We start from the raw sequence: 55,719 nt of genomic DNA, 5'->3' as shown, positions 1-55,719 counted from the left end.
TCCTGCAGTGCGGGAGGGATGGCCCGTGCGGGAGGGATGGCCTTGTCCTGCTCTGTGATGATGCAGGCCGACGGGATGTTCCGCCAGGCGGCTGCCTCGACCTTCTCCGCGAACGATCGGACGGTCTGGTTGACCAACGTGCTCACCGCCTGCTCGGCCTCCGCAACGGGCAGGTCGCCGTAGAGCGAGGTCCGCGGTTCGTCGATGAGCGGGAACAGGCCGTCCGTGTCTTCGGGATCGGGGATGCCGTGGATGGTGTACATCGACTGTCCCTTGTCCGGCATGTAGGCGGCGAGGTAGATCAGCCGATCGACATTGCCCGCTCCGGCGGCGGCCTCGGTGATCGGGATGCCCCCGTAGGAGTGGCCGAGCAGCACGACCGGTCCTGCGATCGAGGCCAGTTCCGCGGCCAGCGCGGCGGCATCGTCATGCATGCCGGCGGTGGGCCGGCTGCCGGCGCTCGGCAGCGCCGGGGTGCGCGTGGCATGGCCGAGCGCGCGCAGCTCGGTCTCGAGCTTCGCCCAGGTGCCCGGCCGGTGCCAGGCGCCGTGGACGAGCATCACGGTGGTCATGAAGGGTGCTCCAAGGTCTTCACGCGATAGATCGGATATTTCATGATGTGAGCGGCCGGTCAGCGCTCCGCTGTCGCCGTGAGCGCGTACTCCCAGAGGCGGTCCGCGGCGGCCGTGTCCACCGACCAGGCTGCGACGCCCGCGGTCGCGCCCTGGCCGCCCGGCACCACCTCCGCCTCCTGGTTGTCGGAGGAGAAGAAGCGGCCGGTGACGCCGTCCAGCAGCGGTGACCCGGCGAGCAGGACCGAGGTGGCGGCCCCCTGCTCCGGGGTCTTGAAGTAGTCGGGGGTCACCAGATTTCCCTCGTCGTCCATCGCGCCCCATCCCCGCATGGTGTCGTCGTCGAGGTGCCGCTGCAGGTTGGTGTGGATGTAGCCGGGTTCGAGGGCGTTCGCGGTGATTCCGTCGGCGGCCCAGCGCCGGGCGGCGCCGACCGCGAGCAGCACGTCGGCCGTCTTCGACTGCGCGTACGCGACCCACGGGTCGTACGGACGGCGCTCGAAGTGCGGATCGTCGAAGTCGAACGGAGCCAGCAGCTGAGCGCCCGAACTCACCATGACCACCCGCGCGCCGCCGGCCTGTCGCAGGTTCTCCCGCAGGCCGGTGATCAGTGCGAAATGCCCGAGAAAGTTCGTCGCCAGCTGCAACTCCCAGCCATTGGCGGCGACCTGGCGGGCGGGCAGCGCCATGATCCCGGCGTTCGCCACGATCGCGTGCACCGGCCCGCTCCAGCCGGCTACGAAAGCGCGCACCGAGCCGAGATCGCTCAGGTCCAGGACCCGCCCGCCGACCGTGGGGTTGCGGGTCGCCACGGTGACCTCGGCCCCCGCGCCCCGCAGCGCCCGTACGGTCTCCAGGCCGATCCCGGAGGCTCCGCCGGTGACGATGATCCGCCGCCCGGTGAGGTCGACGCCGTCGAGGATCTCGGCGGCGGTGGTCTTGGCGTCGAACGGGGTGCCCATACGTGTCATGACGGCAACGGTAGGGACCGGGATCTGGACTCGGAATGGCTCAGGATCCACCATAGTTGCGTGAGCGTCCAGCAAGCCGATCCCCTCGAAGACGTCCTCGCCCTCGTCGGCACGACCAGCCGCCTGTCCGTCAGGCTGATCGCGGGCGGTGAGTGGGCGCTGTCGTACGGGCCGCCGCCGGCGGTCAAGTTCGTCGCGGTGGGCGACGGCCGCTGCCTGCTCACCGTCGACGGCGTACCGGAGCCGATCGAGCTGGTCAAGGGCGACTGCTTCCTGCTCACCCAGCCACGCGCCTTCACCATGGCCAGCGGCCCGGGGCTGCGGCCGGTCCCGGCCGGCCCGGTCTTCGCGGCGGCCACCGACGGCGTGGCCAGAGTGGGGACCGGCGAGGACGCGGTCTTCCTCGGCGGCCGGTTCGACTTCGGCGAGCGGGCCCGCGAACTGCTGCTCGACGCGCTGCCGCCGGTGATCCACGTGCCCGGCCGCACCGCCGAGGCCGCGACCGTACGGTGGGCGCTCGAGCAGATCGAGGCCGAGCTGCGCGACCGGTCGCTCGCCTCCACCCTGGTCACCGAGCATCTCGCCATCGTCATGCTGATCCACCTGCTGCGCCTGCACCTGGCCGGCGCCGGGCAGGGCGCGGTGTCCGGCTGGATGGCCGGGCTCACCGACCCGGTCGTAGCCCCTGCGCTGCGGGCCATGCACGCCCGGCCGGCCCACGCCTGGACGGTGGCCGAGCTGGCCGAGGCGGCGGCGGTGTCCCGGTCGACGCTCGCCGCCCGCTTCAAGCGAACCGTCGGGCAGAGCCCGCTCGACTACCTGACCGGCTGGCGGATCGAACTGGCCACCGACCGCCTGCGGCGCGGCGACGACACGGTGGCGGTGATCGCCCGTAGGGTCGGCTACGGCTCGGAGAGCGCGCTGAGCAACGCGTTCAAGCGGGTCACGGGCGCGTCGCCGCGCGAGTACCGCCGCCGGATCGGCCTGGCGGGCAGCGGTCATCCGTGACCGCCGGGCCGGCTCGGCGGGCGGCGATCATCCTTGGACCGCCGGATGAGCCCGTCGGGCGGCGGTAATCCGGACCACCGGATCGGCCTGGCGGGCGCCGGCCGGGCTTGGCCACCGGATCAGCCCGGCCGGTGGCGACCGGCCTTGGCCGTCCGCTCAGCCGATGGGGGCGTTCCAGGTCGTCAGGACCGGCTCCTCGTGCTCGAAGCCGAGCCGCGAGTACGTGCCCGTGTCGAGCTTCAGCAGCCTGCCCTCCTCGGGGCCGAGGCCCAGCCAGCGGGCGGCCAGCACCCGCAGGAAGTGGCCGTGCGCCACCAGCGCCACCCGGCCCTCGACCGCCCTGGCCCGCGCGATCACCCGGTCGGCGCGGGCCGCCACCTGCTCGGCGCTCTCGCCGGGATGCTCGGCGTCGCCGGGGATCACGCCGTCGCGCCACAGGTACCACCCGGGCCGGGTGCTGCGGATCTCGGGCGTGGTGATGCCCTCGTACCCGCCGTAGTCCCACTCCCACAGGTCGGGGTCCACCTCGTAGCCGTTCAGGCCGGCCAGCTCCGCCGTACGCCGGGCGCGCTGCGCGGGGGAGACCAGCACCAGGTCGAACACCTGCCCCTTCACCAGCGACGCCAGCGCACTGGCCTGGTCCTCGCCGTGCTCCGTCAACGGCAGGTCGGTGCGGCCGGTGTGCCGGCCCGCCTTGCTCCACTCGGTCTCTCCGTGCCGGAGCAGCAGCATCTCTTTCATGGGCTCCATCATCGGGCACGGCCCATTTCCGCTCACACCAGGCCTCGCACCAGGCCTCGCACCAGGCCCCGCATCAGGCCCCGCATCAGGCCCCGCATCAGGCCCCGCATCAGGCCCCGCATCAGGTGGCGAGCTCCTCGACGACGGGGGCGAAGGTGTCCAGGTCGCGCTCATGGTGCACCACGAAGTACGAAATATCGTGCTCGTCCCGCCAATAGCGGAGCTTGTCGATGATGTCGGCGCGGGTCCCGAGCAGCACCTGGGGTGTTCCGACGAGCGACGAGCTGTCGGCGGCGCTCCACGCCTCCTCCGCCTTCCGCTCGCCGATCTGCATCACGCTCGTCCCGAGCTCCAGCCCGGCGTACCGTTCCCCGGCGGCCTCCCGCACCGCCTCCAGCTTGTCCAGGAACGCCGTCAGCCCGCCGTCCTTCTCGTCCGGTCCGGTCCCGTCCGGCCGGACCCGCATCCCGATGTTCACGACATCCGCCTCCTGGGCCGCCAGCCGCAGCGTCCGTGCCCCGCCGCCGCCGAGCACGATCGGCGGGCGCGGCTTCCGTACGGGCTTGGGCCGCTGGTCGAGCCCGTCGATGCGATAGTGCCTGCCCTGGTAGCTGAACGCCCCGTCCCCCCAGAGCCCCTTCAGCACGGCGACCGCCTCCCGCAGCCGCTCCACCCGCACGCCGGGCGGCTCCAGCACCAGCCCCGCGCCCGCGTAGTCGCCCGCCAGCCACCCGGTCCCGATCCCGACCTCCAGCCGCCCGCCGGACAGCAGGTCGAGCGTGGCCGCCTCCTTGGCCAGCACGGCCGGATGCCGGAAGTCGTTGGCGAACACCAGCGTGCCGACCTGCAGCCTGGTGGTGGCACAGGCGGCCGCCGTCAGCGCGGCGATCGGCGCGAACCGGGGCCCGACGAGATGATCGGGCACGAGGAGCACGTCGTACCCCTGGCCCTCGAGCCGCCTCGCCTTCTCGGCCCACGCCTCACCCGACTCGGCCTCCCGCACCACCGCCCCGAACCTGAACCGCCGCACGATGCCTCCCGCCGTGTTGAGCAAGCGCTTGTGCGACACTGTACGTGCTCCGCCGTCGTCAGTCGTGGGGGAGGGCGAGGGCGATGCCGCCGGAGGCGGCGGTGAAGACGAGCCAGGCCGCGCCCGCCGCCGCGTTCGGCAGCTGGGCGAGCCAGGCGACCGGGATGAGGAACGGCGCCACGATCATGGCGATCGAGGCCCACTTCGGCGCCGCGCTGCGGAGTGCGGCGACCCCCAGCAGGACGAACCCGAGCAGGGCCAGGAAGAAGCCGAACCCGAGCACCGCCGTCGGCGCCCCGTCGCTCAGCTCGGTGACCAGCCGGTTGGTGGTGGGCACGTCGAGACCGGCCTTGGCGGCCGCGTAGATGACGTCGTCGTCGTTCATGCCGAAGGGCAGGGCCAGGATGAACGCCAGGACCATGCCCACGAGACCCAGCACGGGCCGCCCCGACCGGGCCACCTTGCTCACCGCGAAGACCGCGGGGATGAGGGTGGCGGTGCCGAGGGCGCCGACCCATCTCCAGAGGGGGTAGGAGTCGAGGTGGGCGAGGAGGCCCCGGATGTACGGCTCGCCCTCCGTCGTGGCGTCGAACGGGGCGAACAGCAGTGCCGCGGCGACCGCGAGCGGCGAGACGATCGCGCAGGCGATCATCGCGTTCCGGGTGAAACCGGTGGTGGCGGGGGTGGTCTCGACTGTGGTCATGCCTTGAGGGTGAGCTCGCCGGCCGCGCCGCGCATGAGTAGGGGGTACTCAACGCACGGGTCTTACCAAGCGCTTGCTTAGGTGCCAGACTGGGCCCCATGGAGATCCCCGTGCGCCAGGTGACGGATGACGAGGCGGCGTTCTTCGACGAACACGGCTGGGTACGGCTTGAGCGGCTGGTCGATCCGGGCGCCGTGGCCGTGCTGCGCGAGCGGGCCGAGGGTTTCCTGGGCGCGCGTTCCAGGAGTCACGAGACGCTGGTCGACGAGGCGTTCGGGCAGTCGAGGGACATCGCGGCGAGCGACGGGATGTTCGGCGCGCTGACCTTGAGCCCCGCAATGGGGCGCAACGCCGTCCGGCTGCTGCGCGGCGTGCGGGCCGTGCGCGTGCAGGTCACCAACCTCCTGGTCAAGGAGGCGGGGGAGCACGGCGCGACGGAGTTCCACCAGGACTTCCCGTGGATGCCGATGGACCGCTCGGCCATGCTCACCGTGTGGCTGGCCCTCGCCGACGTGCCCGCCGACATGGGGTCGCTGCGCTTCTACGACGGCTCCCACCGCTACGGACTGCTCGGGCGGAGCTTCACCCGGCCGGGGGACGACCAGCTCAGCCAGCACCCATGGCTCAAGGACCTGGAGCTGTCGCCGCCGCTCGACCTGCGGGCGGGGGACGCGACCGTGCACCACGCCCTGACCGTGCACGGCGCGCCCGCGAACCGCCGCGACACCCCGCGCCTGTCGTTCACCGTGACGTACTTCGACGCCGACGCCCTCTACACCGGCCTGCCGTACCGGCAGACCGACGGGCTCGGACTCGAGGTCAACCGGCCGTTCGAGCACGAGAGGTTCCCATGCCTGAGACCGTGAGGGGCCCGGTGGCGGACCTGGGGGCGACGCTCATGCACGAGCACGTCTTCGGGCTGAGCCCCGAGATCCTGTGGAACTGGCCGGACATCCCGGAGGGGTGGGACCTCGAGACGCGGGCGCGCGAGGCGGCCGGCAAGCTCGACGCGCTGAAGGCCGAGGGCATCGACACGATCGTGGACCTGACCGTGGTGGGGCTCGGCAGGTACGTCCCCGCGGTGCGGCGCGTGGCGGAGCTGACCAGCGTGAACATCGTGGTCGCCACGGGGCTCTACACCTACGACGCGCTGCCGCCGTACTTCGCCAACCGGGGACCGGGCTCGCTGTTCGGGGGGCCGGACCGGCTGCCGGAGTTCTTCGTACGGGACATCGTCGAGGGCATCGGCGGGACCGGCGTCAAGGCGGCCATGCTGAAGTGCGCCTCCGACCACCTGGGCCTGACCAAGGGGTGCGAGCGGGTGTTCAGGGCGGTCGCGGAGGCGCACCTGGAGACCGGCGCGCCGATCACCACGCACTCCCACAGCGCATCCAGGGGCGGCCTCGAGCAGCAGCGGCTGCTGGGCGAGCTGGGCGTGGACCTGAGCCGGGTGGTCATCGGGCACGCCGGGGACTCCACCGACGTGGCCTACCTGGAAGAGCTCGTCGCGAACGGCTCCTACCTCGGCATGGACCGCTTCGGCATAGAGACGATCAGTCCTTTCCAGGACCGCGTGGAAATAGTGGCGAAAATGTGCGAGCGCGGACACGCCGAAAAAATGGTCTTAAGTCATGACTCGTACTGTTTCAATGACCGCTTCGACGCCGACGTCGTACGGCAGCGCCACCCCAACTACCACCTCCTCCACATTTCCCGCGACGTCCTGCCCGAGCTCCGCAAAAGGGGCGTCACGGATGACCAGCTCCATCAGATGCTCGTCGACAACCCGCGGAGGATCTTCGCATGATCGAGGACTTCGACGTCGGCTCGGACTGGCACGTCGCCGCTCCGTACGACTTCCTGCGGAGGCTGCGCCAGGAGCGGCCGGTGTTCCGGAGCGAGCACCTCGGCGCGTACGTGCTGACCCGCTACGCCGACGTCCGGGCGGCCTACGGCGACCCGCGGCGCTTCTCCTCCAAGGGCTCGCTCACCATCTCCCGCAGCCTGACCCGCGAGACCAAGGCGAAGCTGGGCGAGCACGGCTCGTTCCTGTCCAGCTTCGTGGCGAACGTGGACCCGCCCGACCACACCCGCCTGCGCCGGTCGGTGTCGAGGGCGTTCACGCCCCGGGCGGTCGCGGCCATGGAGCAGGCGTTCCGGCGGCTCAACGAGGACCTGCTCGACCGCCTCGCACCGAGGAAGGGAGCCGACTTCGTCTCCGAGGTCGGCCATGAGCCGTCGATCAAGCTGACGGCCCGCTTCATCGGCGTGCCCGAGGCCGACGAGGCGTTCGTCCAGGCGCACGTGAAGGATTGGTTCCAGCTCTTCCTGTCGCCGCAGCCCCCGGACCGCCAGCTCGAACTCGCCGACAGTTTCCTGGCATATCTGGATTATGTGGATCGGCTGGTCGCCGCCAGGGCCAAAGACCCGCAGGACGACTTCACGTCCCTGATGACCTCCCTGATCGGCGCCGAGCTGACCCATCGCGAGGTCGTCGAGCTGATCTCCACCATCCTGCTCGGCGGCAACGACACCGTCCCGAACCAGCTCGGCAACGCCGTCCTGCGCCTGCTGCGGGAGGACGCCTGGCCGGTGCCGCCCGAGCTGGTCCCGAACGCCGTCGAGGAGTGCATGCGCATCGACGGCGCCGCGCTCGGCTCGTTCCGCCACGCCGTGGCCGACGTCTCCCTGCACGGCGTGACGATCCCGGCGGGCTCCCTCGTCCTGCTCTCCACCGACTCCGCCGCACACGACGAGAGCGTCTTCCCCGATCCGGAGCGCTTCCTGATCGACCGGCCGAACGCCGCCGAGCACATGGTCTTCGGCTACGGCATCCACTTCTGCGTCGGGGCCGCGCTCGGCCGCCTGCAGCTGCGTACCGCCCTCGAGGTGCTCGGCCGCCGCCTGCCCCGCCTGAGGCTCGTCCCCGGCGAGCCGATCGCCTACCGCAGGTCACTCGTCGGCCGCGGCCTGGCCGCCCTGGCGGTGGAGTGGTGAGCACCGGCCTCGGAGGCCGGTTCGACGGCGGGCCTCCAGGCCGGTTCGACGGCCGTGTCGCGCTGGTGACGGGCGCGGGCTCGGGCATCGGCGCGGCCTGCGCGGAGCGCCTGGCCGCCGAGGGCGCCTGCGTCGGCGTGCTCGACCTACGAGCGGCCAGGGCGCGGGCCACCGCCGCCGCCATCCGCGCGCACGGCGGCTCCGCCATGGCGCTGACCTGCGACGTCTCCGACGACAAGCAGGTGGAGGAGGCCGTCGCGGCGCTGGTCGCGTCGTTCGGCCGGGTGGACGTCGTGCACGCCAACGCCGCCGCGCTCGACGCCGACGTCTACGGCCGCGACCGTGACCTGGACTCGCTCGAGCCCGCGGTCTGGGACCGCACGATGGAGGTCAACCTGCGCGGCGCCATGCTCACGGTCAAGCACGCGGTGCCCGCGATGCCCGACGGCGGCGCCATCGTCCTCATGTCGTCGGTCTCCGCCCTGGTGGGGGATACCGTCCACCCCGCGTATGGGGCCTCGAAGGCGGCCCTGATCGGTTTCACGCGGCACGTGGCGACGATGTACGGCCCCCGCGGCATCCGCTGCAACGCCGTCGCCCCCGCGCTCGTCCTCACCGAGACCGCCCAGCGCGTCATGACCCAGGAGCAGCTCACCGACAAGGCCGCCGAGCGCCTCCTGCCCTGGGCCTGCACCCCCGAGGACGTCGCGAACCTGGTGTGCTTCCTCGCCTCCGACGAGGCCCGCTGCGTCACCGGCCAGACGGTCGCCATCGACTCCGGCACGCTCGCCCACCGTCCCCAGCACGCCATCCACCGGTGGCGCGCGGCCCAGTGACGCCGATGGGCGGGCGCCGCGCGGGGCGCCCGCCCATCGTGCCCATGTAGCTGCGTCAGGTCAGTGCAGCGGCCGGCCGGTCACCGACAGCGGCTGCTCCGCCGCTGCGCGCACCGAGGTGGGCGGCTGCGACGGGTACTCGGGAGGACAGTGCGTGCCGCTCGGCGGCAGCTTCAAGGTCGTCAGGTACGTCTCGATGTGGTTGCGGGCGCAGGTGCTGTTGCGGTACTGGCCGTGACCCACACCGTCGTACTCGAGGATCCTCGACTTGGGGATCTGCGAGGCGGCGGCGTAGTTCCAGGCCGCCGGGGTGCCGACGTCGTAGCGGGCCTTGGGCAGGAGGACCGGCGAGACGCCCGAGATGTCGAGCCGGTGCTGCGGGTTGGTGACCTTGGCCTGCCAGCCCAGGCAGTACACGACGTCCGACCAGAACGGCGAGAGCTTGGTGTGCGGGTAGAGCGCCTCAAGCTGCCTGCGGTACTGGTCGAGCTGCCTGAAGCTGGTGACCTGCCACTTCCAGTCGGAGCACCAGATGGCCGGGTAGGCGTAGCTGACGGTCTCCGCCTTCGGCGTCGCCACGGCGGGGAGCTTGGCGGCCTTGCCCGCCCGGAGGGCGTTCAGGGTGGCGGCCACCTCGAACCAGCTGCCCGCCGGGTCGTACATGCCGTTGAACAGGAACACGCGCAGCTGCTCGGCCGTGATCGGCTCGCCGGTGGCGGGGTCCTTCAGCGTGCCCTCGGCCGCCTTGCGGTGCAGCCCGTCCCAGACCGCCGTCACGTTCTCGCCGTGCAGGTCGCAGGCCGGCGTCTGGCCGCACCACCTGGCGAACGCCTTGAACGAGCCCTCGAAGTCCTCGGTGGTCGTCTGCAGGTAGCGGAAGGCGGAGGTGATGCTGTGGTCCATGTTCGAGTCGATCGCCATGGCCCGCAGGTTGCGCGGGAACAGCTCGGCGTACTGCTGGCCGACCTGGGTGCCGTACGAGAGGGCGAAGAAGCTGATCTGCTTCTCGCCCAGCGCGGCGCGGATGGAGTCCACGTCACGGGCGGCGTTCGTGGTGTCGACGTGGTCGAAGAGCGGGCCGGTGCGCTCGCGGCAGTTCTGCGAGAGCTTGGCGTTGTAGGCCAGCCACGTCTGGTACTCGCTCTCGCTGGCCGGGTAGGTGGCCGGCATCTGCTCGAGCAGGTCCAGGTCGCACTGCACCGGGTTGCTGCGGCCGACGCCGCGCGGGTCCACGCTGACCAGGTCGAAGTACTGGCGCATCGCGCTCTCGGCGGGGATGGCGTTGCGGAGGATGAACGGGTTGATCCCCGACGCGTCGGGCCCGCCCGGGTGCACGACCAGCACGCCGATGCGCTTGGCCGGGTTGAGCGCCTTGAGCCGGCCGATCGCCAGGTCGAGGGTGGCGCCGGACGGGTTCGCGTAGTCGACCGGAACCTTGATCGTGGCGCATTCGCCGCCGTAGTCGCCGCACGCCGCCCAGTCGATGGGTGCGGGGGTGGGGGTGCTCGGCTCGGCCCAGGCGGCTCCCGCGGTCGAGGTCGCCAGCACTAAGCCCATCAGAAACGTACTGATGATGCTTTTTCGCATTGAATCATTCCCCGTGGTGAAGCTCACTGTGCCCCTTACTCCCCGTAAAGGGCCGGACAGCGGTACATGCTACAAAGATCGCCTTACGCAATGTGGGAAGATCCACCACAAAAGGGAGGAATTCATGGAGCCGGTGGCGGTGGGGTTGATCGGAGCGGGGCCGTGGGCCGAGCGGGCGCACGCGCCGATGCTCTCCAGGGGACCGCACACGCGGCTGGCAGGGGTCTGGGCCCGCCGGCCCGAGGCCGCCGCCCGGCTCGGGGCGCCGGTGTTCGAGCGGATCGAGGAGCTGTTCGACGCCTGCGAGGCCGTGGCGTTCTGCGTGCCGCCCGCCGTGCAGGCCGAGCTCGGCGTCCGCGCCGCCCGCGCGGGCAAGGCGCTGCTGCTGGAGAAGCCGCTCGCGGACACGCTGGACGACGCCCGGCGCCTCGCCGAGGCCGTCGCGGAGGCGGGCGTGGCCTCCCAGATGGTCCTCACCATGCGGTACGCCGCCCAGACCCGCGCGTTCCTGGCCCGGTGCCGCGAGATCCAGGCGTTCGGCGGCCACGCCGCGAACATCTCCGGCGTCCTCCTCGGCGACCACCCCTACGCCACCCCGTGGCGGCTCGACAAGGGCGCGCTGCTCGACGTCGGGCCGCACGTGATCGACCTGCTCGACGCCGCCCTGGGCCGGGTGATCGGGGTGCGCGCGCACGGCGACCCGCTCGCCTGGACCGGGCTGCTGCTGGAGCACGAGGGCGGCGCGGTCAGCGAGGCGTCGCTCTGCATGGCCGCCGCCGGGGACCCGCCGCCGTCCACGTTCGCCGTGTACGGCCGCGCCGGCAGCGCCGTGCTGGGGAGGTTCGACGACGACCCCATGGTCACGCTCGTGGCGGAGTTCGCCGAGACCGTGCGGAACGGCGGCGGCCACCCCCTCGACGCCGCCCACGGGCTGAGGCTCCAGTCGATCATCGCCGAGGCGGAGGCCCAACTCGCCCCTTGACGCGGCGCGCATCTGGAGCATTGATAGCGTTTGTCCGACGCGCAGTGCTGCAGCGAAGTCCGGTGCGAATCCGGCGCTGTCCCGCAACTGTCATAGCCAGGTCGCCTGCCTCTGCGCCGACGTCATCAACCCTCGTGGAAAAGGGTGATCCGTCGCTCAAACGCGGGTCTCTCGGTTCCGACAGTGTGAAAGGACTACTCGTGAGGCCCGTACGCACGGCCTTCGCGGGCGCGCTGCTGGGAACGCTGGTCCTGGCCGGATGCGGCCAGACCGCCACCCCCACTCCCTCCGCCGCCCCCACAGCTGCTGCCCCCGCTTCCTCGGCGGGATTCCCCGTCACGATCGAGGCGGGCAACGGCAAGGTCACCCTCGCCAAGAAGCCCGAACGGATCGTCTCCCTCTCGGCCACCCACACCGAGACGCTCTTCGCCATCGGCGCCGGCTCCCAGGTCGTCGCGGTCGACGATCAGTCGAACTTCCCGCCGGAGGCTCCCAAGAGCGACCTGTCCGGCTTCAAGCCGAACGTCGAGGCCATCGTCGCCAAGAAGCCCGACCTGGTCATCGTCTCCAACGACATCGACCACGTCGTCGCCGAGCTGGGCAAGGTGAACGTGCCCGTCCTGCTCGAGCCCGCCGCCGTCAAGCTGGACGAGGCGTACGAGGAGATCGCCGAGATCGGCGCGGCCACCGGCAACAAGGCCAAGGCGGACGAGGTCGTCTCCGGCATGAAGACGGCCATGGAGAAGCTGGCCGCCGATGCGCCCAAGGACAAGAAGCTCACCTACTATCACGAGCTCGACCAGACGCCGTACGCGGCGACGTCCCAGACGTTCATCGGGCAGGTCTACGCCATGTTCGGGCTCACGAACATCGCCGACAAGGCCCCCGACCAGGCGGGCGGCTATCCCAAGCTGTCGGCCGAGTTCGTCGCCCAGGCCGACCCCGACCTGGTCTTCCTGGGTGACGTCAAGTGCTGCGGGCAGAGCAAGGAGACCCTGGCCAAGCGGCCCGGCTGGAAGGGGCTGTCCGCCATCAAGAACGACCAGGTGATCCAGCTCGACGACGACCTCGCCTCCCGCTGGGGGCCGCGCGTCGTCCAGCTCGCCGAGGCCATCGGCGCCGCGGTGGCCAAGGCCGGGACCAAGAGCTGACCATGGCGCGGCAGGCCGGCCCGTCCAGGGCCAGACCCCTCTGGGTGGCGGGCGCCCTGGGCGTGCTGGCCGTCTGCATGATCGCCGGGCTGCTCGACGGGGCCGCCGACATCTCGCCCTGGCAGGTGGTGCTCCAGGCCGTGGACTGGCTGCCGTTCGTGCACGTGGACTCCGGGCTCGCGCCGGTCGAGCAGGGGCTGCTGTTCGAGCTGCGGCTGCCCCGCGTGCTGCTGGCCGCCGTGGTCGGGGGGCTGCTGGCCATGGCGGGGGCGGGGTACCAGGGCGTGTTCAGGAACCCGCTCGCCGACCCGTACCTGCTGGGCGCCGCGGCCGGGGCGGGGCTGGCGACGACCGCGGCCATCGTGCTGCTGCCGGGGACGGCCGCGAGCATCCCGGCCGTGGCCTTCCTCGGGGCCGTGGGCGGCGTGTTCCTCGCGTACACGCTCGGCAACACCGCCGGGCGCGCGGGCGGCACCGCGACGCTGGTGCTGGCCGGGGTGGCGGTCACGTCGTTCCTGACCGCGATCCAGACGTTCATCCAGCAGTTCAAGGTCGAGGAGCTGCAGCGCATCTACTCGTGGATACTCGGCGACGTGGGCGGCGGGTGGGACCAGTTCTGGCTGGTCCTGCCGTACGCCGCCGTCTCGGCCGTGCTGCTCCTGCTGCACGGGCGGATGCTCGACGTGCTCTCCGTGGGCGACGAGGAGGCCACGAGCCTCGGCGTACGGGCGGCCAGGGTGCGCTTCACCGTGCTGCTGGCCGCCTCCCTCGCGACCGCGGCGGCCGTCGCGGTGAGCGGGCTGATCGGGTTCGTGGGCATCGTCATCCCGCACATCGTGCGACGGCTGGCGGGCGGGTCGTACCGGATCGTGCTGCCGCTCTCGCTGATCGGCGGCGGCGCGTTCCTGGTGCTGGCCGACCTCATCGCGCGCACCGTGCTCGCACCCGCCGAGCTGCCGATCGGGGTGGTGACCATGTTCGTGGGGGCGCCGTTCTTCGTCGGCGTCCTGCGCATGACCAGGCGGGCGGCCACGTGATCAGGACTCAGGGGCTGTCCGTACGGCTCGGCGACCGCGAGGTCGTGTCCGACGTCTCCCTGGAGGTGCGGGCCGGCGAGTGGCTGGCCGTCATCGGGCCCAACGGGGCAGGCAAGTCCACCCTGCTCAAGGCCGTCATGGGGCTCGTCGCGCACCGGGGCGAGGTCATCCTGGACTCCCGGCCGTCGGCCCGGCTCAAGCCCCGCGAACGGGCCCGCCTGCTCGCCTACGCCCCGCAGGCCCCCGCCCTGCCGCCCGACATGACGGTCTTCGACTACGCGCTGCTCGGGCGTACCCCGTACATCCCCTACCTGGGCCGGGAGAGCGCGCACGACCGGGAGGTCACCGCGTCGGTGCTCGACCGGCTCGACCTGGCCCCGCTCGCCATGCGCCGCGTCGGGGAGCTGTCCGGCGGCGAGCGCCAGCGCGTGGTGCTGGCCAGGGCGCTCGCCCAGCAGGCGCCCGTCCTGCTGCTCGACGAGCCGACGACGGCGCTGGACCTCGGTCACCAGCAGCAGGTGCTGGAGCTGGTGGACCGGCTGCGCCGGGCCGACGGCCTGACCGTCGTCACCACCCTGCACGACCTGACCGTCGCCGGCCTCTACGCCGACGCCCTGCTCCTGCTGGCCGGCGGGCGCGCGGCGGCCGCGGGCCGGCCCGCCCAGGTGCTCACCGAGTCGTTGGTGGGACGGCACTTCGACGCCCATGTCAAGATCGAGCCAGGGCCGGACGGCCGGCCCGTCGTGCACCTGGTCAGGGGAGGGCCGTGAAGCTCACGTATCGGGTGGAGGACGGGGCGCGGCTGGGGGCGCTGCTCTGGGAGTTCGGTCCGGGGTGGCGGATGATCTCCTCCGCCCTGCTCGGCGGCGGCATCGGGGTCCGCGAGTGGGTGCTGAACGCGCAGGTGGTGGCGGGCTATGCGCGGATGGACCCGGTGGATCACCTGGTGTCGTTAGGCCCCGGGGGTGACGGGGTCGGCATGCTGACCGCCGCCTCCGTCGACCGTTACGTCCAGGCTTCCGATGGCGGCGTGGAGGCGTACGCGACCGTCGGCCTCCGCGTCCCCACCTGGGCCGCCGCCCCCGAGGGGGTCGCGGACCCGGAGCTGGCGCCCATGCGGGTGGGGACGATCAACATCGTGGCCGTGCTGCCGGTGGCCATGACGGACGCCGCCCTGGTCAACGCGGTGATGACGGTCACGGAGGCGAAGTCGCAGGCGCTGATCGAGGCGGGGTTCCCGTGCACGGGGACGGCGTCGGACGCGGTGTGCGTGGCGGTGCCGGTGGAGGGTCCCGCGGAGTTGTTCGGGGGGCCGCGCTCGGAGTGGGGGGCGCGGCTGGCTCGGGCCGTGCACACGGCCGTGCGCAGGGGTGGTGAGGCGTGGCGGCCTCGTGACTTTAAGTGACGGAATTTGGGCAAGTAGCATGTGGCGAGGGCGAGACTCCCGATACTGAGTGGGTGACCGCAATGGCGACGATCGAACCGACCGCGAGGCGCCAGATTGTCCTTCCTGCGCCGCCATACACAGTCGACGACCTACTCAAACTCCCGGACGACGGGAATCGTTACGAGCTCTTCAGCGGGAGCCTAGTAGTGAGCCCTGCCCCCACGCCCCTGCACCAGCGTGCCATCTTCCGGTTGGCGCATATCCTCACCAAAGCGGCGCCACCTGGGCTGGAGGCATTGCCAACCGTCAACGTCTGCCCGGGCGAGAAGGATTTCTACATCCCCGACCTCGTCGTGGTGCCTGAGGAGGCGTCTGAGTCGGTGGGGCTCATGTTCGCGCCCAGCGATCTGCTTCTGGCTGTTGAGGTGGTCAGCCCGAGCACCAAGATGCATGACAGAGGGGCCAAAGCGGCGGCATACGCGGCAGCGGGCATTCCCCTTTACTGGCGCGTCGAACCCGAGCCAGGGCCGGCACTCTACGTTCACGAACTCGAGGGTGACTCCTACCGGGACCCCAGCGTCTACAAGGCAGGGACCACGGTCACGCTGTCGACGCCTTACCGTGTCAGCTTCGATCCCGCAGAGTTGTTCGGCCGCCGGCACTCGAATCCGTAATCCTCGACCGCTCCTCTGGGCGTGACGCGCCCCGCATCGAGGTCGGCCATTATCGCCTCCCGTGACCGCTCGCCCGGCGCCCCCAGCCCCCCGCCGCCCGTCGTCTCCACGATGAACGCCTCCCCGGCCGCGAACCGCACATTGTTCACCTTGGACGCCAGCCGCTCCACCGTCCCGTCCAGGTGGCGCTTGAAGAACCCCCCGAGCCGCCCCGGCAGCCCGCCGTCCCGGCCAGGGGGCGCGAGGCGGAGGCGGTCGCCGCGGGTCGTGACGTGGCAGTCGGCCAGGAAGCGGTAGACCGTGCGGGAGCCCAGGCCGCCGCGGAAGCGGCCGGGGCCGCCCGAGTCGGGGATGGTCTCGATGGACTCGACGATCAGCGGACAGCGGCTCTCCACCGGCTCCGCCTGCGGCACCGAGTTGCGGCCGATGCCGAAGTGCACGCCCGTCGCGTCCGGTCCGTCCAGGCCGGGGCGGGCGCCGACGCCGCCGAAGTCGTACGAGAGGTGGATCCAGTACGGCGCGCCCACCGCCGCGATCGAGAACGGCTGCAGGATGCCGCTGGCGGCGATGGCCCGGCCGGGGACGGCGTCCGACATGGCCTGGAAGACGGCCTCCATGGCGGCGTAGATCGGGACGTACCGGCCGCCGCACGGGTAAGGGGAGCGGGCGTTGAGCAGGGAGCCCTCGGGGAGGCGCACCTCCAGCGCGCGCAGGCAGCCGTCGTTCATGGGGATGGTGGGGTCCAGGAAGCAGCGGACGGCGAAGACGGCGGCGGCGAGGGACTGCGAGGCCGAGGCGTTGATCGCCGCCGGGACCTGCGGGTCCGTGCCCGCGAAGTCCAGCACGGCCCGGTCGTCGCCGAGGGTGACGGCGACGCGGATGTAGTGGGATTTTTCCGGGTTTATGCCGTCATCGTCGATCGGGTACGCCGCCTCGAACCGGCCCTCCGGCAGCTCGGCCAGCGCCGCCCGGGTCCTGGCCTCCGTGTAGTTCAGGTACTCCTCGACGCCCGCGCTCAGGCCGTCCTCGCCGTACTCGCCGGCCAGGCTCTCCAGGCGGGCGGCGGCCACCGCCGTCCCGGCCACCAGTGCCCGTACGTCGCCCATGACCTTGTCGGGGGTGCGGCTGTTGGCCCTGAGCACGGCCTCGACGGCCGGGTCGAGGCCCTCACGGGTGGCCAGGCGCACCGGTGGAAGCTGGAGGCCCTCCAGGAAGATGTCGGTGGCCAGCGGGGCCATGCCGCCCGCCGAGAGCCCGCCGAGGTCGGAGACGTGGATCATGGTGGCGGTGAAGTACGCCGGGGCGCCCTGGACGAAGACCGGGCGGTAGACGAGCAGGTCGTTGGTGTGCACGCCGCCGCGGTAGGCGTCGTTGAGCACGTACACGTCGCCGGGGCGCATGGTGTCCGGGGGGATGTCCTTGAGCAGCTCGGGGAGCGCCGCCTTGAGCGCCATGCTGTTCATGAGCGTGGTGGCCATGGAGTGGGCGATCAGGCGGCCCCGCGCGTCGAGGATGGCGGCCGAGGCGTCGGAGCCCTCGACGATGAACGTCGAGTACGCCGAGCGGACCACCACGATGCTGGCCTCCTCGGCCGCCACGACCAGCGCGTTCCTGAGCACCTCGGCGGTCAGGGGGTCGGGCATGTCGGGCTCCTGGTGAGGTGTACGGCGCGGGTCCCGGCCAGGGTGGCGCTCCAGCCGGGCGGGACGACGATCGTGGACTCGGCGTCCTCGATGATCGCGGGGCCGTGGAGCGGGCCGTCGTCGATGGTGTCCCTGGTGTGGACCGGGACCTCGGTGTAGCCGCCGCTCTCCGGGAAGTACGCCCGCCTCGTGCCGGGTGCCGCCCGCCCGGCCGTCGCCGTACCGATGCCAGGCGGGTGCGCGGAGGGCGTGGTGGGGACGGTGACGCGGACGCGGTAGCCGACCAGTTCGATCTCGCCGCGTTGCGCGATGCCGTACACCTCCTCGTACCGCTCGAAGAAGCGCGAGGCCAGCACCGGGCGCTCGGGTGTCCACTCCACGGTCAGGTCGTGGGACTGGCCCGTGAAGCGGACGTCCACCGACCGCGACACCAGCACCCCGGGATCCGAGGGCGAGACGCCGAGGTCGGCGGCCGCGTCGGCGGCCAGGGAGGCGAAGACGGCCGCGGGGTCCGGGGCGTCCAGGCGGGACAGGACGCGCTCCGTGGACAGCGCGCCCGACAGGAGGCCCGCGGCCGAGGCCACGCCGCAGTACGGGGGCACCACCACCGTGCCGATCCCGAAGCGCTCGGCCACCCGGGCCGCGTGCATGGGCCCCGCGCCGCCGAAGGCCACCAGGGCGAAGCCGCGCGGGTCGATGCCGCGCTGCACCGTCACCACGTGCACCGCCGACGCCATCGAGGCGCTCACGATCTCGTGGACGGCGTACGCGGCCTCCTCCCGGGACACGCCCAGCGGCGACGCCAGCCGGTCGAGGGCCTTGCGGGCGAGGTCGGGGAAGAGGGCGAGTGAGGCCGAGGAGAGGTAGCCGAGGACCAAATTCGTGTCCGTGACGGTCGGCTCCGAGCCGCCCAGGCCGTAGCAGGCGGGGCCGGGCGACGAGCCCGCGGAGTGCGGGCCCACGCGCAGCGCGCCCGCCGGGTCGAGCCAGGCCACGCTCCCCCCGCCCGCCCCCACCTCCGCCAGGTCGATGACCGGGGTCTTGATCGGTACGCCGGTGCCCGCGCGCCGCCCCCCGAAGCTGCCCTTGCCGCCCACGTGGAACTCGTGCGTGATCTCCGGACGCCCTCCGCGCACCACGCAGGTCTTGGCGGTGGTGCCGCCCATGTCGAACGAGATCACGTTCGCGAAACCGGTCCCCGCCGCCGCCAGCACCCCCGCCGCCGGGCCCGACTCGATCGTGGCCACCGCCCGCCGGGCCGCGAGCTCGGCGGAGATCACCCCGCCGCTCGACTCCATGACGTGGATGGGCGCGTTGATCCCGATCTCGGCCAGCCGCTCCCGGAACCGCGAAAGGTAAGACGCCATCAATGGGCCTATATATGCGGACATGATGGTGGTGGTGGCGCGCTCGTACTCGCGGATCTCCGGCCAGATCTCCGACGACGTCACCACGTTCGGGAGCGATTCGCGGAGGATCGCGGCGACCTGCCGTTCATGGGACGGGTTGGCGTACGAGTGCAGCAGGCAGACCGCCGCCGACGTGATCCCGCGCTCCGCGATCTCCGCGGCGACGCGACGTACCGAGCCGGAGTCCAGGGGCGTCAGGACGGCGCCGCGCGCCGAGACGCGCTCCACCACCTCGAAGCAGTCGCCCGCCGCCACCGGCGGAGGGGGAGGGGAGAAGCGCAGGTCGTAGCGGTCCTCCTCGACCCGCGCGTAGCGGCCGAGCGGGATGGCGGCGCGAAAGCCCTGAGTCGTGACAAAGGCGACGCGGACCCCCTTGCGCTCGAGCACCGCGTTGGTGGCCAGTGTCGTGGCGTGCACCACCCGCGTGACCTGCGCCGGGTCGCGGTCGCCGAGCGCGCGCGTAACGCCGGTCACGATGCCCGCGATGGGGTCGTAGTGGGTGCTCAAACATTTGGCCACGGAAACCGCGCCGTACGTGTCATGGAGGACCACATCGGTGAAGGTGCCACCGACATCGACGCCGATCGTGTAGCCCATCCGGGTACGTTATGCCACCAAACAAGCGCTTGTCTATGTAGGGATCTATTGACTTACGGCACCTGATTGGGACCCTGGTCTCAGGGCCTGCGTTTGGAGCGGAGATGGCGCGCCTCACAGCTCTTGCCGGTGGCATCGCGGCGGCACTGGTGCTGATCGCGATGCCGGTCGCGGCTCACGAGCACCCCAGCGGGATCACCGACCTGGTGACCCCCGCCGTGGTGCGGCTCGAAGCCGTGTCCCACGTGGAGATCACCCTGCTCGACCACATCGGCGAGCTCAGACATGTGGAGCGGTCCTACGACATCCCGTTCGGCGCGGGCACGGGGACCGTCGTCAACCCCGACGGCACGATCGTCGCGCTCCGGCGCCTGGCGGTGAACCCGAACGACGTCGCCGTCTACGCGGCCAACAAGGTCTTCGCCGAGCACCACAAGGTGAAGATCCCCGCCGACTACACCAAGCACAAGCTCTCCGACGACCTGCTCAACCACCACCTGCAGGAGTGCTACCCGCCGAAGACCGACACGGCGACCTGCATCGTCAACGTGACCACCGAGATCACGGCCTTCCCCAACGTGTCGCCGCCCAGCCAGCACGGCTTCAAGGTCAAGTGCATCAAGGCCGGCCCGACTCCTGACAGCCCTGCCGTGCTGGTGCCCGTGACCCCGGCGGCCGGAGGCGTCGGCATGCCCACCGCGCCGCTCGCCGACAAGGTGCCCGAGCAGGAGGGCTCGCCCACGAGCGTGGCGGGCTTCCTCGGCCGGCCGGGCCCGAACGTCCAGCACACGGTCGAGATCGCCCACCTGAGCAAGGGCGGCGTGGCGGGAGAGAGCGGCAGGCCGTTCGCCGATCCGGAGAAGAAGGTGGACGAGCCGGCCAAGCTCGGCGCCCTCGCCGACAAGGGCATGATCGGCGCGCCGGTGATCGGCGACAAGGACGGTCACGTCATCGGCCTGCTGGTGGGCGGCGGCAAGGAAGGCAAGATGATCGGCATCAGGGAGGTCACCGCCATCCTGGCCGCTGCCAAGGTGGCGCCGCGCAGGGGCGCGATCGACACGGCGTTCGAGGCGGCGCTGACCCGCTACCACACCCAGTACTACACGGAAGCCGCGCCCGGCTTCCAGCGCGTGCTGGAGCTCTATCCGGGCAACGCGGTGGCCGCGCAGCTGCTGAAGACCACGCTGGCCAAGCGGGGCGGCCCCGAGGACAAGGGCACGAAGCAGGCGGCGGCCACGCCCGCCAGGTCCACGCCGCTGTGGCCGTTCATCCTGGCGGCCGGGATACTTTTCATCGCCGCCGGGGGCGGAGCGTATCTGCTGTGGCGCCGCCGCACTCCTGAAAGACCGGAAGGCCTGCCAGAGCCGCTGGCGGCCGGCCCGCCGATCGACGACCGCGCCGATCAGACCGTGGTCGTACGGCGCTCGCAGTCGTTCCAAGTGGTCCCGCAGCAGCAGCAGGTGATGACCGCGCCGGATTCGGCGATCAAGTACTGCACGTCGTGCGGTATGCGACTCGGCCCCGCGCACCGCTTCTGCGGTTACTGCGGCCACCCCATCGAGACGTGATGCCATTGAATGAGAGATCGCTCATCGGCCAGGAGGTGGCCGGGTACTACATCGAGGACATCGTCGGCAAGGGCGGCATGGCCGTCGTCTACCTCGCGCTCGACCCCAGGTTGAGCCGCCGGGTGGCGCTGAAGATCCTCAACCCGGTGCTCAGCGTCGACGACCGGTTCAGGCAGCGGTTCATCCTGGAGTCCAGGACGGTCGCCAGCATCGAGCACCCCAACATCATCCCCATCTACGAGGCCAACGCCGACGCCGACGGCGTGCTCTACATCGCCATGCGCTACGTCGACGGCCTCGACCTGCGCCGCCTCATCTACGACCGCGGCGCGCTGCCGATCGGCCAGGCGTACCAGATCTTCGCCCAGGTCGCCGCCGCGCTCGACGCCGCGCACGCGCACGACCTGATCCACCGCGACGTCAAGCCGGCCAACATCCTGCTGGCCGGCGACCACGTCTACCTCACCGACTTCGGCATCACCAAGCACCGTTCGTCGATCTCCGGCCTCACCCAGACCGACCAGTTCATCGGCACGCCCCGGTACATGGCGCCCGAGCAGATCAACAAGGAGCACATCGACGGCCGCTGCGACCAGTACGCGCTGGCCTGCGTGGTCTACGAGGCGCTGTCGGGACGGCTGCCGTTCCAGCGCGAGAACGACATCGCGCTGCTCTGGGCCCACCTGGCCGAGCAGCCGGCGCCGCTGTCGCAGCTACGGCCCGAGCTGCCGGCGCAGATCGACGCCGTGATGCTGCGGGCGCTGGCCAAGTCGCCCGAGCAGCGCTACGCGACCTGCACGGAGTTCGTGACCGCCCTGCGTGACGCGATCAGCGGAGGCCCGCCCGACGCGCTCGGGGGCGCCCACTTCGTGCCGCGCCAGGGCTTGCCCTCAGGGCCCTATCCCGTGCTCGGATCGGGACCGTCCACGGGGCCGTCCACTGGCCCGTCCATGGGGCCGCACACCGGCCCGCACACCGGCCCCTCGCCTCTTGCGGCGCCGACGTCCGCGCCGCACGCGGCGTCGGGGCCGGCGTCCAGGCTCGCGCCTCCCACGCAGCCGAACGTGCTGAAGAGGCGCCCCGGCCGCGTCCCGATCGTGGCCACCACGCTGGTCGCCGCCGTCGCGGCTCTCGCGCTGGTCGTCATGATCATCATGAACCACCGCAGCGACACCTGGTCCCGCTACAAGACCAGCACCGCCGCGCCGCTCACGTTCGAGTATCCGGGCGACTGGACCGTACGCACCCACCAGGACCTCTTCGCGGTGGCCTCGCCGCACGCGCAGGAGTTCGAGTCGCTCTTCGTAGCCGGCCCGGGCGCCGACTGGACGGCGGTCTCCCAGATCGTCGAGGACGACCCCGACAGCGCCTCGGGCGTGTACGTCCAGGTCTCCGACACCCTCGACGCCAACGGCACCTCCGACCAGATGAAGGCCAAGATGGAGGCGCTGCTGCCCGGCCAGGTCGACGTCGGCAGACCCGTGCAGGACCAGGCGGGCTCCAGCCCCGCCACCCGCTTCGACGGCGCCCTGCACGACCCCGGCAGCGGCACCAGGCTCGGCTTCGTCAGCTACGTGATCGACCGGCAGCCCAAGACCATGCTCGTGATGTACTTCTGCGCCAAGACCACCTGCGACGACGCCACCCAGGCCCGCATCAGGCAGAGCGTCCGCGTCTCCTGACTTGTGACTGACTTGCGTGCGGCTTGGCACGGGTGTCCAAGGCGGGCCTCCGGCGTCTACCCTCCGCGTGTGGTCATTCGCATAGTCATCGCCGACGATCAGGCGATGGTCAGAGCCGGGCTGCGCATGGTCGTCGAGAGCGACCCCGGCATGGAAGTGGTCGGTGAGGCCTCCGACGGCCGCGAGGCCGTCGAGGTGGCCCGGCGCACGCGCCCGGACATCGTCCTCATGGACATCTCGATGCCCAGGCTCGACGGGCTGGCGGCGGCCAGAGAGCTGCTCGACACCCCGTCGCCGCCCAAGGTCATCACGCTGACCACGTTCGACACCGACGAGAACCTCTACGCCGCCCTGCGCGCGGGCACCAGCGGCTTCCTGCTGAAGGTGTCGCCGCCGGAGCAGCTCCTGGAGGCGATCAAGGTCGTGCACGCCGGGGACGCGCTGCTCGACCCGGCGGTGACGAGCCGGGTGATCGCCACGTTCGCGGGGCGGGCCGAGCCGATGCCCTCGCCCCGGCTGGCCGAGCTGACGCCGCGCGAGCTGGAGGTGCTGCGGCTGCTGGCCCGCGGCCTGACCAACGCGGAGATCGCCAGGGAGTTGTACGTGGGCGAGGCCACGGTCAAGACACACGTGGCGCGGGTGCTGATGAAGCTGTCCCTACGTGACCGGGCGCAGGCCGTGGTCTTTGCGTACGAGACCGGCGTCGTCCGGCCGGGCACCACCTGAGCCGGTAAGGGATTGCGGGGCGCTTGCCAGCTATGTGTATATTTTTCTGCGTAAGGCGGTAGATACAGGAGATTTTCATGCAAGCGTTCCCTCGGGTGCTGTTCGACGAGGCCCACAGCGAGTCGTGGACCGTCCGCCGCGAGGTGGCCGAGGCCATCAATCCCGCCCATCCCGACGACAACAGCTACGCGCGGGCCGCCGGGCTGCTGCGGCACCTGGGGCACACGGTCGCCGCCCGCACGTCGGGCGAGCTGACGTCCGAGGTCCTGGCGGAGCAGGACGTCCTGGTGATCGCGCACCCGTCGGGGGAGCGCTGGGAGCGCACCACCGGCCAGGGCAGCCCCGTCTTCACCACCGCCGAGCTGGACGCGATCCAGTCCTTCGTGGCCGGGGGCGGCGGCCTGGTGGTGCTGGCCGAGGAGGAGCAGGACAAGTACGGCAACAACCTGCGCGAGCTGCTCGCCCGCTTCGGGGTGGGCGTGGAGCACGCGACCGTGCGCGACCCCAAGCACGCGCACCGGGACGTCGCCACCTGGGTGCTCGCCGAGCCCGCCACCACCTCCGGCCTGCTCGCCGGGGTCCGCTCGGCCTGCTTCTACCGCGCCGGCGTCCTCACGATCAAGGGCGAGTCGGAGGTGCTCTTCGCCTCCTCGCCGACCGCCGACCCGGCGGGCGCGCCACTGGCCGTCGCCGTCCGGTACGGGCTGGGGCGCGTGGTCGCGTTCGCCGACTCCGACCTGTTCGGTGACGACTCCCTCGAGGACTACGACCACCGCCGCCTCTGGGGCAACGTGGTCACCTGGGCCGCCCGGGTCCCGGACGCCGGCGGCACCTCGGAGAGCCGCGACGAGGCCAAGTCGGCCCTGTTCGCCCGGCTCAAGGCGGCCGTAGAGGAGCTGAGGCCGCTCCAGGTCAAGGACGGCTCCGTGCCGGAGGAGAAGGAGCGGGCCAAGGCGCTGGTGGCCGAGATCGGGGCGCGGGTGGGCGAAATTTCGCCATATTTCCCGCATGATGCCGCGTACCTCCGGGCCGTACAGGACGACCTGGCGAAGTGGGCCGCGCAGGACCTCGGCGTGCCCGACTTCCTCGACTCGCTCGACCTCTTCCACCCCGACACCCAGCGCGAGGACGGCCTGGAGCATGTCGTGGTCTTCCCCATGTACACCCAGAACGGCAATCCCAACCGCAACCTCGAAGCCGTCTGGATCCGGACGATCTGGCCGGACTGGCTGGCCGAGCTCGAGGCGGGCGGCTACGACAACCCGCTGTTCGTGCCGATCGCGTTCGAGGACTTCACCTCGGGCTACGACACCCACTCCGCCGTGCTCTTCCCCGAGACGGTCGCGGTGCGGCAGGCCCCGGCCCGCTTCACCTGGGGCGGAATCTTCGCCGACCGCGAGGCCGCCAGGTTCCGGCGGGTGTCGCAGGCGGCCGCCGACACGCTCAAGCTGGACCTGCCGCCGGACGCCGCCAGGCTGCTGGCCTCGCAGCGGCTCGCGCAGGACACGTTCGTGCTGTGGGACCTGGTCCACGACCGCACCCACAGCCACGGGGACCTGCCGTTCGACCCGTTCATGATCAAGCAGCGGATGCCGTACTGGCTGTACTCGCTGGAGGAGCTGCGCTGCGACCTGACCGCGTTCGGCGAGGCGGTCAAGCTGGAGGAGCGCGGAGTGCCGCACGCGCGGTACGTGCAGATCGCGATCCTCTTCGACCGGCTGTTCAGGTTCCCGATCACCGGCGAGCGGGTGCGGAACTACGACGGGCTCGGCGGGCAGCTGCTCTTCGCCTACCTGCACCGCAACGACATCGTGCGGTGGACCGACAACCGGCTCACGATCGACTGGGAGCGGGTTGCGGACGGCGTCGCCGATCTGCGCGGTGAGGTCGAGAAGCTGTACCGCGACAGCATCGACCGGTCCAAGCTGGCGCACTGGCTGGCGGCGTACGAGCTGGTGACCTCGTACGTGGCGCCGCACCCCGGCTCGACCTGGGCCAAGGGGGTCGAGGCGCTGCCGGAGGAGCAGAAGGCCAAGGTGGACGCGGTGCTGCCGGACGAGTTCCCGCTGAGCATGTTCTACGAGGCACTGCGCCGTAAGCTGACGGATGTGGTCGAATCGACTAAGGGACTGCGCGCATGATCATTCTGGTTACCGGTGCCGGTGGGCCGACCGGTGAGGCCGTTTGCGGATACTTCCGGAAGAACGGTGACACTGTGATCGGGGTCGACAAGGACGACGTCGACCTGCTCGACCGCGCCGCCGTACAGGACCTGGCGGACCGCATCGACCGCGAGCACGGCCGCGTGGACGGCGTCGTGCACCTCGTCGGCGGGTGGCGCGGGGCCGGCTCGTTCGCCGAGACCAGCCTCGACGACTGGGACGCCCTGCACGACCTGCTGATCCGCACGCTCCAGCACGTGTCGCTGGCCTTCGAGCCGCTGCTGCGGCGGAGCGACAACGGCCGCTTCGTGATCGTCTCCGCCAAGGCGGCCGAGCGGCCCTCCGCCGGGGGCGCCGTCTACGCGGCGGCCAAGGCGGCGGCGGAGGCGTGGACGCTCTCGCTGGCCGACGCCCTGTCCGGCACCGGCAGCGCGGCCACCATCCTGGTGGTCAAGGCCCTGGTGAACGACGCCATGCGGGCCGCCAAGCCGGAGGGGAAGTTCCCCGGCTTCACCGACGTACACGACCTCGCGGCGGCGATCGGCGGCCTCTACGACCGCCCCGCCGCAGAGATCAACGGCATCCGATTGGACCTGACTGCGTGACTCCCCGGCACGACCCCCGGCTCAAGGCGTTCGCCAGCGACAACTACGCCGGGGTGCACCCCGAGATCCTCCAGGCCATCGTCGCGGCCAACGGCGGCCACCAGATCGCCTACGGCGAGGACGTCTACACCGAGGCGATGGGAGACGTCTTCAAGAAGCACTTCGGCGAGCAGGCGCAGGCCTGGCCGGTCTTCAACGGCACGGCCGCCAACGTCGTGTCGCTGCGTTCGATGACCTCCCACTGGGAGGCGGTCATCTGCGCGGAGAGCGCCCACATCAACACCGACGAGGGCGGCGCCCCCGAGGTGGCGGGCGGCATCAAGCTGCTCACCGTGCCGACGCCCGACGGCAAGCTCACTCCGGAGCTGATCGACCGGCAGGCGTGGGGGTTCGGTGACGTGCACCGGGCGCAGCCGCGCGTGGTGTCCGTCTCCAACACCACCGAGCTGGGCACCCTCTACACCGCCGACGAGCTCGCGGCGATCTGCTCGCACGCCCACGACCTGGGGCTCCTCGTCCACCTCGACGGCTCCCGCCTCACCAACGCCGCCGCCGCCCTCGACGTGCCGCTCCGTGCCCTCAGCACGGATGTGGGGGTGGACGTGCTCTCGTTCGGCGGCACCAAGATCGGGCTGCTGTACGGCGAGGCGGTCGTCGTCCTCAACCCTTCGGCGGCCAGCGGGGTCGACTACATCCGCAAGACGTTCATGCAGCTCTCGTCGAAGATGCGGTTCGTGTCGGCGCAGTTCGAGGCGCTGCTGTCGGGCGACCTGTGGCTGCGCAACGCGCGGCGGGCCAACGCCATGGGGCGGCGGCTGGCCGACGCGGTGAGCGGCATCCCCGGGGTCTCGCTGTCCCGGCCGGTGCAGGCGAACGCCGTCTTCGCGGTGCTGCCCCGGGACGTGACCGAGCGGCTGGCGAAGCGGTTCCGCTTCTACACGTGGAACGAGGCCACGGGGGAGGTGCGGTGGATGTGCGCGTTCGACACGACGGAGGCGGACGTGGACGCCTTCGCCGCCGCCCTCGCCGAGGAAATGCGCTCCACCCACCCCTGAGCCCACCGGACCGGTGCTGGTGAGCCGCTTCCACCGTGGGGCGCTTCACCACGGCCGGAGTGCGGCGCGTCAGCGCTTGGGAGGCGGGGTGCGGAGGGCGAGGCGGGCCGCCTGCCAGCCGCCCATCCCGTGCACCGACGGCCCAGGGGGAGTGGAGGCCGAGCAGAGGAACACCCCCGGCAGCGGGGTGCGCCAAGGAGCGGGTGACCAGACGGGCCGCCGGAGGAACTGGACGAGGCTGTTGACGCCCCCGGTGATGTCGCCGCCGACGAGGTTGGGGTTGGCGGCCTCCAGCTCGGCGGGGCCCATCGCATGCCGGGCCAGCACCCGGTCGCGGAAGCCCGGCGCGTACCGTTCGATCTGGGTCTCGATGGCGTCCGTCATGTCCACGGACGAGCCGTTGGGCACGTGGCAGTAGGCCCACAGCGTGTGCCCGCCCCGCGTCGGATCCGCCGCGTACGGCTGGGCCGCCAGCACGTACGGCCTGGGCGAGTGCCGGCCCGCGGCCATCTCCGCCTCGCTCAGCGCGATCTCCTCCAGCGTCCCGCCGAGGTGCACCGTCCCCGCGCCCGCCACCGCGGGATCCCGCCACGGCACCGGCCCGTCCAGGGCCCAGTCCATCTTGAAGACGCCGGGTCCGTACCTGAAGCGTGACAGCCGCCTGCGGTAGCCCGCAGGAAGGTCCGCCATCGTGAGGAACTGGCGGGGCGAGACGTCCAGCACCACCGTCGGCGCGGACAGCTCGGCGAGGCGGCGCACGCGGTGGCCGGTGACGGCCTCCCCGCCCAGCGACCTGAGCTCGGCCACCAGCGCGTCGGCCAGCACTTGCGACCCGCCCCGGACCAGCGGCCACCCCACCACGTGGGCCAGGGCCGCCAGCATCAGCCCGTACCCGGCCGTGATCGGCGCGCGCAGGTCGCGCACCGAGTGCGCGGCCATCCCCGCGATCAGCGCGCGCCCCTCCACGGTCCGGAACGCCCGCCGGGCGAACGTCGTGGCGGGCAGCGCCGCCGCCGGCCCGAACCTGGCCGCCGCCATGAGCGTCCGCGGCCCGGCCGCCCACGGTCCGAGCGGCTTGAGCAGCAGCTCCACCAGCGGGAGCCCCGCCCGGGCCGCGGCGCCGACGGTCGCCAGCCAGGCCCGCGCGTCCCGCCCGAGACCCTCGGCCGTGCGCCGGGCGTCGCGGTGCACGAGCACGGAGGGGCGGTCGTCGAGAGGATGGGCCACGGCCACCGGGGGATGCGCGAACTCCACCCCTTCGAGCTCCAGCGACCTGAACGCGGGAGACGCCAGCGCCATCGCCATCACGGTCGCGCACACGTCGTGCACCCGCCCGGGCAACGTCAGCTCGGCGGAGCGCAGCCCGCCGCCGAAGCGGTCGGCCGCCTCCAGCAGCAGCACCCTGCGCCCGGCGCGGGCGAGCGTGACGGCGGCCACCAGCCCGTTGGGCCCGGACCCCACCACGATCGCGTCGGCGTCCATCGTCGCTCTATTGGGGCTTGAGAATCGACGGGTACGGTTGCGCGCCGCGCAGCTTGAGCAGCTCCGTCATGAACTTGATCTCCCCGCTCTGACCCTGAATGATCTTCTGCGCCATGCTGACCACCTCGGGACGGGTGGAGAGCTTGAGCAGCCCCTCGGCCATCTGCACGCCGCCCTCGTGATGGCGGATCATCAGCTGCAGGAAGAGCACCTCGGCCTGCGTGCCCTGCGCCTGCTTGAGCTGGGTCAGCTGCTGCGGCGTGGCCATGCCGGGCATGACACCGGGCGTGGCCCCATCGGCGGCCGTCGCGGTGCCGCCATGACCGTGACCGCTCATCCAGGCCATCGGCTTCTGGTCGGTCGCCTGGGTCAGCCCCCACTGCTGCAACCAGCCCAGGAACATGCCACGCTGGTTGGACTGGGTGTTGATGATGTCGAAGGCCAGGCTGCTGACCTCTCTGGCCGGCCCCTTGTCCCTGATGATGAACGCCATGTCCACGGCCTGCGCGTGATGCGTGGCCATGTCGCGGGCGAACCCGGCCTCGGGGGAGGTGTCACCGGGCGTGCCGTCGCGGCCGAACAGCAGGAAGGCGGCCACGGCGAGGACGAGCACGCCGCAGACGATCAGGATGGGTTTACTCGCGGGTTTTTCCATGGCTCGTCCAGCGTACCCATAGGGGGAAGGCGTCGTGATCGGACGCATATAACGCTCTTATTCTCCGCATACCCCCGAAGGCAATAGGGTGACCGGAGTTGGTACGCCGATGGAGGAACGATGACGAAGGAGAAAGCGCAGGCGAGGCGCGAGCATCTGGCAAAGATGCGGGCCGAGCAGAAGCGCAAACAACGCCGCGCCGCGCTGCTCATGTGGGGCACCGGTGGGGTGATCATCGTGCTGCTCGTCGGCGTAGTGGGCTTCTACCTGGTCAAGCAGGCCCGCGAGACCTCGCTGGACGCCGTGGCCAACTACAAGTACGAGGCCGGGCAGCACGTGTGGACCGCGGTCACGTACAAGGAGACGCCGCCCGTCGGTGGCCAGCACAACAACTACTGGCAGCAGTGCTCGATCTACGACAAGCCCATCCACAACGAGCACGCGGTGCACTCGCTCGAGCACGGCGCCGTCTGGATCACCTACCGGCCCGACCTGCCCAAGGCGCAGATCGACAAGTTGAAGGACGTGGCCACGTCCACGGGGCAGCAGGACTACATGCTGGTCAGCCCGTACCCCGGCCTGCCGTCGCCGGTGGTCGTGTCGACGTGGGGGCACCAGCTCAAGCTGAACGACCCGGCCGACCCCAAGCTGCCCGCGTTCATCAAGAAGTTCCAGAACGGGCCGGACACGCCGGAGCAGGGTGCCACGTGCGGTGGCGAGGACGCCATCACCACGACGGCCGACCAGGCGCCGCTGCCGCCGGAGCCCAAGGGCAACCAGCAGGCGCCGATGGAGACCCTCAAGCCGTCGGCGGCGCCCAGCCAGTCCCAGAAGTAACCTCCAAGGTCCTGATGGGGGCCGGGGCGGGCGGGTCAGGGGGAGAGGACGCGGTCCGGCGGTGTCCACTCCAGACCGTGCGCCTCGGCCACCGGGCGGCTGGTGAGGCGGCCCTCGTGGGTGTTCAGGCCGAGCGCGAGCGCCCGGTCCTCGCGCAGGGCCCGCTGCCAGCCCAGGTCGGCGATGGCCAGCGCGTACGGGAGCGTCACGTTCGTCAGGGCGAACGTCGAAGTGTGCGGCACCGCCCCGGGCATGTTGGCCACGCAGTAGAAGATCGACTCGTGCACCTCGTACGTCGGCTCGGCATGCGTGGTCGGCCGGGAGTCCTCGAAGCAGCCGCCCTGGTCGATCGAGATGTCGACCAGCACCGAGCCCGGCTTCATCCGGCTCACCAGTTCGTTGCTCACCAGCTCGGGCGCCTTGGCGCCGGGCACCAGGACCGCGCCGATGACCAGGTCGGCCTCCAGCACCGCGCGCTCGATCTCCAGCGTGTTGGAGGCGACGGTCTGGCAGTGGCCCTGGTAGATCATGTCGGCCTGGCGCAGCTTGTCGATGTTGTTGTCCAGCAGCAGCACCTCGGCCTGCATGCCGAGGGCGATGGCGGCGGCGTTCATGCCCGACACGCCTGCCCCGATGACCACGACGTTCGCGGCGCGCACGCCGGACACGCCGCCCATGAGCACGCCCCTGCCGCCCTGCGAGCGCATCAGGTGGTACGCGCCCACCTGCGGCGCCAGCCGCCCCGCCACCTCGGACATGGGTGCGAGCAGCGGGAGCGCGCCGTTCGCCGTCTGGACGGTCTCGTAGGCGATCGCGGTGCAGCCGGAGTCGAGCAGCGCCTGCGTGCACGACCTGGAGGCGGCCAGATGCAGGTACGTGAAGAGCACCTGCCCCTTGCGCATCCGGTGGTACTCCTCCGGCACCGGCTCCTTCACCTTCATGACCAGGTCGCTGACCCCCCAGACGTCGTCGGCGTCCGGGACCATGACGGCCCCCACCGCGGCGAAGTCGGCGTCGGGGATCGAGGAGCCGAGACCCGCGCCCCGCTCCACGAAAACCTGGTGGCCGTGGCGTACGAACTCGTGCGCTCCGGCCGGGGTGAGCGCCACCCGATATTCGTTGTTCTTGAGCTCTTGCGGAACACCGACCTTCATGAGCGAACTCTTCTCGGTGAGGTGTTTGTACACCTCCATTCTTCCTCCATCTCACGGATGGGTGAGGATTATTCGGCTGATTACCCCGGTGCCGCCGGACCTCGATAAGCTCACCGGCAGTCCGAACGTCAGGATGGGATCATCATCGATGGACAAGCCGGAAGAGCCGCCGACCGCGGACCCGGGGGACCCGGGAGAGCCGAGGGCCAGCAGACTCACCACCATCGTGTTGATCGTCTCGCTCGTCCTCGTCGTGCTGGTCGCAGGCGTGCTGGGCACGATAGCCGTCCTGATGACCAGAAATCCCGACATACCGCTCTTAGGCGGCGTACGGGTGCAGCAGCTGGCCGTGCCCATCCACTTCGCCCCCGTCCGGCAGGCCAAGGCCGCGCCGTGCCCCGGCGAGCAGGCCGTGCTCGACGAGCAGCAGACCACCTGCTACCTGCTGGAGGACGGCGTCACGGTGGACCAGGTGCAGAACGTCCAGCCCGTGCGCGAGAAGGACGGCCAGTACTCCGTGCGCATCGCGATCGCTCCCAAGTACAAGGAGCGTCTCGTGCAGCTCATCGACGAGCTGGTGCCCGACCAGCGGCAGGTCGCCATCGTGCTGGCGCCCGCGCAGCCGGACGCGCCCAAGGTCGTGCTGGCCGCGCCCATCGTCACCCAGTACATGGACGGCGACAGCATGAGCATCGCGGGGTTCGAGAAGGAGGAGGCCGACGCCCTGGTGGCCCGCCTGCAGGGCACCTCGCCGGGCCAGGGCACCGCCCCGGCGCCGACCGGCCCCGCCTCCACGGGAGCGCCCTCCCAGTCGTCCGGCACCGCCCCGCCGCAGACCGGCAACCAGCAGAACACGAACCCCGGCAGCACGAACCCCGGCACCACGAACCCGGGCACCACCAACCCCGGCACCACCAACCCAGGCACCACCAACTCCGGCACCACCAACCCCGGCGCCACGAACCCCGTAGGGACCGCCCCCGCCGCCACCAACCCCGCGTCGGGCACCAGGCGCACCCCCGACAAGCGGTACACGAGCTGCAAGGAGGCCGTGGCCGCCGGAGACGGCCCCTACACCAAGGGCACGCACGAGGAGTACTCCTGGTACGTGGACGTCGACCACAACGGCGTGGCCTGCAACAGCGGCGACCTCCGCTAACGGCGGCCGAACAGCTCCTCCAGCCAGTCGATCGCGAAGTAGGCCACGAAGATCAGCGAGACGATCCAGAGCAGCCACGGGATCTCGGAGAAGCGCCCCCTGGCCGCCTTGACGAGGGTGTAGGCGATCACGCCCGCGCCCACCCCGTTCGTGATCGAGTACGTGAACGGCATCAGCGCGATCGTCAGGAACGCCGGCACGGCCAGGTCCAGGTCGTCCCAGGGCACGTTCTTGCTCTGCATCATCATCAGCGCACCGACCAGCACCAGCGCCGGCGCCGCGGCGGCGGAGGTCACCACCGCGGCCAGCGGCGTGAACAGCAGCGTCAGACCCAGCAGCGCCCCGGTCACCACGCTGGCCAGGCCGGTCCGCGCGCCCTCGCCGACGCCGGCGGCCGACTCGACGAAGACGGTGTTCGACGAGGAGCTCAACGCGCCGCCCACCATGCCCGCCACGCCGTCCACGGTCAGGATCCGGCCCAGCCGGGGCACCTGCCCCCGCTCGTCCACCAGCCCGGCCTCGTCGCTCACGCCGATGATCGTGCCCATCGCGTCGAAGAACCCCGACAGCACCAGCGTGAACAGCACCACGGCCGCCGTCAGCGCCCCCGCCCTGGCGAACCCGCCGAACGGGTCGAACGCGCCGGCCAGCCCGAAGTCCGGCGCCGAGATCAGCCGCTCCGGCACGCGTGGCGTGACCACGCCCCACGACCCGCGCGGGACCCTCGCCAGCGAGTTGACCAGGATCGCCAGGCAGGCCGTCACGATGATGCTGATCAGGATCGCGGCCGGGGTCCTGCGTACGTACAGGGCGATCATCAGCAGGAGGCCGAAGCAGAACACCGTGACCGGCCAGCCCACGAGGTGGCCGGTCACGCCGAGCTGCACGGGCGTGCCCGTGCCCCGCGCCACGAACCCGGCGTCCACCAGGCCGATCAGCGCGATGAACAGCCCGATCCCCACGCTGATCGCGTGTTTGAGCGCCAGCGGGATCGCGTTCATGATGAGCGTGCGCAGCCCTGTCACGGCCAGCACGATGATGACCAGGCCCTCCAGCACCACCAGGCCCATGGCCTGCGCCCAGGTCATGTGGGGCGCCGCCTGGTAGGCGACGACCGCGTTGAGCCCCAGCCCGGCGGCCAGGCCGAAGGGGGCGTTGCCGATGAAGGCCATCAGCAGGGTCGAGACGGCCGCGGCCAGCGCGGTGGAGGTGGTGAGCTGGGCGATGGAGAGCCGGGCGCCCGTGACGTCCGTCGCGCCGGCCAGGATGATCGGGTTGAGCAGGATGATGTAGGCCATGGCCACGAACGTGGTCACCCCGCCACGCACCTCGCGGCCGACGGTGGTGCCCCGACCGGTGAGCTCGAAGAATCGGTCGAGCACCCGCCATCCCCCTTCATGATGATCAGGGGGACGCCGGGTTCTCTACCCGTCAGCGGCTGAGATCACGCCTTCTCGTGGCGGCCGTGACCCAGCAGGCCGACGAACTCCTCGAGCCCGATCGTCCCGTCGCCGTCGCTGTCGGCGGACTTGATGAACGCCTCGATCTCGCTCTCGGAAGCGCCCAGCCCGCCCAGCGCCTCGTTGGCCTGGCGGATCTCGGCGGCGGTCAGCAGACCGTCGCCGTCGGTGTCGAACCGCCTGAACTCGGCCTCGGCCGCTTCACGCGCGTCTGCCATCGGATACCCCCATGGTCGAGCCTCTGTTGAACAACGCGATATCTTCCGGCCTGATCGGAACGCGAGTCAACCGCAGCCCGGTCGCCGCGCGCACGGCGGCGGCGATGGCGGGGGTGGAGGACAGGGTCGGCGGCTCCCCCGCGCCGCGCAGCCCGTACGGTGCCGCCGGGTCCGCGTTCTCCAGGATCTGCAGCCGCATGGGCGGCATGTCGAGAATGGTGGGGATGAGGTAGTCGGTGAAGGACGGGTTCAGCACCCGGCCGTCGCGGACCTGGATCTCCTCCATGAGCGCCAGCCCGAGCCCCTGCGCGGAGCCGCCATGGATCTGACCCTCCAGGGCCTGCGGGTTCAGGATCCGGCCCACGTCCTGGACGGCCGCCAGCTCGACCACTTTGACCAGGCCCAGCTCCACGTCCACGTCCACGACGGCCCGGTGCACGCACAGGGCGAGCTGCGTGTGGGAGTCGCCCTGCCCGGTACGCGGGTCCATCGGGTACGTGGGGCGGTGCCGGTACTCGCGCGTCTCCTCGATCGGGCCGAACTTCTCGAGGGCCTGCTCCGGCGGCAGGCCGTTGAACCGGGCGCGTACGGCCTCGCAGGCGGCCTTCACCGCTCCGCCCGTCACGTACGACTGGCGCGAGGCCGACGAGGAGCCGGCCGAGCCGACCGAGGTGTCGGCGGTGGCCACGGTCACGTTCGCGATGCCGAGCTCGGTGCGGGCGATCTGAGCCTGGATCGTCACCAGGCCCTGCCCCACCTCGGCGGCCGCCGTGTGCACGGTGACGTGCGGCTCGCCGCCGATCAGCTCGGCGCGCACCCTGGCCGTGGAGTAGTCGTCGAAGCCCTCGGAGAAGCAGATGTTCTTGATGCCGACGCCGTACCCCACGCCGCGCCGCACCGACTCGCCGTGCGTGGTCTGCGAGACGCCGCCGGGCATCGCCCGCAGGTCCACCGGCGCTTCAGGGGGCAGCGGCCCAGGTAGCGGCATCGCGTCGAGCGCACCCAGCATCTCCGCGAGCGGGGCCGGGGAGTCGATCACCTGGCCGGTGATGAGGTGGGAGCCCTGGGAGACGGCGTTGCGCACCCGGATCTCGACGGGTGACAGGCCGCACGCCTCGGCCAGCCGGTCCATCTGCGACTCGTACGCGAAGCACGCCTGGACCGCGCCGAAGCCGCGCATCGCGCCGCACGGCGGGTTGTTGGTGTAGACGCCGGTGGCGTCCACCCGCACGTTCTCGACCTCGTACGGGCCGACGCCGAGCGAGGCGGCGTTGCCGACCACGGCGGGGGAGGAGGAGCAGTACGCGCCGCCGTCCAGCAGGATGTCGGCCTTGACGTAGACCAGCCTGCCGTCCCGGGTCGCGCCGTGCTCGTAGCGCATCCGGGCCGGATGGCGGTGCACGTGGCCGAAGAACGACTCCTCCCGGCCGTACACGATCTTCACGGGCCGGTTCAGCCGCAGGGCCAGCATGCAGGCGTGCGCCTGCATCGACAGGTCCTCGCGGGCGCCGAACGCGCCGCCGACGCCCGACAGCGTCAGCCGCACCTTCTCCGGGGGCAGGCCGAGGCAGGGGGCGAGCTGGTCGCGGTCCACGTGCAGCCACTGGGTGGCGATGTAGAGGTCCACGCCGCCGTCCTCGGCCGGGACCGCCAGGCCGGACTCGGGGCCGAGGAACGCCTGGTCCTGCATGCCGACCTCGTACTCGCCGGTGACGACGACCTCGGCCTCGAACGTGTCCCCCCTGCGCACCGGCTGGTAACGCACGATCTCCTTGGAGTCGCGGGGGTCGGTGACGGCGTCGCGGATCTCGTACTCGACCACGACGGCCTCGGCCGCCCTGCGGGCCGTCTCCGGGTGATCCGCGGCCACCAGCGCGACGGGCTCGCCCTGGTAGCGGACCTGGTCGATGGCGAGCACCGGCTGGTCCTTGTGCTCGAGCCCGTAGAACTTCGCGCCCGGCACGTCCTCGTGCGTCAGCACGGTCAGCACGCCCGGGATCCTCAGGGCGGGACCCACGTCGATCGAGCGGATCCAGGCCGACGGATGCGGGCTGCGCAGCGTGGCGCCCCACACCATGCCCTCCAGCCAGAGGTCGGACGCGTAGGCGAACTCGCCGGTCACCTTCAGCGTCGCGTCGGGCCGCCGCGCGCTCTCGCCGACGCCGCTCCGGGTCGTGTAGGCGGTCTCCGTCATCTTCCGAGTAGAGCACCGCCGCCCGGCCGCCTCCTATGCGCGTCGCGTGAAATCCCGGTCAGCGGTTGACCTCATGGCCTTGTATATTCCTCCAAGTGCGCATCTCTGACCTGCTGGCCGTCGAGGACCTGCGCCTGACCCTGCTCGCCGGCGACCCGGCGCGCGAGTTCCACACCGTGCACATCACGGACCTGCCCGAGCCCGGCCGCTACCTGGCGGGCGGCGAGCTGGTGCTGTCCGGGCTGATGTGGTGGCACGCGCCCGAGGACTCCGCCAGGTTCGTCTCGGCGCTGGTCGAGTCGGGGGTCGCCGCGCTCGGCGCGGGGCAGGCGTGGCTCGGCCATATCCCGGCCGACCTAGTGGCGGCGTGCGAGGCCGCCGGGCTGCCGCTGGTCGAGGTGCCGACGGAGGTGTCGTTCCGCACGCTGGCGGAGCTGGTCGTGCCGCGGCTCTCCGGCGACGTGCGCGACGCGCTCGGCCGCCACCGACGGCTCGTCGCGGCCATCGCCGAGGGCGCCGACCTGCGCGAGCTGTTCGAGCTGACCGCCGCCGAGCTGGGCGTCACCGGCGCCGTCGTGTCCGCCTCGGGCGAGGTGATCGTGGGCGCGGCCGCGGATCCGGTACGGCTGGCGCAGGCGTACCTCACGGCGCCGCGGCTGCCCGTGCACGTCGGCGAGCACACGATCTTCGCGGTCGGGCGCGGCCACCGGGCCGCCGGCTGGGTGCTGGCCTGCGACGGCGACCTGATCGGCCGGGCCGATCTGGGCTACGAACTGGCGGCCTGCGTCGGCCTCGAACGCAGCCGCATGGAGGAGGGCCGCCGGGTGGAGCGCCGCCTGGCCGAGCGGCTCATCGTGGCCGCGCTGGCCGAGTCGGACGTGGCCGAGCTCAATGCCGGGCTGCGCACGTGCGGTATCGACGCGGCGGAGCCGTACGCGATCGTGAACGCCGCCGCGCCCCGCCCCGGCGCCACCCGTGGCCCCGATCCCGCCACGCTCGGGGGCCAGATCGTGGAGGAGCTGCTGGGCCGCGAGGTCGTGGCGGCGGCGGGTGCGGACGGCGCGGTCGCCCTGGTGCCGCTGCGCGGGCGCACCACCGCCGAGCTGGCCGAGCGGCTGCGCGCCGGCGCCGAGGTGCTGGCCGCCCTGCCCGACACCCGCCTCTGCGTGGGGCTGAGCGGCGCCCTGACCGGGGCCGCCGCGATCAAGGGCGGCGTCGAGGAGGCCGGGCACGCCAGGCGCCTGGCCGAGGCCCGCGCCGGTGGCGTGGTGACCAGCGACGAGATCTACACGCACGCGCTGCTGCTGGCCACGGTGCCGGGCGACGTGCGCCGCTCCTTCGCGGCCCGGCTGCTGTCGCCGCTGCTGGACTATGACCGCAGGCACCAGTCGGAGCTGGTGCGCACGCTGGGCGTCTTCCTCGACTGCGCGGGGTCCTGGAACGCCTGCGCGGAGCGGCTGCACGTACACGTGAACACGGTGCGCTACCGGATCCGCCGGATCGAGGAGCTGACCGGCAGGAACCTGTCGACGATGGCGGACCGCGTGGACTTCTTCCTAGCCCTGCGGGACACGGGCCTGCCGCGGTAATCGCCGGCCTTAAAGAGGGCGACGCACGAGGCCGCACCATGGAAAAGGCGGCCTCCGTCCTCACCGTCCTGCGCTTCCGCGGCATCGACGTTCCCCTCGAGCGGCACCAGCAGGTCACCACCTGCACCGACCTGGCCCTCCTGGAGGTCTGGCTGCGGCGCGCTCTCGAAGCCACGCACATCGACGACCTCTTCGACGACGGTTCGGAGCCGGAACCCCGTTCCTAGGTACGTGGTGGTAAGCGGGTCACCCCCGGCCCGGTCCTTCCAAGGGTGACCCGTTGGGCGATCTCCTGGGTCGCCTCTCGCGGGCGATGCAGAAGGGGCACGGAATGCCAGACGCCTGGCTGAGGCCCACGCGATGGGGTGGTGACCAGCGACGAGATCTACACGCACGCGCTGCTGCCGGCCACGGTGATTGTTGGCGAGATCCCGCCCTGTCGACACAGGGTCGACAGGGCGGGATCGGGCGGGTCAGTCGCCCAGTACCTTCGCGGCATCGCGGAGCTGGGCGCGGAGGGCTTCGGTGACCTTCTTCAGCCGTGCCCCATTGCCCGCGACCAAGCGCTCCTGCGCCTCCTTGTCGGCGGTGTACCGGACGCCGAGGTAGTTGACCTCCAGCTTGCACTTCATGTCGGCCTCGGCGACCGCCTTCTCCACGTCGGTCAGCGGACCGCCCTCACGGCGCGCCGTCCAGCGTGAGTCCTCCCAAGCGGCTTCAGGGTTGGCATAGGAATGTCCTGCGCGTGCCATGCAGGTGCTCCAACGGGCGGTCGCGTCCGTAACGCGTGCGTCGGCCTCTCCCTGCTGAAATGCCTGGCCCTCAAGCTGGGTCACGAACCATTCGTCGTCGCTGGACATTCCCGCCAGGACGCTTCTCCTCGCCTGCCCGAGGCAGCCTCCCGCGGGTACCTGCACGCCTCGGTAGAGGCCCTGGTTTCTGCCGGTGTAGACGGCCTGTTCGTCCGCGGACGGCTTCGCCTTCACGTCGACAGCGTCCGGCCTGCCGGAAAGCTCGCTCGCCGGCATGCCCGCGTATCCGTACTGAGCTGCCTTGGACGGCTCGATGAACAGATATTGCCGATCCTTCGGGAATGGCCGGGTCACGGTGTGAACCCGCTGCTTCGGATAGTTCGTGAAACCGAAGCGGCTCATGCAGTCGGACAGCGAATAGCGCATGGCGCTGGTCAGCTCGGCGACCTGCTCCGGGCTCGGCTTGTAGGCGTCCAGCGGATAAACCGTGTCCTCGATCGTCTGTAACTTCGGGATGTCCGTGGTGCCTGTCCGCGCGGACGTCGCATAGGCGGCGCCCGAGACCGACAGCATGCATGCGGAGATCAACCCGAGTGCGAGCATGCTCCGATTACGCGTGTTCCTGGTCATCTCGTTCCTCATTCCACTCGCGGCCGGTTATCAGCAGGACCAGCTGAGTGAGCTGGCCTTGTTGTCGAAGCCTTGATTGGCCAGATTGGGCAGCGCGGCGGACGGATACACCACCTGGTTGATTCCGCCGGCCTCTTTCAACTGCCAGAGAATGGCCGAACAGCCTGTGTCGAAATTTTGGACCGAACTCGCCCGATTGTCGGCCATCTCCGACCCGCGGACGTATGTAACGCCGTCCCAGAACCAGAGGTTGTCGTCGGAGAAGTCGTTGTCCGCGTTGAAGAAATCAGCCCACATATCGATGTAGTTGGCGAGACGGTAAACGCAGACCTCGCGATATCCGCAGTAGCCGTCCGCGCCGGGATGTGCCGAGGCCGGCGCGGCGGAGACGAACTGAGCGGTGAATGCCGCCGCGGCCAACGCCATGGCGGTCGCGGCCTTCTTGAGTGGTGTTCGCACCTATCTCTCCTATCAGCGGTTATCCCAGATTCGCGATCAGCCGGTCGACCCGTTGGTGCACTCCGTCCAGCCGGTCCACTTGTAGTGGGAGCTGAGGGCGTCGTTGTAGCTGCCCAGGCCGTTGTAGCTCTGGTTGATGTTCAGCATCTTGAAGCCCACGCCGCCGTATTCGGCGTCTGTGTAGAACCACCACTCACAGTAGCCCTCGTAATTGACGATGGAGCTCACCTGGTCGTTGACGTTGACGGTTCCCGGCTCGCTCGGATAGACGAAGAAGACGTCGGCCGCGGAGGTGTAATTACGGTCCGACCGGGTGAAGTCCAGCATTCCACCACTGAAGTTGGCATCCCGGTAGAGGCAGACGTTCCCGTCCTCTATGGCGTAGTCGCAGAAACCGTCGTGCCCAGCGCTCGCGGGAGTCGTGGTCAGAGCAAGGACGGATAATCCTGCCGAGAGGGTAATAGCCAGGCGCTTCACAGCCGTGCGTAACTCCACTGAACCTCCATGGTATCGGCTTCCGCTGTCCCCTGTGCGGGCTGACTGCGATCATTACTCATGGCCGATGTCCACGCAAGAGGGGGGCGACTGACTTTTCCCCTCTTGATTGAAGGGTCTTGGGCATGTTCACATTGCGACATCCACCATGGGCATGCGTGGCTCTGCTTCCGCGTCCTGAGTTACGTCGGCCTCATGGACGACCAGGTCAAGAAGGCTTTTCAGAAGAAATCTACATAACTTCTACATGCGTCAGGAGGAGACTTCTGGAGCGCGGATTCCGTATTCAAGCCCCTCATCAGCACGGAGCCTCCAATGTCTAAAAGGCGTCTACATTTACGTGCCTTATGCGTCGCGGCCGCCGTGGTCGCTGGGCTGCTCCCCGCAGTCGGCGCCGGCGCCGCCACCCCCCGCGGAAGCCACTTCCGCAAAGCAGAACGGATCGCGCCCGTGCCGGACCGCTCGGCGATTGAGGCTGGCCAGGCAGAACGCCCCCCGGCAGCGGTGCCGACGACACGTGCTTTCCCGGAACATCGAGCGGGAGCACGGTAATCAACGGCACATGTGTGCGAGGCCGCCGGGCTGCCGCTGGCCGAAGTGCCGACGGAGGTGTCGTTCCGGACGCCGGCGGAGCTGGTGGTGCCGCGGCTGTCCGCGATGTGCGTGATGCGCTCGGGTGTCATCGCAGGCTCGTGGAACGCCTGCGCGGAGCGGCTATACGTGCGCGTGACCACGGTGCGTTACCGGATCTGCCGGATCGAAGAGTTGACCGACAGAATGTGTCCATCATGGTGGACCGCGTGGACTTCTTCCTGGCCCTCCGGGACACGGGCCTGCCGCGGTAACCGCACTCCAGTTCGTCGAAAAGACGTACGGATGTGTGATCGGATGATAACTTTCCGTGTATGCCTTCCCCCCGGCACGACGCCCTCCTTCGGCTTATCCGCGACCATCTCGACCTGCCGATACGGCTGCTGCGGGAGGTCGGTGGGTTCGAATTGCCGATCGGCGGCCCGTTGTGGGTGGGTCCGGGAGACCTGCGGGACCGCATCTCCAGGGAGATGCATGCCGACACCGTCGTGTTCTGCGGCCCGCCCCAGGACCGATGGTTCTCCACCATCGTCGAGGTCGAGACCGAGATGTCCGAGCAGAAGCTGCGGCAGACCGTCGAGGCAGCCGAAATGCTCCGGCTGGAGACCCGCAAACCGGTCTACGTCATCTTCATCACGCCCGATCCCTGCGCGGCGCGCTTCACCTCGCAGGTGGAGATCCACAGCGGCTGCCTGACCATCATCATGCGGCCGGTGATCGTCGGGCCCGACCGAATCCCCGTCCTGACCGACCCGGAGCAGATGGCCTCGGACCTGTTGACGGCGGCGCTGTCGGTGATGGCGCACGGCCACCTGCCGAAGGTCGCCGAGGCATTCATCAAGCTGCTGACTGACTTGCCTGACGAAGACGCAGCGTCCTTGTTTGGTTACACTATCGACATGGCCGCGCCGCGGGCCCGCCGGCTTCTGGAGGAGACTGTGACGATCTATATCCCCGAGCACAGCCCTTGGGCGCAGAATCTGTACCGCAAGGGCCAGGCTGCAGGCCGAGAGGAAGGCCGAGAAGAAGGCCGAGAAGAAGGCCGCGCCGCAGGAGAGGCGGCCTCTGTGCTCGCGGTTCTCCGCTTCCGCGGCATCGACGTTCCCCTCGAGCGGCACCAGCAGGTCACCACCTGCACCGACCTGGCCCTCCTGGAGGTCTGGCTGCGGCGCGCTCTCGAAGCCACGCACATCGACGACCTCTTCGACGACGGTTCGGAGCCGGAACCCCGGTCCTAGGTACGTGGTGGTAAGCGGGTCACCCCAGCCCGGTCCTTCCAAGGGTGACCCGCTGGGTGGTCTCCTGGGCGAGGCGCGCCACGCGCCCAGCCGAGGCCCCCGTGCGATCGTGGGTGGCTGCTGTCGTCGTTATTCGACTACGACCGACCGGGTCGATTTCTTCCTGGCGCCCAGTGATACCGCGCCGCTGCGGTGACCGCCGGTTCGGTCGTATCACTTGACCGGCACGGGCTGAGTCCTCGGCATGGTCCTGATCTGGTTGGAGAGGAAGAGCGTACCGATGAGCAGGAGCTGACCCAGACCTGAAGCCAGGGCGACGGTCCCGGGGCCCTGCGAGGTGGCGAGCCAGCCCACAAGGCCCAGGCCGAGCGAGCGCAGACCCATCGAGCCCGTCCATTCGTACGAGCTCACCCGCGACAGCATGACACGCGTGACGCCGGTCTGGAGCGTGGTGTCCCACAGCGTGTTGAACACCATGAGACCGATTCCGGAGACCGCCGCCGCGGCGGCGACGACCGCGGTGGACGGGAAGGCGCCGAGCGCGATAACGGGCAGGGGGAACAGCACCAGGCACAGAACGGCCGTGCGCAGCGGGAATCGCGGACGCCACAGCATCGAGACAAGTCCGCCGACCACCGAGCCGCCGCCGAAGGCGATCAGAATGATCCCCCAGGCGACCGAGCCGCCCAGAGCGTCGTGGGAGATGACGGGTCCGAGGACGTTGAACGCCGCCTGCAGCATGTTGATGACGGAGGTCACGCACACGATCGACCAGACCCACGAAACGGCCCAGAAGCCTTCCATCCGGCGACGACGTCGCTCCAGACGTTCTCGACCCGGAAGCGGGATCTCATCGCGGGAAGCCGGATACGCCGCAGGAACAGGGCACTGACGAGAAACGTCACGGCGTCCGCGGCGATGGCCCATCCCGGGCCGACGACCAGGACCAGCAGGCCGCCGAGCACTGGTCCGGCGATCTTCGCCGTGGACTTCAGCAGGCTGAGAAGGGCGTTCGCCTCCTGGAGCCGCTCCGGCTCGACTGTGTCGCGGACCATTCCCGCGATGGCGGGGGCGAACGCCGCCGAGGCCAGGCCGTGGACGGCCTGGAGGAGAACGAGGTGCCAGATCTCGGCGGCTCCCCCGACGAGCAGGAACGACAGGACGGCCTGACTCGCGAGACGTACCAGGTCCGAGGTCATCATGACAGCGTTCCGCGGTAGCAGGTCGCCGAGCACCCCGCCGATCAGCATGAACGCGATCATCGGGACGGTCCGTGCGGCCAGCACCAGGCCGAGGGCGGCGGGGGAATCCGACAGGGCGAGCACCGCGAACGCGAGCGCGGTGACGACGATCTCGTCCCCACGCTCGAGGCGCTCTGGGCGGCGAAAAAGCGGCGGAAATTCGGCGCCCGGAGAACTGCGAGCCTGCTCTTCATGGTCATCTTTCGCGGCCGTCTTTCACGAAGGCGCGTTCTCTTCACCCGCTGTCGAAGGTGCGCTCGGCCCAGAGCGCCTGCGGGGGCGACGCACGCGACGGGCAGGTTCTCATACGTTGATCGACCGCCAGGCCAGTCCGATGGCCTGGCGCTCTTCGGTCGCGACGTTGAGCCAGAAGGCGCTGCCCGTCCGTTCAGCGAGCACGACGGCTTCGGCGATGCGTCGCTTCGCCTCGCCCGTCTGGCCGAGGAGACGGTGGGCTCGTGCCAGATAGACGAGGCAGCCCGCCTCCGTGGACTTCGTCTTGCTGGCGAGCGACGCTTCCAAGGCGTCGGTGAGCACAGAGAGAGCCGCATCGGGTTCACCGAGCTCGATCAGGACTTTCCCTAATGTCCACCCGAATGACGCCTGATGCATGGCGTCGCCCGCGCGCTGAGCCATCGCCGCTCCCGTTTCCAGCGCGACCACGGCGTCCTTGAGCTGTCCGAGGCCCTCGTACGCGATCCCGAGCATCAGCTGTGCGTATCGTTCCCCCACGTCTGAGGAGATCTGGCGCGCGATCACACGTTGGGCGGACGCCTGGTCCAGAACATCGTGGAATTTCTCCAACCTGATGTAGAGGTTGGCCAGATTGCCGTGGGCCCGTTGCACGTTGAACTGATCGTTCAACCGCTGTGCCAGCCGTAGGTGCTCCTCCTGGTGGCGGAGGGCGGCGTCGACGTCGCCCATGTAGTACAGGCCCGTTGAAACGTGGACATGCGCCTCCATGGCGATGACCTCGTCCTTGAGCCGGTCTGCTGTGAGGAGCAGCCGCCGGCCAAGAGAGATCAGGTCGGCGATCCGATAGGACTTCTGCTGGTACCACCAGAGGGCGAGTCCGATCGCCGCTCCCAGGCGAGCCACGTCGTCGTCCGGATCCGCCATCGCCTGGACAGCAGCGGCGAGCAGAGTAGGTTCTTCTGTGGCGAGCCAGGCGTACGCCTCTTCCGCGCTTTCGAAGCGGCGGCTAAGGGCCTCGACTCTCGGGTGAGTGGAGAGCACCCGGTTGGGGTCGCTGATCTTCACCGCGGATCGCGCGGATGCGGCGTAGTAGCCGAGTACGCGGATGAGTGGCGCGGTCCTCTCCTCGACAGCGGTCAGTTCGCCGGCGAAGAGCCGGACGAGATCGTGGAGGTGGTAGCGCCCCCGCTCGCTGCCTTCGAGCAGATGGGCATCGCGCAGCCGTTCGAGGGCGCGTTCGGCTTCGACCGGCGAAGATTCGGAGAGCACGGCGGCTGCTTCCGCTGTGATGTCCGGCACGTGAAGCACCCCTAGCAGGGCCAGCATGCGTGCGGCCATGCCGTCGACCACGCGCGCGCTGCCGTTGAGCGCGTTCCAGCTCGCCGCCAGGCTGGAACGGACGGCGAGTTCGCCTGTTTCCAGCTCTTGGAGCCGATTGCGTTCGTCGGTGAGTCTCGTGGCCAGCGCGCCCACGGTCCAATCAGGGCGGTCGGCTAATCGGGCGCCCGCTATCCGCAGGGCGAGGGGAAAGCCGTCGCAGAGGCGGACCAGCCGGGTGCTCTGGTCGAGGTCGGCGGAGATGCGGCCGGCGCCGACGAGCTTGGCCAGCATGGTGCGGGCTTCCGCGTCAGACAAGGGGTCCAGGCTGACCTGGACGCAGTCGTCGCCGGCGACGAGGGATTCCCGGCTCGTCACCACGATCGCCGTGCCGAGGGGCATCGAGAGGAACGGCCTGACCTGGGCGAGATCGGCCGCGTTGTCGAGGAGGACAAGGAGGCGTCTGTCCTGGACCTTGCTCCGCCACAGGGCAGCCGCCTCGTCCTCGTCCGTGGGTATGGCGCTGTCCGGCGTGCCGATGCTCCGGAGCAGCCGGCTGAAGATCTCATGGGATGACAGCCGGGGGACGTTCGGCGTGCCGCCGCGGAGGTTGACATACATCTGCCCGTCCGGAAACCGGTGCCGCACCATGTGGGCGACGTGCCGGGCCAGCGCCGACTTGCCGACGCCGGGCGGGCCGGAGATCGCGGCGAACGGATGCGGAGGATCGTCGTCCCAAGGGTCCAGCAACGATCTCAGGCGGATGGTCTCCTTCGCCCGGCCGATGAATCCGGCCACGTCGCGGGGGAGCTGCCTGGGTGCCAGATGCTCCTGACCCGGCTGCTCGCCGCCTCCGGACAGGACGAGGTGATGCGCTTGGCGCAGGCCTTCGCCGGGCATCGCGCCCAGTTCATCGGAGAGAGTACGCCGGGCTTCCTCGAAGACCGTCAGGGCCTCGGCCTGGCGTCCGCACCCATGCAGGGCCAGCATGAGCAGTTCGAGAGAGCGTTCGCGAAGAGGGTGGCGGCGTGTCAGGTTCTGGAGGTCGGCGACCGTCTCCTGCGGGCGGCCGAGCTGTAACAGTGCGTCGGCCCGTGTTTCCAGCGCGATCAGGTGGAGCTCTTCCAGGCGAGCGCGTTCACCTTCTGCGAACGGGCCGGGAACGCCGCTCAACGCCGGGCCGGTCCATAACGCGAGAGCCTGGTCGAGCACGCCCAACGCACGGTCCAGGTCATGATCCTGCACCGCCTGCCGTGCCGTGTCGAGCAGCTCGGCGAAAACGCAGGCGTCCACCTGGCTCGGATCGACGTGCAACACATATCCGCCTGATGCGCCCACCACTACCTTCGAGGGCTCGCGACGTCGGCGGTCCGGCTCGCACGCGCGCCTCAATCCTGCGATGTAGGTGTAAACGCTCTGCTCGGCGGTGGGAGGGGGACAGTCTCCCCACAGGCCCTCGACCAGTTGGGTCATGGTGACCACTCGCCGGGAACGCGTCGCCAGCATCACCATGATCGCCTGTTGGCGCGGAGTCCCCAGGTCGATCTCCTGATCATCGATCACGCCGATGACGGGGCCCAAAAGGCGTATTGCCGGACCGGCCGTCATGCGCCCCCTGTCGATCGCGAACGGATTCACCTGCGCCAGCTTAATCAGAATGGCCGTCGCGTAAAGGCCCGAGCCGCGTTGTAGAAGGAATGTAGACGCGGCCGGTAACGTGCGGATGAGCCACTGGATGAGCTGGTTCGGCCTCGTGTCCATGCTGGTCAGCGGCTCGGGGAGGCGGCATGAGGGGATGGGCGCGGTAAGAGGGGCGCGGATCGGAACGGGTGCCCCAGCGTGCGGGCTGGAGGCGGTGGTGCGGGTGAGCCTACGCTGTTACCGATACGCAGGGTGGAGGAGCTGACCGGAAGAAATCTGGCCACGATGACCGATCGTGTGGATTTCTTTCTCGCGCTCAAAGGTGCGAGGGCCGCCGCGGCAGTCATTCCCATGAGGGCCGGCGGGCGCATGTGCGGAGGATCCAGAAGGGCCTAGTATGCGAGGGAAACGGCGGGAAGAGGGGTCACAGCGACGTGGGCGGGCCTGGTCGTCTTCCGCGGAAGACGTGGCCGACGGGGGCACGGTGCGGTTGCATGCCCTTGATCAGTCGTGTGCCCCCTCTCGCCGAATGCTCAGCAGCAGTGTTCCGCGTCCTGCAGACTCGAAAGGGAGGCAGACGATTCGGCACTTGCGGCCGTAACATTGCCTCCAACGACTACCGCGGCCAAAACCACGGCAGCCAGAGCAGACAGGGCAATACGCATACGCATGGAGGACTCTCCCTCGCCTATGTGGGGTTGCTCGGACTTCATCATCTCAGGGAGCGGCGACAGTGACCACATCTGACCTGGTCGGACTCCGTATCAAAACGGTTCGGCGACAGCGCGGCCTGTCGCAGGCGCAGCTGGCGCATCCCGAGTTGTCTGACAGCTATGTCTCCTTGATCGAGAGTGGCAAGCGTACCCCGACCCCCGCCGTCCTGGAGCTCCTGGCCCAGAAACTCGACTGCTCGCTGTCCTATCTGATCAACGGCGTGACCGCCGAGCAGATGGAGGACATCGAACTCGCGCTCGGCTACGCACGCCTGGCGCTCGAGAACGGCGAGGTCTCCGAGGCCCGCACGCGCTTCAACGAGCTCCTGGCGGACAACAACCTGACAGGGCTGACCTCGCTACGTCAAGAGACCGAATACGGGCTCGCCCTCGCGACGGAGGCCGGCGGCGACCTCGACGCGGCGATCTCCATCCTGCTCAGGCTGCGGGAAGAAGACCTGCCTTCCGAGCGGCAGATCGAGGTCGCGATCGCGCTCTGCCGCATCTACCGGGAGAGCGAGCGGCTGGCCGAGGCCGTCGAGGTCGGCGAGCAGCTGCTCGTCGGCAGCGCCCGCCCCGCCTGGACCGACCTGCTCGTCGAGCTGGGCGGCACCCTGCTGGCCGCCTACATAGAGCGTGGCGACCTGCTGCGCGCCAGGCAGTTCGCGGCCGAGCTGCTCAACGCCGCCGACGCGCTCGGCACGCCACGCTCGATCGTGGCGGCCACCTGGATGGCCTCCAACACCGCGCAGATCACCGGCCACCCGGAGGAGGCGCTGTCGTTCTCCGAGCGGGCCATGGCCGTGCAGCTGGAGAACGGCCAGCCGCGCGCCATCGCCAGGATGCGGCTCGCGCTCGCGCAGAAGCGCCTGGAGGCCCGGCCCCACGAGGCCGCGGCCGTGCGCGACACCCTCCGCAACGCGGTCGCCGAGTTCGAGCAGACCTCCACGAGCACGATCCAGCGGGCCCGCCTCCAGGTGGAGCTGGCCAGGGCCGAGTCCATCACCGGCGAGCTCGACCAGGCCGTCGAGCACGCCGTCGCGGGCCGCAACATGCTGCCCAAGTCGGGGATGGCGCTGGGCGCCGAGGCCGACCTGCTGCTCGGCAGGATCTACGGCGCGGTCGGGCGCTCGCAAGAGGCCGCCGCGCACGTCACCGCCGCACGCGACTGGCTCGCCCCGCTGCCCGACTCCCGCCGCTCGGCCGCCACCTGGTACGCCACGGCCGAGACGATGGAGCAGCTCGGCGACTCAGACGGCGCGGTGGAGGCGTACCAGCGGGCACTGGCCTGCGCGGGGCTGTAGCGAGGTCAGGACCGGGCAGTGGCGTCGGTAGCCTTGAGGATGTCATGAAGAGATCCCCGTTCGCTGCGCTCGCCGCAGTCGCCGCCGCCCTGCTCGTGCTCGTCACCGCCGCTCCCGCGCTGGCGCACGACGCGCTCAAGAGCAGCTCCCCGGCCAAGGGCGCCGAGGTCAAGGCCCTCGAGGAGGTGCGGCTGGAGTTCTCCTCCGGCGTGCGCCTGCCGTACGTCATCGTGCGCGGTCCCGGCGACGCCGGGCACCAGCGTGGCAAGCCCGAGGTGGCCGGCAAGGTGGTGACGCAGGCGGTCGACGGGCCGCTGCCCGACGGGAAATACACGATCGCCTACCGGGTCGTCTCGTCCGACGGGCATCCCATCGAGGGCGAGATCCCGTTCAAGGTGGAGGGGGCGGAGACGCCGTCCCCCAGCGCTTCCGCCTCCGAGAGTGCGGCGCCGGCGAGCTCCGCCCCGCCTGCCCAGGCCCAGAGCCAGGCCCAGAGCCAGGCCCAGCCTCCGGCCACTGACCAGGCGGCGGCCTCCCAAGCGGCGACGTTCCCGGTCTGGCTCGTCATCGTGATCGGCGCGCTGATCGGGATCGGCATCGGCTTCCTGCTCAGCGCGCGGAAGAAGAAGCCATGAGCAAGGCGGCGCGTCTGGCGCTGGCCGGGGCGGCCGCCGCGGTCGTCGCGCTGGTGATCGGCATGATCGCCGGCGGCCGGGCGTTCCCGCGGATCATCCCGGGGCTGCCCGACTCCGGAGCGGTCGTCCGGTGGGGGCTGCCGCTGTCCAAGCTGGCCATGGACCTCTCGGGCCTGGCCACCGTCGGCCTGCTGCTGATGGCCGCCGCGCTGCTGCCCAACGACAAGGGCGTGCTCGGCAGGAGCGGCGTCGAATACGTCAAGGCCGCCTCGTGGGCGGCGCTGGCCTGGGCGGGCTCGGCCTTCGCCGCCATCGTGTTCGGCACCGCCGACTCCATCGGCAGGACCGTGCCCGAGATCCTCAGCGGCCCCTTCCTCACCAGCTACGCCACCCAGACCACGCAGGGCGTCGCGCTCACGCTCGTGGTGCTGTTCGGGGTGGCGATCGCGCTGTTCTCGCGCGGTGCCATCACGGCCGGGGCCGCGGCGGGGCTGCTGGTGTTCGCGCTGGCGACGCTGCTGCCCGTGCCCCTCACCGGGCACAGTTCGTCCTCGCCCAACCACGACCTGGCCACGTCGGCGGTGTCGCTGCACCTGCTCGCGCTCGCGCTCTGGGTGGGCGGGCTCGCCGTGCTGGCCCTGCACGCGGTCCGCCGTCAGCCGCAGCTCGAGGTGGCCGCGGCGCGCTTCTCCGACATGGCCGTCTGGTGCTACGCCGGGGTCGGCGTCTCCGGGGTGTTCAGCCTGGTCGCGCGGCTGGGCGCGCTGTCCGACCTGTGGACCAGCCAGTACGGCCTGCTCGCCGTGGCCAAGATCGTGGCCTTCGTGCTCCTCGGCTACGTGGGCTACTGGCACCGGCAGCGCACCATGGCCGACCTGCGCAAGGGCAGGCCCCATGCGTTCACCCGGCTGGCCTCCGGCGAGTTCCTGCTCATGCTCGCCACCGTCGGCGTGGCCGTGGCGCTGTCGCGCACGCCGCCGCCGGAGTTCAGCGTCCCCGCCGACCGGGCGTTCGAGCTGCTCGGCTTCCCGATGCCGCCCGAGATCACGCTCGGCAACGTGTTCACCCTGTGGTGGTTCGACCTGTTCTTCGCCGCTGTCGCCGCCGTACTGGGCGGCCTCTACGGGATCGGCGTCTACAGGCTGACGCGGCGCGGCGACAAGTGGCCGTGGGGACGCACGGCCTCGTGGTACATCGGGGTGGCCCTGCTCGTCTTCGCCACGCAGAGCGGCCTGTCCCGGTACGCCAAGGTCATGTTCGACATGCACATGATCGAGCACATGACGCTCTCCATGGTCGTGCCGATCTTCCTGGTCCTCGGCGGCCCCGTCACGCTGGCCCTGCGCGCGCTCAAGCCCGCCACCCGCCGGGGTGACCGGGGGCCGCGGGAGTGGATCACGACGATCCTGCACAGCAGGTTCGCCAAGGTCATCACGCATCCCGGCGTCGCCACGTTCATCTTCGTGGCCTCGACGTACGCGCTCTACTTCACGCCGCTCTTCGAGTCGGCGATGCAAGAGCATCTCGGGCACATCTGGATGACCCTTCACTTCCTGCTCAGCGGGTGCCTGTTCTTCTGGGTCATCATCGGCATCGATCCCGGGACCAACCGGCTCCCGTACGTCGGGCGGCTGCTGATGCTCTTCGTCACCATGCCGTTCCACGCGTTCTTCGGGATCGCGTTGATGATGATGGGCACGGTGATCGCGTCCGACTGGTACGAGCAGCTCGGCCGCACCTGGGGCGACACGCTGATCCAGACCCAGCGCGACGGCGGGGCCATCGCGTGGGGGTTCGGCGAGATCCCGACCCTGATCGTGCTGCTGGCCATCGCCGCGCAGTGGTACCGGGACGACGAGCGGCAGGCCCGGCGCACCGACAGGCGGGCCGACCGCACGGGCGGGGGCGATGCCGACCTCGACTCCTACAACGCCTATCTCGCCCGTCTCAACCGCGCCGACAAGGGCGAGTAGCCCTTCTCCCCGCGGTTTTGCGGGCGAGTAGCGGTTCCGCCATGGCCTTCTATCTTCCCACTACACGTCTCTGGACCGGCCGGTAGCCTGTCGCGCAGGGGAGACGGGCATAACCGCATCAGTCAGCGTGCGTAGGCCTTGAGGGGGGATGCGCACCGCCAGGTTGGAGCGCCGGAGTGGGGACCGGCGCGGGACCGGCGTGCCGAGGAAGGCGAGACCATTGGCGGAAGAGACACGGATGCGCGGGGGGCAGAGCCTGGGGGAGGCGCTCGAGAGCTACCTCACCGAGTGGTCCGAGCGTACGGGGATCGTCGTGGAGACCTGGGCACTGCCCGCCACCGACGTCTCCTCACGGGTCTTACGCGGCGTCATGGCCGCGATGGACGATGCCCTGTCCAACGTCGAGCTGCACAGCCGGGCCCGGATCGTCTCCATCGCGGTGACCGTCTCCAAGAGCGGGCTGCGCATGACGATCAGCGACGACGGGCAGGGCTTCTCCCTCACGGGCGCGGGGGGCGGGATCGCCAGGATGCGGGCGGCGTTCGCGGAGATGGGCGGGATTCTCTCGGTCAACAGCGTGCCGGGACAGGGCACGACGGTGACCGGGGTGGTGCCCAGGCACCGGTGACACCCCCGCCGCCTTCCCAGGTCTCAGGGGAGGGTGAGGATCTCGCTGCCGGTCTCGGTCACCACGATCGTGTGCTCGAACTGGGCCGTGCGCTTGCGGTCCTTGGTCACCGCGGTCCACTTGTCGGGCCAGATGTCGTACTCGATCGTGCCCAGCGTGAGCATCGGCTCGATCGTGAACGTCATGCCCGGCACCAGCTCCACCCGCAGCGACGGGTCGTCGTAATGAGGCACCATCAGGCCGGAGTGGAAGCTCGTGCCGATGCCGTGACCCGTGAAGTCGCGCACGACGCCGTAGCCGAAGCGCTTGGCGTACGCCTCGATGACCCGCCCGACCACGTTGAGCTGCCGTCCGGGCGCGACCGCCTTGATGGCCCGCATCATCGCCTCGCGCGTGCGCTCCACCAGCAGCCGCGACTCCTCGTCCACCTCGCCCACGAGGTAGGTGGCGTCGGTGTCGCCGTGGACGCCGCCGATGTAGGCGGTGATGTCGACGTTGACGATGTCGCCGTCCTGGAGCACGGTGTCGTCGGGGATGCCGTGGCAGATCACCTCGTTGATCGACGTGCACAGCGACTTGGGATAGCCCTTGTAGCCCAGCGTGCTCGGGTAGGCGCCGTGGTCGATGAGGAACTCGTGGCCGATCCTGTCGAGCTCGTCGGTCGTCACGCCCGGCTGGATGTGCTTGGCGACCTCGCCGAGGGCCTGGGCGGCGATCCGGCCGGCCACCCGCATGCGCTCGATGATCTCGGGGCTCTTCACGTCGGACTCGCCGGTCCTGGGGCGCTTCTTACCGACGTACTCCGGCCGCTCGATGTGGGCGGGAACCTTTCGCATGGGCGAAACTCGCCCGGGCTGGAGCAGTGTCGTCATGAAACATGAGTCTACGGGGCAGAATTGACCTCGTGAGCGAAGGCCAGTGGTGGTTCTGTCTCAAGCACATGCGGGTCGAGCCCGAGCAGGGCTGCCCCAACAAGGACCGGATGGGTCCCTACGCGTCCGAGCAGGAGGCGGCCGGGGCGCTGCAGCGCGCCGCCGACCGCAACAAGGCCTGGGACGAGGCGGAGGAAGAGGACTAGGGAACGATCGCGTACGCCCTGACCGGGAACGTCCCCATGCCCGCGACCATCGGGGGCGCGGCATGGAAGCGGAAGCCGCCTGAGGGCAGCTCCGCCAGGCCCGTCAGGTGCTCGACCAGCGGGATCCCCGCCTTCAGCAGGATCGAGTGGGCGGGGCGCTCGCCGCGTGGCGGGGTGTCGTCGATGTTGAGCGAGTCGATCCCCACCAGCGCCGCCCCCTGGTCGGCCAGCCACCGCGCCGACTCGGGCGCGAGGTAGGGGTGGCCGTGCAGGTACGCGTCGGTGCCGAAGTGACGGTCCCAGCCGGTGTGGATCAGCACGGCTTTCCCGCGTACGTCCAGACTCTCGTCGATCACCACCTCCCGGCCCTCGCCGGCGCGGACCAGGAGGCCAGGCAGGTCCACCAGCTTGCTCAGCGGCACCTGCGACAGGTCGGGCCCGTCGGCGTAGCGGTGGTACGGGGTGTCCAGGTAGGTGCCGGTGTTGGCGGCGAGCGTGATCATGCCGATGTGGAACTCCGTGCCCGGGGCGTACACCGCGCGCGAGTCCTCCCGGGTCAGGTGCACCCCCAGCTTCGGGCCGGGGATGCCGGGATAGGTGATCATCCCGTCGACGATGGGGTGACTGAGTTCGACGATCATTTGGCGGCTCCTGCTCGCGCGAGTTTGACGAGGGCCACGGCGCCGATGCCGGCCCAGATGAGATTGAGCCCGGCCGACGGCCAGGCCGCGTTGTAAGCACTGTTGATCATCAGGCCGACCGAGCCGGCGAGGTTGACGAGCTGGTACGTCACGCCGTCCCCCGACAGCCGGGACGAGGTGACCAGGGCGTACCCGGCCAGCAGCAGCGCGGCGCCGACCCAGCCGACGGCAGCGAGGACGAGATCCATGGCGGCCATTGTCCGGATCCAGGGCGCTGAAGCACAAATAAAGAAAGCTAAAGGTCCGCGTAAGCTGACCTGCATGGATATTGATCCACGGCGGCTGCGCGTCCTCCACGAGGTCGCGCGGCGCGGCGGCGTGATGCGCGCCGCCGAGGCACTCTACCTGACCCCCTCGGCCGTCTCCCAGCAGCTCGCCCAGCTCGAACGCGAGGTCGGGCTGGCCCTCATCGACCGTTCCCAGCGCAGCGTCTCACTCACCCCGGCCGGACGGGTGCTCGCCGGTTACGCCGAACGCGTGGAGGAGGAGCTGCTGGAGGCCAGGCGCGAGCTCACCCGCTTCACCGAACGCCTGGCCGGACCTGTGCGCATCGCCGCCTTCCCGACGGTCATCAAGCACGTGCTGGTGCCCGCCATGCGTGACCTGGCCGCGCGCCACCCCAAGATCACTCCGACCATCCACGAGATCTACGGCCAGCCCGCGCTGCAGGAGCTGCGGATGGGGGCCGTGGACGTGCTCATCACCGAGCAGGACATGAGCCTGCCCGCGCTGTCGCAGCCGTCGCTGAGCACCCGGCTGCTCTACGTGGACGAGTACCGCATCGTGCTGCCGCCCGACTGGCCCGATCCCCACACGGTCGCGGAGCTGATGCAGCAGCCATGGGTGGCCGGCGAGCCGACCCAGGCGTGCGGCCAGGCGCTGGAGCGGCTGGCCGGGCTGCACGGGTTCGAGCCGCGGAAGGTGCACGTGATCACCGAGTTCGGGCCGACGCTCGCGCTGGTGGCGGCGGGGCACGGGGTGGCGATCGTGCCCGCGCTGGCTCTGCTGGACGTGCCCGAGGGCGAGGTGCGGGTGAGCGAGATCCGGGATGTGGGGGCGCGCAGGCTCGACGCCGTCACGCGGGTGAGCCGTACGAGGTCGGGGGAGCCCGACCCGGTGCAGGCCGTGGTGATCGGCGCGATCGAGGAGACCACGGCGGCGCTCGGCACGTCGTTGAGCGGACGCCTGGCCGGTCCGCCGGCCGAGGAGCGCCCGGCCGGTCCGGCGGTCGGAGACCCGCCTGGCGGGTCCGCGGGCTGAGGAGCGCCCCGCTACTCCGCCAGCTGGGGACCGCTGACCTTCTCCAGCAGGCGGGCCAGGCGCTCGCGCAGACCGGGGCGGCGCTCCTGCTCTCCTGCCGCCGCGCTCACCAGGTGCTGCGCCCCGTCGAATGTCACCAGCCCCTCGCGCGGCACCTGGATGGCGTCGTGGGCCAGCCCGGCCAGCTCGCGGTCGCCGCCCTCGATGGCCAGGATGGTCGCCCCCGTGCGCCGCGCGTCGTTCACGCGTTCGAGCAGTGGCACCGGCGCCTGCTGCTCGGCCAGCACGAACAGCGTCTCGCCCCGGGCCGCCCGCTCCAGGCGCTCCAGGCCGACGCGCAGATGAGCGGGGGCGTCGGCGGGCGGCGCCCAGCGCACCAGCGTGGGCGTGAGCTGCGACAACCCCGAGAACCTGGCCTCGTCGGCGAGGTGCGCGGTCAGGTGCCAGGGCTCCTCGTCGGGGGTGCCGACCAGGAGCAGGCCGCCGGGGGAGCGGGTGGCACGCAGGGCGACGCCCAGCTCGCGGGCGCGTTCGAGCCAGCCGGTTTCGGCCAGGAGCTCGCGGAGCAAGGCCACCGATCCTGAGTCCATGTCACCCATGGTGCACGACCGGAACGGCCGGGGTGGCTGATTCGGGAGTGATGTGTTGACACGAGGTATGTTTCCGCGTCATATCGGGCCTTGACACGGGGTTACTCCCGGGTAACGATCGGCTCGCGGCGCCGCCGTCCCAAGTATGTGGTCCTCACGGAGAGGGGCGGCACATGACCTTACGTGTCCGCGTCAGCATGTCCATGATCCTGTTATTGATCATGTCCCTCACCACGACCCCGGCCCGCGCCGCGGCTCCGGGAGACGTGGTCTCCGCCCAGCCCACGACCGTCTACCTCCTGCCGGGCAAGCTGCTGGAGGTCCCGGTCAACGCCTGGCACCTCCGCTACACCTCCACCTCCGCCACCGGCGCGCTCAACACCGTGTCGGGGACGCTGCTCGTGCCC

53 protein-coding genes and 1 pseudogene (2 of these 54 only partly in view) are annotated in these 55,719 nt (G+C 70.5%); 30 read left to right on the top strand and 24 right to left on the bottom strand.

Features of this window, described 5'->3' with window-relative positions:
* Together AB0H84_RS07245 and AB0H84_RS07240 are read right to left on the bottom strand one after the other, a co-directional pair.
* Positions 1–572, bottom strand: partial view of an alpha/beta hydrolase gene (locus tag AB0H84_RS07245; protein ID WP_357599442.1) — the 5' portion only. 109 nt of this gene lie to the left of the window's left edge; 572 of the gene's 681 nt are visible here — the first part of the coding sequence; the start codon lies at positions 570–572; the stop codon falls past the left edge of the window.
* Between the two features lie 59 nt (positions 573–631).
* Positions 632–1,543, bottom strand: a complete 912-nt coding sequence (locus AB0H84_RS07240) for an SDR family NAD(P)-dependent oxidoreductase (protein WP_357599439.1) — start codon at positions 1,541–1,543, stop codon at positions 632–634.
* Positions 1,544–1,603: 60 nt separating this feature from the next.
* Here AB0H84_RS07240 and AB0H84_RS07235 point away from each other — a divergent pair, with 60 nt between their 5' ends.
* Entirely contained in the window at positions 1,604–2,551 is a 948-nt protein-coding gene (locus AB0H84_RS07235; RefSeq protein WP_357599436.1) for an AraC family transcriptional regulator, read from the top strand.
* Between the two features lie 156 nt (positions 2,552–2,707).
* Here AB0H84_RS07235 and AB0H84_RS07230 read toward each other — a convergent pair whose 3' ends face one another.
* The 3 genes from AB0H84_RS07230 to AB0H84_RS07220 all read right to left on the bottom strand — a co-directional run bounded on the left by AB0H84_RS07230 (position 2,708) and on the right by AB0H84_RS07220 (position 5,025).
* Complete coding sequence (locus tag AB0H84_RS07230) at positions 2,708–3,292, bottom strand: histidine phosphatase family protein (protein WP_357599433.1); 585 nt, start codon at positions 3,290–3,292, stop codon at positions 2,708–2,710.
* Between the two features lie 121 nt (positions 3,293–3,413).
* Positions 3,414–4,322, bottom strand: a complete 909-nt coding sequence (locus tag AB0H84_RS07225; protein WP_357599430.1) for a TIGR03621 family F420-dependent LLM class oxidoreductase — start codon at positions 4,320–4,322, stop codon at positions 3,414–3,416.
* Between the two features lie 58 nt (positions 4,323–4,380).
* Positions 4,381–5,025, bottom strand: coding sequence for a hypothetical protein (locus AB0H84_RS07220; RefSeq protein ID WP_357599427.1), 645 nt, complete (start codon positions 5,023–5,025; stop codon positions 4,381–4,383).
* Positions 5,026–5,123: 98 nt separating this feature from the next.
* On the opposite strand from AB0H84_RS07220, the gene AB0H84_RS07215 reads away from it, so the two are divergent.
* Genes AB0H84_RS07215 through AB0H84_RS07200 form a run of 4 tightly spaced genes read left to right on the top strand, consistent with a single transcriptional unit; the run spans position 5,124 to position 8,858 of the window.
* Positions 5,124–5,891, top strand: a complete 768-nt coding sequence (locus AB0H84_RS07215; RefSeq protein ID WP_357599423.1) for a phytanoyl-CoA dioxygenase family protein — start codon at positions 5,124–5,126, stop codon at positions 5,889–5,891.
* The gene (locus AB0H84_RS07210; RefSeq protein ID WP_357599420.1) at positions 5,876–6,832 is read left to right on the top strand and encodes a phosphotriesterase-related protein; all 957 of its coding nucleotides are present in this window, start codon (positions 5,876–5,878) and stop codon (positions 6,830–6,832) included. The genes AB0H84_RS07215 and AB0H84_RS07210 overlap by 16 nt, the downstream gene beginning before the upstream one ends.
* Positions 6,829–8,022, top strand: a complete 1,194-nt coding sequence (locus AB0H84_RS07205) for a cytochrome P450 (RefSeq protein WP_357599417.1) — start codon at positions 6,829–6,831, stop codon at positions 8,020–8,022. Before AB0H84_RS07210 ends, AB0H84_RS07205 begins: the two co-directional genes overlap by 4 nt.
* Positions 8,019–8,858 (top strand): SDR family oxidoreductase, encoded by an 840-nt coding sequence (locus tag AB0H84_RS07200; RefSeq protein ID WP_357599414.1) that lies wholly within the window; start codon positions 8,019–8,021, stop codon positions 8,856–8,858. Before AB0H84_RS07205 ends, AB0H84_RS07200 begins: the two co-directional genes overlap by 4 nt.
* 60 nt (positions 8,859–8,918) lie before the next feature.
* Here AB0H84_RS07200 and AB0H84_RS07195 read toward each other — a convergent pair whose 3' ends face one another.
* On the bottom strand, positions 8,919–10,415 hold the full coding sequence (locus tag AB0H84_RS07195) for an alpha/beta hydrolase (RefSeq protein WP_357599411.1): 1,497 nt from the start codon (positions 10,413–10,415) through the stop codon (positions 8,919–8,921).
* A gap of 154 nt (positions 10,416–10,569) precedes the next feature.
* Here AB0H84_RS07195 and AB0H84_RS07190 point away from each other — a divergent pair, with 154 nt between their 5' ends.
* The 6 genes from AB0H84_RS07190 to AB0H84_RS07165 all read left to right on the top strand — a co-directional run bounded on the left by AB0H84_RS07190 (position 10,570) and on the right by AB0H84_RS07165 (position 15,676).
* Positions 10,570–11,427: a Gfo/Idh/MocA family oxidoreductase gene (locus tag AB0H84_RS07190; RefSeq protein ID WP_357599408.1), complete on the top strand. Its 858-nt coding sequence runs from the start codon at positions 10,570–10,572 to the stop codon at positions 11,425–11,427.
* A gap of 200 nt (positions 11,428–11,627) precedes the next feature.
* Positions 11,628–12,578 carry an ABC transporter substrate-binding protein gene (locus tag AB0H84_RS07185; RefSeq protein WP_357599405.1) on the top strand — a complete coding sequence of 317 codons (951 nt, stop codon included), beginning with the start codon at positions 11,628–11,630 and terminating at the stop codon, positions 12,576–12,578.
* Positions 12,579–12,580: 2 nt separating this feature from the next.
* Entirely contained in the window at positions 12,581–13,615 is a 1,035-nt protein-coding gene (locus AB0H84_RS07180; RefSeq protein WP_357599402.1) for an iron ABC transporter permease, read from the top strand.
* Positions 13,612–14,385 (top strand): ABC transporter ATP-binding protein, encoded by a 774-nt coding sequence (locus AB0H84_RS07175; RefSeq protein WP_357599399.1) that lies wholly within the window; start codon positions 13,612–13,614, stop codon positions 14,383–14,385. The genes AB0H84_RS07180 and AB0H84_RS07175 overlap by 4 nt, the downstream gene beginning before the upstream one ends.
* Positions 14,382–15,020, top strand: a complete 639-nt coding sequence (locus tag AB0H84_RS07170; RefSeq protein ID WP_357599396.1) for an adenosylcobinamide amidohydrolase — start codon at positions 14,382–14,384, stop codon at positions 15,018–15,020. Before AB0H84_RS07175 ends, AB0H84_RS07170 begins: the two co-directional genes overlap by 4 nt.
* 62 nt (positions 15,021–15,082) lie before the next feature.
* Complete coding sequence (locus AB0H84_RS07165; RefSeq protein WP_357599393.1) at positions 15,083–15,676, top strand: Uma2 family endonuclease; 594 nt, start codon at positions 15,083–15,085, stop codon at positions 15,674–15,676.
* On the opposite strand, the gene AB0H84_RS07160 is transcribed toward AB0H84_RS07165, so the two are convergent.
* A complete protein-coding gene (locus AB0H84_RS07160; RefSeq protein WP_357599390.1) occupies positions 15,619–17,319 on the bottom strand; it encodes a hydantoinase B/oxoprolinase family protein in 1,701 nt (566 codons plus the stop codon). The two genes, AB0H84_RS07165 and AB0H84_RS07160, sit on opposite strands and share 58 nt — an antisense overlap.
* Complete coding sequence (locus AB0H84_RS07155) at positions 17,304–19,325, bottom strand: hydantoinase/oxoprolinase family protein (protein WP_357599387.1); 2,022 nt, start codon at positions 19,323–19,325, stop codon at positions 17,304–17,306. The genes AB0H84_RS07160 and AB0H84_RS07155 overlap by 16 nt, the downstream gene beginning before the upstream one ends.
* Positions 19,326–19,429: 104 nt before the next feature.
* Here AB0H84_RS07155 and AB0H84_RS07150 point away from each other — a divergent pair, with 104 nt between their 5' ends.
* From AB0H84_RS07150 to AB0H84_RS07125, 6 genes are all read left to right on the top strand, one after another.
* A complete protein-coding gene (locus tag AB0H84_RS07150) occupies positions 19,430–20,893 on the top strand; it encodes a hypothetical protein (RefSeq protein WP_357599385.1) in 1,464 nt (487 codons plus the stop codon).
* Positions 20,893–22,575, top strand: coding sequence for a protein kinase (locus AB0H84_RS07145; RefSeq protein ID WP_357599382.1), 1,683 nt, complete (start codon positions 20,893–20,895; stop codon positions 22,573–22,575). Before AB0H84_RS07150 ends, AB0H84_RS07145 begins: the two co-directional genes overlap by 1 nt.
* Positions 22,576–22,644: 69 nt before the next feature.
* The gene (locus AB0H84_RS07140) at positions 22,645–23,301 is read left to right on the top strand and encodes a response regulator transcription factor (RefSeq protein ID WP_357599379.1); all 657 of its coding nucleotides are present in this window, start codon (positions 22,645–22,647) and stop codon (positions 23,299–23,301) included.
* Between the two features lie 77 nt (positions 23,302–23,378).
* A complete protein-coding gene (locus tag AB0H84_RS07135; RefSeq protein ID WP_357599374.1) occupies positions 23,379–25,442 on the top strand; it encodes a DUF6421 family protein in 2,064 nt (687 codons plus the stop codon).
* Positions 25,439–26,068 carry an SDR family NAD(P)-dependent oxidoreductase gene (locus AB0H84_RS07130; RefSeq protein ID WP_357599371.1) on the top strand — a complete coding sequence of 210 codons (630 nt, stop codon included), beginning with the start codon at positions 25,439–25,441 and terminating at the stop codon, positions 26,066–26,068. Before AB0H84_RS07135 ends, AB0H84_RS07130 begins: the two co-directional genes overlap by 4 nt.
* A complete protein-coding gene (locus AB0H84_RS07125) occupies positions 26,065–27,123 on the top strand; it encodes a low specificity L-threonine aldolase (protein WP_357599368.1) in 1,059 nt (352 codons plus the stop codon). The genes AB0H84_RS07130 and AB0H84_RS07125 overlap by 4 nt, the downstream gene beginning before the upstream one ends.
* Positions 27,124–27,192: 69 nt before the next feature.
* Here AB0H84_RS07125 and AB0H84_RS07120 read toward each other — a convergent pair whose 3' ends face one another.
* On the bottom strand, positions 27,193–28,605 hold the full coding sequence (locus AB0H84_RS07120) for an NAD(P)/FAD-dependent oxidoreductase (RefSeq protein ID WP_357599365.1): 1,413 nt from the start codon (positions 28,603–28,605) through the stop codon (positions 27,193–27,195).
* A 7-nt stretch (positions 28,606–28,612) separates the two neighbouring features.
* Positions 28,613–29,260, bottom strand: coding sequence for a DUF305 domain-containing protein (locus AB0H84_RS07115; protein WP_357599362.1), 648 nt, complete (start codon positions 29,258–29,260; stop codon positions 28,613–28,615).
* A gap of 120 nt (positions 29,261–29,380) precedes the next feature.
* Between AB0H84_RS07115 and AB0H84_RS07110 the strand changes: the two genes are divergently transcribed.
* Positions 29,381–30,097, top strand: coding sequence for a DUF3105 domain-containing protein (locus AB0H84_RS07110; protein ID WP_357599359.1), 717 nt, complete (start codon positions 29,381–29,383; stop codon positions 30,095–30,097).
* Positions 30,098–30,132: 35 nt separating this feature from the next.
* Here AB0H84_RS07110 and ald read toward each other — a convergent pair whose 3' ends face one another.
* Entirely contained in the window at positions 30,133–31,251 is a 1,119-nt protein-coding gene (gene ald, locus AB0H84_RS07105) for an alanine dehydrogenase (protein WP_357599677.1), read from the bottom strand.
* Between the two features lie 148 nt (positions 31,252–31,399).
* Here ald and AB0H84_RS07100 point away from each other — a divergent pair, with 148 nt between their 5' ends.
* Positions 31,400–32,410: an excalibur calcium-binding domain-containing protein gene (locus tag AB0H84_RS07100; protein ID WP_357599356.1), complete on the top strand. Its 1,011-nt coding sequence runs from the start codon at positions 31,400–31,402 to the stop codon at positions 32,408–32,410.
* Here AB0H84_RS07100 and AB0H84_RS07095 read toward each other — a convergent pair.
* The 3 genes from AB0H84_RS07095 to AB0H84_RS07085 form a co-directional block, all read right to left on the bottom strand.
* The gene (locus tag AB0H84_RS07095) at positions 32,407–33,792 is read right to left on the bottom strand and encodes an NCS2 family permease (RefSeq protein ID WP_357599353.1); all 1,386 of its coding nucleotides are present in this window, start codon (positions 33,790–33,792) and stop codon (positions 32,407–32,409) included. The two genes, AB0H84_RS07100 and AB0H84_RS07095, sit on opposite strands and share 4 nt — an antisense overlap.
* Before the next feature lie 62 nt (positions 33,793–33,854).
* Positions 33,855–34,088, bottom strand: coding sequence for an EF-hand domain-containing protein (locus AB0H84_RS07090; RefSeq protein ID WP_357599351.1), 234 nt, complete (start codon positions 34,086–34,088; stop codon positions 33,855–33,857).
* On the bottom strand, positions 34,072–36,282 hold the full coding sequence (locus AB0H84_RS07085; protein WP_357599348.1) for a molybdopterin cofactor-binding domain-containing protein: 2,211 nt from the start codon (positions 36,280–36,282) through the stop codon (positions 34,072–34,074). Before AB0H84_RS07085 ends, AB0H84_RS07090 begins: the two co-directional genes overlap by 17 nt.
* Before the next feature lie 95 nt (positions 36,283–36,377).
* Here AB0H84_RS07085 and AB0H84_RS07080 point away from each other — a divergent pair, with 95 nt between their 5' ends.
* Positions 36,378–37,871, top strand: coding sequence for a helix-turn-helix domain-containing protein (locus AB0H84_RS07080; RefSeq protein WP_357599345.1), 1,494 nt, complete (start codon positions 36,378–36,380; stop codon positions 37,869–37,871).
* Between the two features lie 38 nt (positions 37,872–37,909).
* Entirely contained in the window at positions 37,910–38,098 is a 189-nt protein-coding gene (locus tag AB0H84_RS07075; protein WP_357599342.1) for a hypothetical protein, read from the top strand.
* Positions 38,099–38,344: 246 nt separating this feature from the next.
* Here the strand turns inward: AB0H84_RS07075 and AB0H84_RS07070 are convergent, their stop codons facing one another.
* Genes AB0H84_RS07070 through AB0H84_RS07060 form a run of 3 tightly spaced genes read right to left on the bottom strand, consistent with a single transcriptional unit; the run spans position 38,345 to position 40,189 of the window.
* Positions 38,345–39,253 carry a hypothetical protein gene (locus AB0H84_RS07070; RefSeq protein ID WP_357599339.1) on the bottom strand — a complete coding sequence of 303 codons (909 nt, stop codon included), beginning with the start codon at positions 39,251–39,253 and terminating at the stop codon, positions 38,345–38,347.
* Between the two features lie 30 nt (positions 39,254–39,283).
* A complete protein-coding gene (locus AB0H84_RS07065; protein WP_357599336.1) occupies positions 39,284–39,712 on the bottom strand; it encodes a hypothetical protein in 429 nt (142 codons plus the stop codon).
* 36 nt (positions 39,713–39,748) lie between these two features.
* Positions 39,749–40,189: a peptidase inhibitor family I36 protein gene (locus AB0H84_RS07060; RefSeq protein ID WP_357599675.1), complete on the bottom strand. Its 441-nt coding sequence runs from the start codon at positions 40,187–40,189 to the stop codon at positions 39,749–39,751.
* A gap of 675 nt (positions 40,190–40,864) precedes the next feature.
* Here AB0H84_RS07060 and AB0H84_RS07055 point away from each other — a divergent pair.
* Positions 40,865–40,942: pseudogene (locus AB0H84_RS07055) on the top strand (hypothetical protein); the annotation flags it as partial.
* 170 nt (positions 40,943–41,112) lie between these two features.
* A complete protein-coding gene (locus tag AB0H84_RS07050) occupies positions 41,113–42,036 on the top strand; it encodes a hypothetical protein (RefSeq protein ID WP_357599692.1) in 924 nt (307 codons plus the stop codon).
* 213 nt (positions 42,037–42,249) lie between these two features.
* Here the strand turns inward: AB0H84_RS07050 and AB0H84_RS07045 are convergent, their stop codons facing one another.
* The 3 genes from AB0H84_RS07045 to AB0H84_RS07035 form a co-directional block, all read right to left on the bottom strand.
* Positions 42,250–42,795, bottom strand: a complete 546-nt coding sequence (locus AB0H84_RS07045) for a hypothetical protein (protein WP_357599333.1) — start codon at positions 42,793–42,795, stop codon at positions 42,250–42,252.
* Positions 42,792–43,388 carry an MFS transporter gene (locus AB0H84_RS07040; RefSeq protein ID WP_357599672.1) on the bottom strand — a complete coding sequence of 199 codons (597 nt, stop codon included), beginning with the start codon at positions 43,386–43,388 and terminating at the stop codon, positions 42,792–42,794. The genes AB0H84_RS07045 and AB0H84_RS07040 overlap by 4 nt, the downstream gene beginning before the upstream one ends.
* A gap of 192 nt (positions 43,389–43,580) precedes the next feature.
* Positions 43,581–46,550: a BTAD domain-containing putative transcriptional regulator gene (locus AB0H84_RS07035; RefSeq protein ID WP_357599330.1), complete on the bottom strand. Its 2,970-nt coding sequence runs from the start codon at positions 46,548–46,550 to the stop codon at positions 43,581–43,583.
* Between the two features lie 613 nt (positions 46,551–47,163).
* Here AB0H84_RS07035 and AB0H84_RS07030 point away from each other — a divergent pair.
* The 4 genes from AB0H84_RS07030 (at position 47,164) to AB0H84_RS07015 (ending at position 51,683) form a co-directional block, all read left to right on the top strand.
* Positions 47,164–48,447, top strand: coding sequence for a helix-turn-helix transcriptional regulator (locus AB0H84_RS07030; protein ID WP_357599328.1), 1,284 nt, complete (start codon positions 47,164–47,166; stop codon positions 48,445–48,447).
* Between the two features lie 44 nt (positions 48,448–48,491).
* Positions 48,492–49,082 (top strand): copper resistance CopC family protein, encoded by a 591-nt coding sequence (locus AB0H84_RS07025; protein WP_357599325.1) that lies wholly within the window; start codon positions 48,492–48,494, stop codon positions 49,080–49,082.
* Positions 49,079–51,055, top strand: a complete 1,977-nt coding sequence (locus AB0H84_RS07020) for a cytochrome c oxidase assembly protein (RefSeq protein WP_357599322.1) — start codon at positions 49,079–49,081, stop codon at positions 51,053–51,055. The genes AB0H84_RS07025 and AB0H84_RS07020 overlap by 4 nt, the downstream gene beginning before the upstream one ends.
* A gap of 238 nt (positions 51,056–51,293) precedes the next feature.
* Positions 51,294–51,683, top strand: coding sequence for an ATP-binding protein (locus AB0H84_RS07015; protein ID WP_357599319.1), 390 nt, complete (start codon positions 51,294–51,296; stop codon positions 51,681–51,683).
* 23 nt (positions 51,684–51,706) lie between these two features.
* On the opposite strand, the gene map is transcribed toward AB0H84_RS07015, so the two are convergent.
* Positions 51,707–52,555, bottom strand: coding sequence for a type I methionyl aminopeptidase (map, locus tag AB0H84_RS07010; protein ID WP_357599317.1), 849 nt, complete (start codon positions 52,553–52,555; stop codon positions 51,707–51,709).
* A 32-nt stretch (positions 52,556–52,587) separates the two neighbouring features.
* Here map and AB0H84_RS07005 point away from each other — a divergent pair, with 32 nt between their 5' ends.
* Positions 52,588–52,761: a hypothetical protein gene (locus tag AB0H84_RS07005; protein WP_344985502.1), complete on the top strand. Its 174-nt coding sequence runs from the start codon at positions 52,588–52,590 to the stop codon at positions 52,759–52,761.
* Here AB0H84_RS07005 and AB0H84_RS07000 read toward each other — a convergent pair.
* Both AB0H84_RS07000 and AB0H84_RS06995 read right to left on the bottom strand, forming a co-directional pair.
* A complete protein-coding gene (locus AB0H84_RS07000) occupies positions 52,758–53,402 on the bottom strand; it encodes a cyclase family protein (RefSeq protein ID WP_357599313.1) in 645 nt (214 codons plus the stop codon). The genes AB0H84_RS07005 and AB0H84_RS07000 overlap by 4 nt on opposite strands.
* A complete protein-coding gene (locus AB0H84_RS06995) occupies positions 53,399–53,650 on the bottom strand; it encodes a hypothetical protein (RefSeq protein ID WP_357599311.1) in 252 nt (83 codons plus the stop codon). Before AB0H84_RS06995 ends, AB0H84_RS07000 begins: the two co-directional genes overlap by 4 nt.
* Before the next feature lie 73 nt (positions 53,651–53,723).
* On the opposite strand from AB0H84_RS06995, the gene AB0H84_RS06990 reads away from it, so the two are divergent.
* A complete protein-coding gene (locus tag AB0H84_RS06990; protein WP_357599308.1) occupies positions 53,724–54,722 on the top strand; it encodes a LysR family transcriptional regulator in 999 nt (332 codons plus the stop codon).
* 11 nt (positions 54,723–54,733) lie between these two features.
* Here AB0H84_RS06990 and AB0H84_RS06985 read toward each other — a convergent pair whose 3' ends face one another.
* Entirely contained in the window at positions 54,734–55,312 is a 579-nt protein-coding gene (locus AB0H84_RS06985) for a hypothetical protein (RefSeq protein ID WP_357599305.1), read from the bottom strand.
* 173 nt (positions 55,313–55,485) lie between these two features.
* On the opposite strand from AB0H84_RS06985, the gene AB0H84_RS06980 reads away from it, so the two are divergent.
* A protein-coding gene (locus AB0H84_RS06980; protein ID WP_357599302.1) for a lipase family protein crosses the window boundary here: on the top strand, positions 55,486–55,719 show its 5' end (the start). Its footprint extends 909 nt past the window's final position; the window shows 234 of its 1,143 coding nt (coding positions 1–234); its start codon is at positions 55,486–55,488; its stop codon lies beyond the right edge, outside the window.

Origin of the sequence: Nonomuraea sp. NPDC050786, from assembly GCF_040654115.1 — a bacterium.
Taxonomy (GTDB): Bacteria; Actinomycetota; Actinomycetes; order Streptosporangiales; family Streptosporangiaceae; genus Nonomuraea.
The sequence above is the reverse complement of the archived record's forward strand: the minus strand, read 5'-3'. Positions and strand labels throughout refer to the sequence as shown.

Excerpts from the sequence above, each read along its gene's own strand:
- AB0H84_RS07240 (WP_357599439.1), bottom strand. The coding sequence starts at position 1,543 with ATGACACGTATGGGCACCCCGTTCGACGCCAAGACCACCGCCGCCGAG.
- AB0H84_RS07230 (WP_357599433.1), bottom strand. The coding sequence starts at position 3,292 with ATGAAAGAGATGCTGCTGCTCCGGCACGGAGAGACCGAGTGGAGCAAG.
- AB0H84_RS07220 (WP_357599427.1), bottom strand. The coding sequence starts at position 5,025 with ATGACCACAGTCGAGACCACCCCCGCCACCACCGGTTTCACCCGGAAC.
- AB0H84_RS07215 (WP_357599423.1), top strand. The coding sequence starts at position 5,124 with ATGGAGATCCCCGTGCGCCAGGTGACGGATGACGAGGCGGCGTTCTTC.
- AB0H84_RS07210 (WP_357599420.1), top strand. The coding sequence starts at position 5,876 with ATGCCTGAGACCGTGAGGGGCCCGGTGGCGGACCTGGGGGCGACGCTC.
- AB0H84_RS07205 (WP_357599417.1), top strand. The coding sequence starts at position 6,829 with ATGATCGAGGACTTCGACGTCGGCTCGGACTGGCACGTCGCCGCTCCG.
- AB0H84_RS07195 (WP_357599411.1), bottom strand. The coding sequence starts at position 10,415 with ATGGGCTTAGTGCTGGCGACCTCGACCGCGGGAGCCGCCTGGGCCGAG.
- AB0H84_RS07190 (WP_357599408.1), top strand. The coding sequence starts at position 10,570 with ATGGAGCCGGTGGCGGTGGGGTTGATCGGAGCGGGGCCGTGGGCCGAG.
- AB0H84_RS07180 (WP_357599402.1), top strand. The coding sequence starts at position 12,581 with ATGGCGCGGCAGGCCGGCCCGTCCAGGGCCAGACCCCTCTGGGTGGCG.
- AB0H84_RS07165 (WP_357599393.1), top strand. The coding sequence starts at position 15,083 with ATGGCGACGATCGAACCGACCGCGAGGCGCCAGATTGTCCTTCCTGCG.
- AB0H84_RS07160 (WP_357599390.1), bottom strand. The coding sequence starts at position 17,319 with ATGCCCGACCCCCTGACCGCCGAGGTGCTCAGGAACGCGCTGGTCGTG.
- AB0H84_RS07155 (WP_357599387.1), bottom strand. The coding sequence starts at position 19,325 with ATGGGCTACACGATCGGCGTCGATGTCGGTGGCACCTTCACCGATGTG.
- AB0H84_RS07150 (WP_357599385.1), top strand. The coding sequence starts at position 19,430 with ATGGCGCGCCTCACAGCTCTTGCCGGTGGCATCGCGGCGGCACTGGTG.
- AB0H84_RS07145 (WP_357599382.1), top strand. The coding sequence starts at position 20,893 with ATGCCATTGAATGAGAGATCGCTCATCGGCCAGGAGGTGGCCGGGTAC.
- AB0H84_RS07135 (WP_357599374.1), top strand. The coding sequence starts at position 23,379 with ATGCAAGCGTTCCCTCGGGTGCTGTTCGACGAGGCCCACAGCGAGTCG.
- AB0H84_RS07130 (WP_357599371.1), top strand. The coding sequence starts at position 25,439 with ATGATCATTCTGGTTACCGGTGCCGGTGGGCCGACCGGTGAGGCCGTT.
- AB0H84_RS07120 (WP_357599365.1), bottom strand. The coding sequence starts at position 28,605 with ATGGACGCCGACGCGATCGTGGTGGGGTCCGGGCCCAACGGGCTGGTG.
- AB0H84_RS07115 (WP_357599362.1), bottom strand. The coding sequence starts at position 29,260 with ATGGAAAAACCCGCGAGTAAACCCATCCTGATCGTCTGCGGCGTGCTC.
- AB0H84_RS07110 (WP_357599359.1), top strand. The coding sequence starts at position 29,381 with ATGACGAAGGAGAAAGCGCAGGCGAGGCGCGAGCATCTGGCAAAGATG.
- ald (WP_357599677.1), bottom strand. The coding sequence starts at position 31,251 with ATGAAGGTCGGTGTTCCGCAAGAGCTCAAGAACAACGAATATCGGGTG.
- AB0H84_RS07100 (WP_357599356.1), top strand. The coding sequence starts at position 31,400 with ATGGACAAGCCGGAAGAGCCGCCGACCGCGGACCCGGGGGACCCGGGA.
- AB0H84_RS07090 (WP_357599351.1), bottom strand. The coding sequence starts at position 34,088 with ATGGCAGACGCGCGTGAAGCGGCCGAGGCCGAGTTCAGGCGGTTCGAC.
- AB0H84_RS07085 (WP_357599348.1), bottom strand. The coding sequence starts at position 36,282 with ATGACGGAGACCGCCTACACGACCCGGAGCGGCGTCGGCGAGAGCGCG.
- AB0H84_RS07075 (WP_357599342.1), top strand. The coding sequence starts at position 37,910 with ATGGAAAAGGCGGCCTCCGTCCTCACCGTCCTGCGCTTCCGCGGCATC.
- AB0H84_RS07070 (WP_357599339.1), bottom strand. The coding sequence starts at position 39,253 with ATGACCAGGAACACGCGTAATCGGAGCATGCTCGCACTCGGGTTGATC.
- AB0H84_RS07050 (WP_357599692.1), top strand. The coding sequence starts at position 41,113 with ATGCCTTCCCCCCGGCACGACGCCCTCCTTCGGCTTATCCGCGACCAT.
- AB0H84_RS07035 (WP_357599330.1), bottom strand. The coding sequence starts at position 46,550 with ATGGACACGAGGCCGAACCAGCTCATCCAGTGGCTCATCCGCACGTTA.
- AB0H84_RS07025 (WP_357599325.1), top strand. The coding sequence starts at position 48,492 with ATGAAGAGATCCCCGTTCGCTGCGCTCGCCGCAGTCGCCGCCGCCCTG.
- AB0H84_RS07020 (WP_357599322.1), top strand. The coding sequence starts at position 49,079 with ATGAGCAAGGCGGCGCGTCTGGCGCTGGCCGGGGCGGCCGCCGCGGTC.
- AB0H84_RS07015 (WP_357599319.1), top strand. The coding sequence starts at position 51,294 with ATGCGCGGGGGGCAGAGCCTGGGGGAGGCGCTCGAGAGCTACCTCACC.
- map (WP_357599317.1), bottom strand. The coding sequence starts at position 52,555 with ATGACGACACTGCTCCAGCCCGGGCGAGTTTCGCCCATGCGAAAGGTT.
- AB0H84_RS07000 (WP_357599313.1), bottom strand. The coding sequence starts at position 53,402 with ATGATCGTCGAACTCAGTCACCCCATCGTCGACGGGATGATCACCTAT.
- AB0H84_RS06995 (WP_357599311.1), bottom strand. The coding sequence starts at position 53,650 with ATGGATCTCGTCCTCGCTGCCGTCGGCTGGGTCGGCGCCGCGCTGCTG.
- AB0H84_RS06990 (WP_357599308.1), top strand. The coding sequence starts at position 53,724 with ATGGATATTGATCCACGGCGGCTGCGCGTCCTCCACGAGGTCGCGCGG.
- AB0H84_RS06985 (WP_357599305.1), bottom strand. The coding sequence starts at position 55,312 with ATGGACTCAGGATCGGTGGCCTTGCTCCGCGAGCTCCTGGCCGAAACC.